Below are 57,671 nucleotides of genomic sequence, written 5' to 3' on the forward strand. Positions count from 1 at the left end.
AATTCTTAAGCCCGGTTTCCCCCTCCGCCCCCCCTCCCACCAACCAAACACGGCTCTCCCCCCCCCTCCCCCCCCCCGCCCCTTCTGTGTTGTGCCGTTGTTCAGCCTTCGTCGGCAGCGCCCCGGGTCCGCCCGGCACTGAGGATGAGGTCTTCGTGCAGTTCCATCCAGATGTCGTGGTAGCTGTCGTACATCGGCCGCGCGAACGAGGCGGTGTCGCCGCCGCGGACGCGGTCGAGCGCCGCGGAGAGGCGGGGCAGGTAGCGACCGAACCGCGGCAGCGCGTCGACCAGTTCCGGGAGCGACGCCCGCAGTTGCTCGTCGATCTGCGCCAGCGCGCCGACGACCTCGCCGTCGTAGGTCGGGTCGCCGTGATCGTTGGGGGTGTCGTCGGTGCGCATCTGCCAGCGCTGACACACCATCTTGAAGTCGGAATTGATCGGCAGGAAACGGTCGTAGAACGCTGTCAGCGCGGTGGCCGCACCGGTGGTGGCCGGATCCTGTGCGAGTAGCCGCAGATGCTCGGCCTTGCCCGCGGGGGTCAGCATCGCTCCCGGCATCCGGCCTTCCCGGCGCACCACCAGACCCTGTTCGACGAGCGGATCCAGGGCTGCCGGCAGGTCCTCGACCGGCACGCCCGACAGCGCGCTGAGCACGTCGTCGTTGGCCAGTCCCTTCACGCGGAGCGAATGCAGGACGTCGAAGGTGTGTTGATCTTGCTGGGCGTGAACCATGTCTGGCTCCTGTTCGGGTGATCGATGGTCAGATGGTGTCTTCGTCAGGAATTCGCGAAATAGTGCGAGCGCAGGGCCTTCTTGTTGAGTTTCCCGGTGGGCAGCCGCGGCAGGCGGTCGACGAAGTCGATCGAGCGAGGCGCTTTGAAGGTCGCCAGGCAGCCGCGGCAGTAATCGATGAGGTCGGCGGCGGTGGTGGCGTCACCCGATACACCCTCGCGCAATTCCACCATCGCCTTGACCTGTTCCCCGAATTCCGGGTCGGGGATGCCGAATACCGCAGCATCGACGACATCGGGATGGCGCACCAGGGCGGCCTCGATCTCCTCCGGGTAGATGTTGACCCCGCCGGAGATGATCATGAAACTTTCCCGCCCGGCGAGGTAGAGGAATCCGTCCTCGTCGAGGTAGCCGCGGTCGCCCATGCTCTTCCAGCCGGCACTCGTCGCGGTGTCTCCCGCGTTGACGTAGGCCGTCGCGGCCGGCGGTTCGAACCAGACCTTGCCGATCTCACCCGTCGGCACCGGGGTGCCCGCGTCGTCGGTGACGTGCACGCGGGTGCCGCCGAGGGGCCGGCCGACCGACCCGGGGTGGTCGGCGGATTCGGCGGCGGAGATGTAGGTGTGCCCGTAGCCCTCGGAGGCGCCGTAGTACTCGTGCAGGACGGGCCCCCACCACGCGGTGATCTGTTCCTTGACCTCCACCGGGCAGGGCGCGCCGGACGTGACGGCGGTGGTGTGCGTCGGCGACAGCGCGATGGCGGCCCTGTCGGGCAGGGCGAGGATGCGCAGCAGCATCGTCGGCACCCACTGCGAGTGGGTGACCCCGTGGGCGGCGATCGCCGTCATGGCCGCGGACGCGTCGAATCGTTCCATACATACGACCGTGCCGCCGGCGGCCATCGTCATCAGCTGGAAGGTGAACGGCGCCGCATGGTAGTTCGGGGCGGGCGAGAGCAGCACCGTGTCCGAGTCGATGCCGAGTTTCAGGGCGAGGCCCGCGTGGCGGGTGGGGGCGTCCGCGGGATGGATGTCCAGCAATTTCTGCCGGAACGCTTTCGGACGGCCGGTGGTGCCGCCGCTGTAGAGGACGCGGGCGCCGAAGCGCTCGTCCGCGATGGGAGTCGTCGGGTGGTTCGCGATCGCCGCGGCGAGGTGCTCGCCTCCGGGAGCGGGATCGGTGCACAGGATCAGCGCGGTGTGCCCTTCGGGAAGGGCGTCGGCGACCGCTCCGGCGAGCGAGCCGCTGGTGACCACCGCGGCCGGTGCCGCTTCGGCGAGGAGCGCCGCGAGTTCGGCGGCGCCGAGGTGCCAGTTCACCGGTGTGACATACAGGCCCGCGCGCATTCCGGCCGCGACCACCACCGGCCATTCGATCCGGTTCTCCATCACCAGGACGATGGAATCGCCTGCTCCCACGCCTCTGCTGCGCAGGAGATGGGCGAGCTGGTTGGACTGCTCGTCGAGCTGCCGGTAGGTGAGCGAAGAACCGGAGGCGGCCATCACGAACGCGAGAGAATCGGGATGCTCGGCGGCGATTGCGGGTGGGTACACGTGACCTCTTTTTGTGAATTGTTCGTCACTATCTAGGTCAGGCTACAAGCGATTTGACTCGTCTTACAAGGGGTATTTGCAAATCCGGCGATTTGTGCTTTAGTGACACCAATGTCACAAACGAACGTGACCGCGACGGGAGACATCCACATGACCACCAGCAGTGGTATCGACCTGATGGACCTGCGGGCATTCGCCTCCGGCTACGCGGACGAGATCTTCGCGCAGTTGCGCAACGAGGACCCTCTGCACTGGAACGAGGAACCGAACGGCCCGGGATTCTGGTCGGTGACTCGATACGCCGACGTCAAAGCAGTTGCCGCGGACCACGACACGTTCACCGTCACCCAGGGGACGCAGATCGCGAGCAGGCGCGCCGAAGGCGAAGGCGCCCGCAGCATTCATCATGTCGACCCACCGGAGCACGGGCCGCTGCGCAAGATCGTCACCCCGCACGTGCGACCGGCCAAGGTGAAGGCCCTCGTCCCGGACATCGAGGCGGTGATCGACGACCTGCTGGACAAGGCCGTCGGCGCGGGGCCGATCGACCTGGTCGCGAACATCTCCGCCCAACTGCCCCTGGTGATGATCGGCCGACTGCTCGGCGCCCCGCTCGAGGACTGCCCGAACCTGCTGCGGTGGACGAACCAGATGGCCTCGGAGGACCCCGACTACTCCGCGGGCCCCGAGACCGCCGTGCGCGCCCGCGACGAGGTGTTCGCCTACTTCCGGGCCCTCGAGACCGAGCGTCGGGCCTGCCCGGCCGACGACCTGGTCAGCGTGCTGACCGCCGCCGAACTCGACGGGGTCCCGCTCAGCCGCGGTTACCTCGACGCCTACTACCTGATCCTGATGGTCGCCGGGAACGAAACGACCCGAAACCTGCTGTCCGGCGGTGTGCTCGCCCTGCACGAGAACCCGCAATGGTGGGACCTTCTGCGCGAGAATCCGGGCAAGATCCGCTCCGCGGTCGAAGAGATGGTGCGCTGGGTGTCGCCGGTGCTGTCGATGCGGCGCACCGCCACCCGGGACGTCGAGATGCACGGCAAGACCGTGAAGGCCGGCGACAAGGTCGTCATGTGGTTCTGCTCCGCGAACCGGGACGAGCGGGTATTCGAGGAACCGGACACGTTCCGGGCCGACCGGTTCCCGAACGAGCACCTGGGTTTCGGGTGGGGCGATCACGCCTGCCTCGGCGCCAACCTCGCCCGCCTCGAGGCGAAGCTGTTCTTCACCAAGCTCGTCGAACGCGGCATCGACATCGACGTCGTCGATTCCCCGAAGCGGCTGCAGAGCAACTTCTTCCGCGGCATCAAGACCCTGCCCGTGCGATTGGAGCCGCGCCATGGCTGACACCTTCGACCGGGCCGGTTGCCTGATCGACGGCGAATGGTTCGTACCGGCCGGGCCGGTGATCGAGGTGATCGACCCGTTCACGGAGTCCGTGATGGGCGAGGTCGTCGACGCCGGATCCGAGGTGGTCGACGTCGCCGTGCGGTCGGCCGCGGCAGCTCATCCGGCGTGGCGGCGCACCGACGTCGCCGAGCGGGCGGAGTTGCTCGACCGTGCCGCGGATCTGCTCACCCGTGACGGCGCGGCGATCGCGGCACTGGTGAGCCTGGAAATGGGAATGCCGATCTCGCTCGCGGAGGTCACACAGGCCCAGCTCCCCGCCGACGTGCTGCGGGCCACCGCCCGCACCGCCCGCGACTTCCCGTGGTCGCAGGACATCGACGGGGCCACCCTGGTCCGACGCGGCAGCGGGGTGGTCGGCGCGATCACCCCGTGGAACATGCCGGTCCATCAGATCGTCGCCAAGGTCTCGGCCGCACTCGCCGCCGGATCGACCGTGGTGCTCAAGGCATCGGAGATGACCCCGTACGACGCGAACGCGCTCGCCGCGCTGTTCCTCGAGGCGGGACTTCCGGCGGGGGTGTTCAACGTCGTGACCGGAACCGGTGCGGTCACCGGCGCCGCACTGGCCGCGCACCCGGGCCTCGCGCACGTCTCGTTCACCGGCAGCGTCGTCGCCGGCCGCACGGTGGCCTCCCTGGCGGCGCAGACGTTGACCCGCTGCACTCTCGAACTCGGCGGAAAGTCACCTGCTGTGGTGCTGCCGGACGCGGACCTCGAGACCGCGCTCACCGGGGCCGTCGCTTCCGGTCTGGTCAACTCCGGTCAGGCCTGCAACGCCACCACCCGCCTGCTGATCCCGGAACACCTCGCCGCCGACTCCGTCGACATCATCGAAGATGCAGTCGCGCAGCAGGTCCTGGGTAATCCCGCGGACCCTCGCACGCGGCAGGGGCCGCTCGTCTCGGCGCGCCAACGTGAGCGCGTCCTCGACCACATCGGTGACGCCGTCGCCGCCGGCGGGCACCTGCTCACCGGCACGGGCAAGCCGTCCGAGGCGTCCCCGACCGGGTACTTCGTCGATCCCACCGTCATCACCGGACTGCCCGAGAACGCCCGAGCCATCCGTGAGGAGATCTTCGGCCCCGTCATCGCCGTGCAGATCTACGCCGATGTCGACGACGCCGTCCGCATCGCCAACGACTGCGCGTACGGGTTGTCCGCGGAGGTGTGGTCCGGCGACGTCGAACGCGCTCGCGCCGTCGCCGGACGGCTCGACGTCGGTCAGGTCAAGATCAACGGCGTCCGCACCCGCAATCGGCCCACAGTTCCCTTCGGTGGCGTCAAGAATTCCGGCTACGGCCGCGAACTCGGCCACCTCGGCATCGAGGAGTTCACCGACGTGACGGCGGTAATGTCATGACCGGCAACGCTTTCAGCGGAAACATCGTCGTCACCGGGGCGGCATCGGGGATCGGGCTCGCCCTCGCCGACCAGTTGAGCGCGGCTGGCGCCACGGTCTACGCCCTCGACCGGCGCGACTGCCCGATCGGATCGGTACGCACCCTGCTGTGCGACCTCTCCGATCCCGGCTCGATCAGCGACGCGGTCGCGGCCCTGCCGGATCAATTGAGCGGGCTCGCCAACGTCGCCGGTGTCCCGGGCACCGCTGCCGCGCAGACCGTGCTGTCGGTCAACCTCCTCGGGCCGCGCCTGCTCACCGAACTTCTGCTCCCCCGCATGACCGCGGGAGCGGCGATCGTCAACGTCGCCTCCGTCGCCGCGCACCGCAACACCGAACCGCCGGAGTCGATCGACGAACTACTGCGGGTCCGCGACCGCGCGGACCTGCACGCCTGGCTGCGTGACCACCCCGTCAAGGGGCCCGCCGCCTACGACACGTCCAAACGAGCCCTCGTCGACTGGACGCAACTGCTGTCGGCGAAACTGACGGCACGCCACATCCGTGCGCTGTCGGTCAGCCCCGGACCGGTCGAGACACCGATCCTGGCCGACTTCGAGGCCAGCATGGGTGCCGACGCGATGGCACGCTCCCACGACGCGGTCGGCAGACACGGCTACCCCCACGAGATCGGCGCTGTCGTCGCGTTCGCCCTCTCCCCCGCCGCGTCCTGGCTGAACGGCATCGACATCCCGGTCGAAGGTGGCCTGTTCGCCACCCGTGTGGCCGCCAAATCCCCTGTTTTCGAAGGACTCTCGCTATGACCTCCTCCAGCAGTCCGGCCAAGCACGTCATCACCCTGGACGGCATCCACCCCAGCACCCGCGAGGTCCTCGGCGGCAAGGCCTACAGCGTCAACAAGATGCGGGCGATGGGACTACCGGTCCCCCCGGCGTTCGCGCTGCCCACCGGTGTCTGCGCGGTCTACCACGACAACGGCCGATCCCTGCCGGACGAGATCTGGCAGCAGGTCCTCGAACACCTGCGACGGCTCGAAACCGAGACCGGCCGACGGTTCGGAACCGGTCCGTCCCCGCTGCTGGTGTCCGTTCGGTCCGGCGCCGCGCAGTCCATGCCGGGCATGATGGACACCGTCCTCAACCTCGGCCTGACCCCCGAACTGTGTGCGGCGCTCGCCGCCGAGACCGGTGATCAGCGGTGGGCGACGGACACCTGGCAGCGGTTCTGTCACAGCTACGCCGACATCGTCGCCGGCGACCCCGGTGCCGCGCCGCCGAGCGATCCGCTCGAGCAGTTGCGATCGGCGATCGGCGCCGTCTTCGACTCCTGGACCAACGAGCGCGTCAAGGCGTACCGTGCCCGGCACAACCTCGGCGCCGGCGCCGGAACCGCAGTCACCGTGCAGGCCATGGTGTTCGGCAACCGCGACGAACGGTCCGGGACCGGGGTGCTGTTCAGCCGCGACCCGGCCACCGGTGAGAACACCCTCTACGGCGAATGGCTGGCGAAGGCGCAGGGCGAGGACGTCGTGTCCGGGGAGAAGACCCCGAACCCGCTCGTCACCGTCGGCGACATCCTGCCCGACGTGTACCCGGAACTCGAGCGCATCGCCGAGGTCCTCGAGCGTGAGCACCGCGACCTGGTCGACATCGAGTTCACCGTCGAAAGCGGCCGGTTGTACGTCCTGCAGTGCCGGGCCGGGAAGCGTGCGCCGCGCGCCGCGGTCCGGATCGCCGTCGACCTCGTCCGCGAGGGTCTCATCACGGCCGACGAGGCGGTCTCCCGCGTCTCCGCCGAACAGGCCGCGAGCCTGGCGAAAACGCACGCGGTGCACGCCGACCGGACGGTCCTGGCCGGCGGCCTCGGCGCCGGCCCCGGTGTCGCCGTCGGGCAGGCCGTCAGCGATCTCGACCGGGCCCTCGACCTCGCCGCAGCCGGCACACCCGTCGTGCTGGTGCGTCCCTCCACTGCCCCGGACGATGTGCCCGCGATGTTCGAATCGGTTGCCGTCGTCACCGAACTCGGCGGCAGCACCTCCCACGCGGCGCTGGTGTGCCGGGAGATCGGGCTGCCATGCGTCGTCGGCGCCGGAGTCGGCACAGTCGCGAAACTGACCGGGCTGACGGTGACCGTCGACGGCACCACCGGCTCGGTCTACGAGGGCGACGCCCTGCACACCCCCGACGAGAGCGACGTCGACGCGTACCTCACGGAACTCCTCGGATACCTACCCGACACCGTCCCGGTGGATCATCCGCTCGCACAGTTGCGCTCTGCGCACCTGGAACGGGCATAACACGAGGTCAGAACGATGCGACATCCACTGTCAGTGATATCTTGTTCGCACACTCGGGCGACGGAGAGGGGGCGACGATGACCACACCGCGGCAGGTCCCACCGCGCACGCTCGACGACGTCTACACCCATGTCGGCCTCGTCGAACCCGGCGCGGCCACCCCGAAACGTCCCAACCGCCGCGGGGAACTCACCCGGGAACGCATCGTGCAGGCCGCGATCGAATGCTTCAGTGAATACGGGTACACCCGTACCCGGGTCTCCGACATCACCCACCGCGCGAAGACCGCACAGGGGAACTTCTACCGGCACTTCACCGACCTCGACGACGTCTTCCTCGCCGCCATGCACACCGGGCTCCAGGAGTTGTCCGAGGCCACCAGCCGCAAGGCGACCACCAGCGGCGAACTCGAAGCGCTGATCGAGGTCAACAGCACGTACCTGCACGCCTACTCCCGGCACCGGCACATCCTGCGACTGCTCCGTGAAGCTGCCGCCGCCAGCGCCAACGAGGGATTTCAGCAGCTGTGGCTGCAACTGCGTGACGACTTCATTGCACGCACCCGCCGCTGGCTGGAGAAACTGCACGACCGCGGGGAGATCGGGGACACCAACCTCGACCTGCTCGCCGAGTCGCTCGGCTGCATGACCGAGCAGATGGCCTACGTACACGTCGGTCTGCCCGCCTCGACCCCCAAACGCGAACGCATCGACGAACTCGGCCGCGCCCTCGGTGAGGTCTGGTTCCGGGCGCTGCCCCCGGCCGCGTCGCCGTCCGAGCACTGACCACATTCCGCCGGTTCCCTTCGGCCGCCGACGGCCGGAACGTGTCGCTTCCCCATCCTGAGCTGCAACGAAAGACGCACCCATGACCAACGTCGCACCCGATTCTCTCGGCTACACCGTCCGTGTCGCCGACGTCATCGCCGAGACATCCGACGCCTCCTCCCTCGTCATCGACGTCCCGCGGGAGGTCGCCGGCCGGTTCGCGTACCGGCCCGGGCAATTCCTCACCGTCCGGATCCCCAGCGAACGCACTGGTTCGGTGGCGCGCTGCTATTCGATCGCCAGCTCCCCCACCACCGACGACCGGATCAAGGTGACGGTCAAACGCACCGTCGACGGATACGGCTCGAACTGGCTGTGCGACAACATCACCGCCGGCGACGCCGTGCATGTGCTGCCACCGTCGGGCACGTTCACCCCGCACAGTCTCGACGGCGACTTCCAGCTCTTCGCCGCCGGCAGCGGCGTCACCCCGGTGATGTCGATCCTCAAGACCGTGCTGGCGTCCGCGACCGGAACCGTGTCCCTGTACTACGCCAACCGGGATCGGGAATCGATCATCTTCGACGCCGAACTCGCCGACCTCGCCGAGAAGCACGCCGATCGACTCACCGTCGAGCACCGGATCGAGAGCGAGGCGGGGCTACCGACCCCGGACAATCTCACCCAATTCGCCGACGGCGGCCAGGACGGCACCGTCTTCGTCTGCGGACCCGCACCCTTCATGGCCATGGTCAAGGAGACACTGACCAGCATCGGCTACGACCGGCACCGGATTCACATCGAGGAATTCCGGTCCCTCGACGGCGACCCCTTCGCGCCGATCAAGCAGGTCACCGCCGACGACGCCGCGTCGTCGACCGTGGACGTCACCCTGGACGGCGACACCCACACCCTGACCTGGCCGGCCGATGCAACCCTGATCGACGTGATGGTGGGCGCCGGAATCGACGCCCCCTACTCCTGCCGCGAAGGCGAATGCGGATCCTGCGCCTGCACCCTGCTGGAAGGGACCGTCGACCCCGGGGTCACCGACGCCCTCGATCCCGACGACGTCGCCGACGGCTACATTCTCGGCTGCCAGGCGAAGCCGACCAGTCCCACGCTGAAGATCGAATTCTGAAGGCGTGCGGCGGAACGCGCCGGGCCGTCGGGTCCTCGTCTAGCGCTGCCGGCTCAGGCTCGCCAGTACGGCCTTCGCCGCGCGCTCGCCCGACGTGGCTGCGTCGGCGAGCGACGGCAGATCGAGCTGGTAGTCGCCGGCGAGGTAGATGGTGCCGAGCGGATCACGCAGCGTCGGAAGCGAGTTCCTCCGCCCGGGCGCCCAGAAGGGCACGACCCGACGATGCTTCCGCACGATGCCCTCGCCCAGCTTCCCTTCCAGCTCGGGGAACACGGCGAGCAGGTCCTGCCGGTATCGCGACACGATCTCCTCGTCGGGAAGGTCGAACAACGCGTCGGCGTGAGCGCCGCCTGCGAAACAGGCCAGTGCTCCACCGGGCTTGCGGTCGTCGCCGTTCCGCATCGCCGCGGCGTGGTTGAACATCGCCTGGAACGCCAGTTGCGGGGTCGAGACAGCGAAGTACTCGTCCCAGCGTTGCGGCCCGACTTCGTCGGTGAAGAATCCGACGATCACGTACCGGCCGTAGGTGATGTCGGTGAACGCGTTCCGGTGCTGCTGCGTCAGGTCCGGGATGATCCGCTCGGCGATGTCGGCGGGTGCGGTCACGATCGCGCGCTTCGCCCGCAGCCGCACCGGTCGGTCACCGTCGAGGTACTCGACGACTACGCCGTCACCGTCCTGCCGCACCGAGTGCACCGCCGAGTTCAGCCGGATCCGGTCACCGAGATCCTCCGCCAGCACGTCGGTCAACGTTTGGTTGCCACCCACCGGCAGCGAGAAGTTCGGGATCTTCTCCGGGTCGGCCAACGCGAGGCCGACCGACGTGACGAACTGGGTGGCGGCCGTCTCCTCCACCTCGCATCCCATCCACTGCGCCGACCACGACCGGACGACGTCGGCGGCCAGCTTCGACCGCACGCCCTTCAGCAGGTACGACCCCAGCTTGGTGTCGAGGTTTGCGCGCACCCGTTGTGCGATACGGCTCTGCGACTCCAGGAACGGCGTGACGGCGAGGATGCGTGCACCGACGATGGCCATGCCGATTCGGTCCATCATGGTCATCCGAGTGCGGAACATGAGCGCGACGGGATTCGAGGTGTCGACCACCCCGCCGTTCAGGTACAGCGCGACGCTCTTGCCTGCGAGCGAGCCCATCTCGATGCCGTGCCGGTCGAGGGCATCGATCAGTGTGCCTGTGCCCTCGGTGAACTGAGTGCCGACGTTGATCCAGTAGTCGCCCTTTCGGACGGTCTCGACTCGTCCGCCGACGCGGTCGGTGGATTCGAGCACGACTACGTCGGTCTCCGGCGACAGCGTGGTCGCCGCCGTCAATCCCGCCATTCCGGCGCCGACGACGACCACCTCGGTGGTCTCTTCCTGGATGTGCGTTGTCATTTCGGTTCCTGACTCTGGAAAGCGATGAGCTTCGGTACTGCGGTGGTCACGACGCGACTCACGCCGTGACCGGGGCGCCGCCGCTGACGGCCTGGGCGTCGACGCGCTTGTTGTGGGCGTCGAACGCTCGGTAGGCGCGGTAGTACGTGAACATCTGCAGGCCCCACGTGGACAGCGCGAAGATGTAGAAGATCGTGTGCTCCGCGTCGTCGCCCGGGATGTGGACGAAGTCGTAGGTCGAGGCGATGACGAATCCGCACGCGGTGGCGACGGCGACCGACACGGCGTGACCGTGCTCGCCGATACCCCACAGGCGCTTGACGAAGTAGATCAGGAACAACGTGGTGAGCACGTTGACGACGATGAAGAAGATCTTGGCGGGGGTGCCGATGTGGTGCTGGTACCCGAGGAGGAGGAAGCCCACCACGGCGGCGAGGGCGAACGCGCCGATGTCCACCGCGACGGACGGCTTGTACCGGTGGGTGACCTTCATCAGCCCCAGGACCAGGATCAGCGTGATGCCGACCGACCGGGAGAAGGCATCCAGAAAGGCTGCGCCGGTGTACATCGGACTGTCGTGACCGGCCTTCAGGATGCCGTAGACGAGGAAGTTCGAACCCGACGTCGCGACGATGATCCACTCGAGGCCGAGTAGATAGTTCTTGTAGTTCCGGATGAACTTGAACCCGTACGTGAATCCGACGGCGATCATCCAGATGTCCGCGACCGCGAAGAGCAGTTCTCGGATGGACATGATTTTCTCCTTGGAGGGTGGCTTGCGCCGATGGTCATTTCGTGAGAGCTGCCAGGCGGTCCGAGGCACGGTCGGCCATCCAGGCCGCGTGCAGCGCGGGACCGCTGACCAAGCTGGGCCAGAAGCGCTTCCGGCCGTGCCAGATCGCGGCCAGGTCGTCGTGTAAGGGCGCGCCGCCGATCCGGTCCGCGAGCAGGTGGCCCACGTACTGTGCCTGGGCGAAGCCGTGGCCGTTGCAGGCGAGCGAGTAGAGCACGTTGTCGGAGGCCTCGCCGGCAACGGGGAGCCACGTGGAGCTCATGCCGATCCAGCCGCCCCAGGCCTTCTGCGGTTCGATGTCGCGCAGGCCGGGGAAGCGGTCGCGGAATCCGCGGACGAGGTCGTCGGCGACGTTCCGGGCAGGGGTGCGGTCCGGCAGCGGATTCCGCCCGGTCTGCACGCGGCGGGTGCCGAACACAATCGTGCCCCGGGGGGTCACACGGTAGCTCTCGATGATCATGTGCAGCGTGACCATCGGTGCACGGCTGGTCCAGCCGATCTCGTCGAGTCGCTCGGGCGCAACGGGTTCGGTCTCGACCAGCGACGTCCACACCGGGGTGGCGAGGTTCTTCGGCGCGCTGGACAGGCCTGCGGTGTGGGCGTTGGTGGTCAGCAGCGCCTTGCGCGCCCGAACCCTTCCGTCCGGAGTCTGGACGGAGACCCCGCCGCCGGTGTCCGTGATGTCGCGGGCGGGAGTGTGCTCGTAGACCCGCACACCGGACGCCATCGTCGCGGCCCGCAGGCCGAGGACGAACTCACCCGGGTTGAGGGTGCCACCGACGCCCTCGCGCACTCCGCCGAGGAAGCCGTCCGGAAGGCCCGCGTCCCGGCCCTCGACGAATTCGGCCGACGATCCGGCCTCGGCCATGACCTTCGCGTTGCGGCGCGCATGCCGGAGCTGCCCCTTGGACACGGCGGCCATCACGATGCCGGCCCGCTCGTAGCCGCAGTCGATCCCGTGGTGGGCGATGGCGTCCTCGGCGAAGTGCACCGCGTTCTCGGCGTACCGGTAGAGATCGCGCAGCCGCTCGCTCTTCAGCAGAAAGCCCAGCAACTCCGGATCGGCGGCAATCGAATTCGTGACGTATCCGGCGTTGCGGGAGCTGGCGCCCCAGCCGAGAGTCTTCGCCTCGAGGAGCACCACGTCGACGCCCTTCTCGGCGAGGCGGATGGCGGCGGCCATGCCGCCCCCACCGCCGCCGATCACGACCACGTCGCAGTCGATGTCACCGGTCAGGGGTTGTTCGGCGGTGGCGGGCGTTGCGGCCCAACCGGTGTCGTGGATCAGCTCCATGGCTACTTCTCCGTCTCTTCTGCAGGGATGACCGCGGTGCCGCGAGCGCGCACCGCAACCAGTGGCGATTCGAGGACGTGTGCGCGGCCGGTGTCGTCGGAGCCGCGGCAGATCACGCGGAGCTCGAAGTCGACCGTGCGGCTGCGGTTGCCCTTCTTCACCAGCCGGGCCTCGGCCTCGACGACGTCACCGCCGCGGACCGGCGCGAGGAACTCGACGGACGAGTAGCCGGCGAACAGCCCCTCGTGGCCGTCCAGCTCGATCGACAGGTTCGTGCCGACGTCCCCGAAAAGTTTGAGGGCGTAGGCGCCGTCGACCAGATTGCCCGCGTAGTGCGCGTCGGAGAAGGCGACATAGCGCCGATGGACTGTCGTGCTCATGAGATCTCCCGGTGGATGGCGCCGAGGTGGCGGGACTCTGTTTCGCCGTCGATCTCGACGCCGGGGTAGCCGCGCTTGGCGATCTCGGTGCACATCCGGCGGTACTTGCCGACACCGCCGACGTACCCCATGAACGTGTTGGGTTTGCCTTCGACGTTGGAGCCGCGGTACCAGGAGTCGGTGGTGGCGTACAGCGTCTGGGCGACGGTCTCCTCGGTGATGTCGACCCAGTCGTTCTGGCCCTCGACGGTGGTCTCGACGAGCGTCGCTCCGGAGTCGCGGGCGTGCTCGATGAGGTCGGCGATCCAGTCGACGGCCTGCTCGATGGTCATCACGACGTTGCTGGCGAGCGCGGGGCTCTGAGGCCCTCCGACCATGAAGAAGTTGGGGAAGTCCGTGGTCATCATCCCGAGGTAGGTCCGGACACCGTCGCGCCAGGCCTCCTGCAGCGTTTTGCCGGACGCACCGGTGAGACCGAGCCCGTACAGCGGGCCGGTGAAGGCGTCGAACCCGATGGCGAGCACGACGGCGTCCACCTCGTACGTGCCCTCCGACGTGACGATCGCGTTCGCGGTCATCGTCTCGAGCGGCTCGTCGCGCAGCGACACCAGCGACACGTTCGGCCGGTTGTAGGTCTCGTAGTAGTCGGTCCCGAAGACACTGCGCTTGGCACCGAGAGGGTGGTGCCTGGGCACCAGTAGCTCGGCGGTCGCCGGATCCTCGACGATCTCGCGGATCTTGTCGTGGAGGAATTCCGACGCGGTCCGGTTCGCCGCGGCATCGGTGAGGAGGTCGGCGAACTCGGCGCCGACGCCCTGGAAGCCGCTGCGCTCGTACGCCGCCTCGTAGCGCCGCCGGCGCTCCTCGTCCGACACGTCGAAGGCGTTCTCGGTGACGGGGCGGTCGGGGATGCCGCCGGGTGAGTGCCGGCACTCCTCCCGGAGCGCCGGGTAGTCGTCCTTGACGGCGGCGACCTGCTCCGCAGGGAGTTCGGCGTTGCGGGCCGGCATCACGTAGTTCGGGGTGCGCTGGAACACCGTGACGTGTTCCGCGACCTCCGCGATCAGCGGGATGGCCTGCACGCCCGAAGATCCGGTGCCGATCACGGCGACGCGCTTGCCTGCGAGGTCGTCGAGCGAGATGTTCCACCGGCTGGTGGACACCTGGAGTCCGGTGAAGTTCCCGAGACCCGGCACGTCGAAGTCCTTGGGGGTGGACAGGCCACCCGCGCCCGAGATCAGGTAGCGGCTGCGGCGCGTCTCGCCGTTGTCCAGCCGCACCTCCCACAGCCGGTCGTCCGCGTTCCATGTCGCGCCGACCACGCGGGTGTCGAAGGTGAAGTGCCTGCGCAGGTCGAACCGGTCGGCGACGTGTTCGATGTAGCCGAGGATTTCGGCCTGCGGCGCGAATCGCTGGCTCCACGTCCATTCCTGCTGAAGCGTCTCGTCGAACGAGTAGGAGTAGTAGATGCTCTCGACGTCGCAGCGGGCGCCCGGATAGGTGTTCCAGAACCAGGTGCCGCCGACGCTGGGCCCGGCCTCGAAGCCCGCGAAGGTCCACCCGGCGTTCGTGAGCCGGTGCGCGAGGTAGAGGCCGGAGAAGCCGGCACCGACGCCGATGACATCGACGATTCCGCTGGCTGAGGTGGAGGTGGAGTTCATGCCGTCGCTTTCGTTGTTATGATCAAACGACTCGATCAATTGACTTAGTTGAGTAGACCAGTGGCACCGGTCACAGTCAAGAGGTGACGCGAAAGTAGTCCTGATCGCTACAGAGGGAGGTCGGGTGAATCCACGCCGACCACGCGGTCGCCGCAGAACACCCGGACGGACTCGCCGGGGGCATGACCGCCGATTCCGGAAGCACCCCAGAAGCTCTGTGCCGAACCGTCGGCGAGATCGGCGACCTTGGCACCGTTCACCCGCACCTCACCCGACAGCACCCGGGATCCGACGTCGAGGGCGCGGTCCAGGTCGCCGCCGAACACGTACGCGTCCAGACCCGACGGGTTCGCATTGGCGACGCGCAGTGCGTCCTCGTCGGATTCCACGGCGTGCAGGCTGACGAGCGGTCCGAACAGCTCGGCGGTCGCCACCGACGCGTCGACTCCCGAAGCCACTGTGGGAGAAAGGAAGAACCCGTCGAGTGCGGGCAGCTGCGCGGGCTGATGAATCGTCCCGCCGTGGGCCCGCAGCCCGTCGATCCGGCTCTGCAGCGTGGCGAAATGCGGGGCGTTCGAGATCGGGCCCAGCTGCGTGTTCTCGTCGAGCGAATGCCCGACGTCGATGCGGGAGATGCGATCGAGCAGCGCGTCGAGCAGCGGCCCGACGAGGCTCTTGTGCGCCAGCACCTTTCCGGGGCCTTCACACCACTGACCGTTGAGCTTGGTCATCCCGTCGAGGATCCCGTCGGCGGCGACGTCGATGTCGGCGTCGTCCAGCACGAGGGCCGGGTTGTTGCCGCCGAGCTCGAGCTGGAGCACCTTGAAGTCCTCCGCGGCCGCGCGGGCGATCGCGCGGCCGGCGTTCGGGCCGCCGGTGAACGAGACGATCTTCACGCGGTGATCGCCCGTGAGCGCCGCGCCCACGTCGCCCGCGCCGTGGACGAGCTGCAGCGCACCGTCGGGCAGCCCCGCCTTGACGAAGCATTCGACGATGATCTGGGCGCTGCTCGGCGCATGCTCGGACGGTTTGAGGATGACGGGGCAACCGGCGGCGAGGGCGCTCACCATCTTCGCGGCGGGGATGAAACTCGGGCCGTTCCACGGGGTGAGGATGGCGGCGGGGCCCCACGGGACCTTGTACAGCCGCACGTCGCGGCCGCCGGCCTCCAGGGCCGTCCGACGCGGGATGGCACGCAGCTCCGCAGCGGACGAGCGGATCCGGTGCGGAAGGAACTGCGCGACCATCCGAGCCTTCGCGATCGGGACGCCGCTGGTGAGGGCATCGGTGCGGGCGATGTCCTCGATCCGCGCCTCGACGATGCCGGCCGCACGCTCGATGACCGCCGCGCGTTCCTCGCCGGCCGCGTCGTCCCAGCGTTCGAAGCCGTACGACCGCTCGGCGTGCCGCAGTGCGCGCTCCACGTCGTCCGGTCCGGTGGTGACGGCGCGGTGGACCGGCCGGCCCGTGTTGGGATCGAGATTCCACGCGTCCGGGATCGTCCGGCACTCGGACCACTCGTCGGCGATGTAGTTGATCGGCTGGGGCAGTTGAGGGTTCGACATCCGTGTCTTCCTTCGGTGCGTGGGGATGGGTGTGGTCGGTGCGCTCACACGGTGAGGTCGGCGACGATGCGGGTCACCTCGCCCGACTTCATCGCCTCGAAGCCCTTGTTCACCTCGCCGAACGGGATCACGTCGCTGACCATCTCGTCGAGCAGCAGGCTGCCCTGGAGGTACAGACGCGCGAACTGGGTGATGTCCTCGTGCGCCTGGCCGGAGCCCATGTACGAGCCGATGAGGCGCTTCTCGCCGAAGAAGAAATCCGACGCGGGAACGGTGAGGTCGGTGCCGTCCGGTGCGATGCCCACCAGGCATGCTGTACCCCTGGCACGCAGGACCGACAGCGCGGTGGCCGCGGTGCGCGCGGAGCCGACGGCCTCGAACGAGTAGTCCACCCCGTCGCCGAGTATGTTCCGGATCTCGCTGGGGACATCGGTCGCGCCGTTCACGACGTGCGTGGCGCCGTATGTCCGCGCCGCCGCGAGCCGGGCGTCGTCGAGATCCACGGCGACGATCGCCGAGGCACCGGCGAGCCGCGCGCCCTGGATGATGGCCGACCCGACACCGCCGCAGCCGATCACGGCCACCGTGGCGCCCGGGCGCACCTGCGCGCCGCGGAACACGGCACCGACGCCGGTGATGATGCAGCACGAGAGGAGGCACCCGACGTGCAGCCCCACCTCGTCGGGGATCTTCACCAGCGAGTTCTCCCGCATCAGGGTGTGGCGGGAAAAGGCGCCGATGTCGCCGAGCCGCTCGACGACCCGGCCTCCCGGCAACTGGAACGCCGGGCGCGGCCGCTGCCGGATCTGCGAGACGCGCTGGCACTGCGTCGAGTGCCCGGCCTGGCAGTTGCGGCACAACCCGCACGAGGGCGTGAGGGCGCCGACGACGCGGTCGCCCGCACGCAGCGAGGTCACCGCGGAGCCGACCGACTCGACGATGCCCGCCACCTCGTGCCCGACCACCACAGGCAGGTCGGCGTGCACGGTACCGGTCATGTAGTGCAGGTCGCTGTGGCACAGGCCCACGTTGGAGACCGCGACGCGGACCTCGTTCGGCTCCGGGTCGTCGACCCGGATCTCGGTGAATTCCAGCGGCTCGTTCACCGCGGTGAGAAGTGCTGCTTCGGTGGTGATCACTCTTGTCTCCGATCTCAATTGCTCGTCGTGGGCGCCGTCGGCGCCGCGTTCTTCGATGCCCAAAAACCCTCGATGCCCTCGGTGAAGGCGCCGGACTCCCAGGACCGGCGGGCGGCGTCGTCTTCGCGGGCGAACGCGGCCTCGATGTCTTCGGGTCGCGGCCGAAGCAGGCCCAGGTGCAGTGCGGTGGTACGGGGATCGGAGTTCCACTGCCGGATCACCTGCACCGCGCGGTCCACCAGTGTCTGCGGGGCCACGATCTCGTCGAGCAGCCCGATCCGCAGCGCCTCATCCGCATCGATCCGGTGGGAGCCGAGAATGATTCGCATCGCATGGTTCCGGACCAGGCGCCCCAGGAGGAAGCTCGAGGCATTCGAGATGATGATCCCGCGGTGGTTCTCCGGCTGGTAGTACTCCGCGGCTGGGGTGCCGATCCGCGAGTCGCAGCACAGCGTGACCTCCGAGGCGCCGCCGACCGCGATCCCGTTCACGGCCGCGATCACGGGGACCTCCGTCTCGAGGATCGCCCGGGTGATGTCGTGGAACGTCGCGAAGGCCTCGTGAATCTCGGCGTAGCTGGTCGGCACCGACTGCAGGTCCTCACCGGCGGAGAACGCCCGCCCCGCACCCGTGAGCACGATCCCGCGGACGACGTCACCCGTCCCGAACCGGCGAATCGTCTGTGCGAGTCTCACTCTCGTCGCCACGTCCAGCACGTTCAGCTTCGCCGGGCGGTTCAGTGTGAGCACGGCAACGTCGCGGTCGATGTGCACGTCCAGGTAGTTCTCGGTCATGTCCGGCTCCTCAGTTGCCGCCGCGGACGGTGCGCGGCGGCTGCAGGTCGTAGGTGATGCCCGGGTGTTCGGCCGAGCGCGCCTTCAGGGCCGGCTTCGACACACGCTCGGACGGGGTGCGCGGGAAATCGGCGACGAACTCGACGTAGCGCGGAACCTTGAAGCGCGCCAACTGGGTTCGTGCGCCATCGACGATTCGCTCTGCGGCTCCGCGGCTCTCGTCGGCGCCGGTGGCCAGCTGCACGAAGGCCTTGACCTCCTCGCCGAACAGCTCGTCCGGGACGCCGACCACCGCTGCCGCGACGACGGTGTCGTCGCGCTCCAGGACGCGTTCGACCTCGGCGCTCGCGATGTTCTCCCCGCCGCGGCGGACCATGTCCTTGATCCGGCCCACCAGGCGGTAGCTGCCCGCCTCGCGGACCGCGACATCGCCGGTGTGCAGCCAGCCGTCGCGCAGGACCTGCGCGGTGTCTTCGGGCCGGTTCCAGTAGCCCAGCATCATCGGTCTGCCCGAGGTGATCAGCTCGCCGGATTCGCCCTCCGCAACCTCTCCGCCCTGCGGATCGACCACCCGGACCTGCTTCGTGGGAACCGGCTGCCCCAGCCGTCCGCTGCCGACGTCGGCCGTGCGCTCGGGGAGGCTGACCAGGTCGACCCCACTTTCGGTCATCCCGAAGATCTCCCGCCACGGTGCACCCCAACGCTGTTCGAGCTCCGCGTGCAGCGCGACGGGGATTGCCGAGCACAGCACGAGGCGTAGGTCGTTGTCCCGGTCCTGCGTGCTCGGCTCCTGCTTGAACAGCAGCGTGGGCATCGAGCCGAGCACGTAGCAGAATGTGGCCCGGTGCCTGCGGACGTCCGCCATGAAACCCGAGGCGGAGAACCGGGGCAGCACCACCAGCGGTGCGCCGATCGTGAGACACAGCGAGGTGTTCCACTGCGGGTCCATGTACGAGAACGGCTGCGAGGTGAGCGCCACGTCGTCGGCCCCGAGGCCTGCCGCGCTCGCGCAGACCCACCCCAGCCGAACCCAGTAGTCGTGGGTCAGCATGCACGCCTTCGGAAATCCGGTGGTGCCCGACGTGTACTGGAGATTCGCGAGCGTCTCGCCGGAGATGGCGACCCCCGGCCTGTCCGCCGGATACTGCGTGAGTTCGTCGCACGAGGCGGCTTCGACGATCCGGACATCGGCCAGATCGGCGTTCGCGGCGCGCACCTGTTCGACGAGCGGGGTGTGTTCGGCGTCGGTGACGATCACCCGGGCGCCGGAATCCCGCAGCACGAATTCGAGGTCTGCGCGCTGGTAGGACGAATTGATCGGCACCGCGACGCCGCCGGCCGCGAGAATCGCGAGCCAGGCGACCGGCCACTGCACCACATTGGGCAGCATGATCGCGACCCGGTCGCCTTCCCGGACCCCGTCCTCGCAGACGAGTCGCTGCGCCAGGCGTGACGTCCAGTCGTCGATCTCGCCGAAGGTCCACGACCCTTCCGCGAACCGGAGGAACTCGCGATCGGGATACCGAAGGGCCTGGATCGCCAGCAGGCCGACGAGGGTGTCGATCGGCGGGTCCACAGCCATGCGATCGAACGCGATCGCGCGTTCCTGGCGAACTGATCGGACTCCAGTCATGGTCATCCTCTATGTCGGGTGCAGTGCGGCGTTGATGCGGGTGCGGCTTGCGATCTCATGTCGTCACGGCGCATTCGCGGTGAACTCGTGGCTCGTGGCCCTCCGATCGCCGACGGCGCCGGACTGTGGGCCCGGTCATAGCCTAGAAGAATATAGTCATATGATCAAGGCAAATGATCGCGTACCTGTAACCGCTGCAAGTCGCGAGCTTCCGATCTCGACGATGAGGCGGATCGCACGTTCGTCCGACTGGTAGCGTTTGCATTGACTTGATCAGTCGCTCGCATCTGATGGGACAGGAGAAACGCATGGCTCGCATTCCCGCCGCCGAACGTCGCGCCGAACTGGTGGCCGCGGCCGTGCGCATGATCGCCGCCCACGGGGTGGACGGCGCGACCACACGCCGCATCGCGCAGGATGCGAACGCTCCGCTGGCCACGTTGCACTACTGCTTCGCCACGAAAGAGGTGCTGTTCGCGGCGGTCTTCGAGCACGTCACCGCGCAGTATCGAGAGGTGTTGACACGCAACGACGTTGAGGCCGACGTCGAGACCACGGCGCGCACCCTGTTGCGCGGAGTGATGGAGTGGTACCTGGCGAATCCGGACTTCGGCGCGGCGATCGTCGAGCTGATCAGCTGGGCCCAGCGTCAGGAGGGCAAGCAGGCCGAGATGGTGTACAACGAGGCATTCGCATCCATGCGAGCGATCCTCGAGGCCGCCTCGACCGCTGCAGGCCAGTCCGTCGACCCGAAAACGATCGACGAACTGACCTACATCGTGTCCACGTTGTCCGACGGATTCGCGCTCAACTGGATGGTGTTCACCGACCGCACAACGGCCGAGTCGCAGATCGAGCTCGTCCTCGGCGTCCTCGACGCGTGGATGGCCGCCAACCTCGGCGATGTGTCCGGGCCGGTGACTCCGGCCGCGAAGGCGTCACCCGAGGAGGCCCTGCGTTCACTGGTGTCCTGGGTGAGCGTCGAATAACACACCCTCGATGCGTCGACCGGACCGGGCGCGCGAGATCAGCACGGTCACCACGACGAGCAGGGCGAGGACTCCCGACAGCCAGTAGCCGGTGCCGTAGAGCCCCTTGGCCGCGACCTCGAGGCCGGTGCCGACCACCGGAACCAGGGAGGCGCTGAGGTCGCCGCTGACCAGTGCGGTGCCGAAGGCGAAACCCACGGCCATGGACGTGCCGGCGACGCCGGCCGCCATCCCGGCCTTCTCTTCGGGCACTGCGATCTGCACCATGGTGAAGCCGGCTGCGTAGCCGATTCTGGTCCCGAGCCCCATGACGGCAGCGCCCACGAGGTAGTGCCACTGCTGGTCGTGCGCCAGGGCGAGCCAGGCCAGCCCCGATGCGCTGGTGAGCGCGCCGATGACGAAGACGGGGACGCCACGGCCGTTGAGCAGGGCGCGGTCGAGCACGGTTCCGCGGACCAGGAACGCCGCCGCGAAGGGCGCCATGAGCCAGCCCGTCTGCAGCGCGCTGAGCCCGAGTCCGTAGGAGTCTTCGGGCCGAAGATTCTCGGGAGAGATCTGGGCGTACGTGCTGAGCAGCAGCAGAAAGGCCGAGTTCACCGCTGCGAACAAAGCGATGCACAGGCACGACGCGGTGACCAGAGGCGTCTTCATCATCGCGACGTCGAACACCGCCGAGGTCGACCGGCGCTCGACGCGCACCCAAGCGATGCCGCCGACGATGCCGACCACCAACGGAACAAGCGCCGCAATGCCCCACACGAGGCCTTGCGTCAGAGTCAGCAGGATCGCCGCGACCCAGGCGATCATCCACACCGTGCCGAGTACCGCGATGCGGCCGTTGCGCTCGGCGGGCGGAGCATGCGGGATCGCAACAAGGCACGCAATGGTCGTGGCCACGCACACTGCAGTCAGGATGGCGAAGAAGCTTCGCAGCGACAGGGTCTCGACGATGAAGCCGCCTCCGATCATGCCCACGACGATGCCGACGCCGGTGGCGACGACGAGAACCGCGACACCCACCGTGATGCCGTCCTCACCGAGATTGCGACGCAGGAAACCGAGCGGAAGCAGCTGCGCCGCACCACCGAAGCCCATGAGAATGCAGCCGACGAGAAGGGTCGGATACGAGTCGCCGACAGCCGGAACGAGCGCACCGGCCGCGAGGAATGCGGACGCCGCCACGGAGGCGTTTCGGTCGCCGTGCAGATCGGCGAGGCGCGGCAGCAGGATGAAGCCCGCTCCACCGCCGAGGGTAAGGGCCGTGTACAGCCACGTCGTCTCGGCCACTGTGGCAAGGCCGTACTGCGCCTGAATGATCGGCAGCAGCGGCGGCAGGATGAAGATGACGGCGTTGGTCAGGACGATCAGCAGCGTGCCGACACCGATGAGCACTCCCTTTCTCGGTGCACGGCGAGCGGGCGGCTCACCGGCGAGTCCGGCGTGCTGGTGAATCTCTGTCATAGGTTTCTCCGATTCGTGATCAGAAGTGGGAGTTCGTTCGTCGTCATGAGGGGTGAGCGTGGAGTGATACCGCACTGACACGAAAGACAACTGTCGGCCGCCCCTTTCGGTGGCGGCCGACAGTCTCTTGTGGTCAGATCCGCTGGTTGCCTTCGGCGACGATCCAGCTCAGTGCCGGATCGTCGCGTTCCATCCACTCGGGATGCCACTGGACACCGAGCACCGCGGCCCCCGGCATTTCGACCGCTTCGACGACGCCGTCGGCCGCGCGACCCGTGACCACGAGGCCGGTACCGCAGCGGTCGACCGCCTGGTGGTGCCACGAGTTGGTGACCGCACTGGCGCCGAACAGCCGTTCCGCGATCGAACCTGGCTCGAACGTCACCTTGTGGTCGTCGGCACCGTCGGTGAGCGGGGGCGACACCGACAGGTGCTCGACGGAGCCGGGCGGGAGGTCGGCGATCAGCGTGCCACCGAGAGCGACGTTCAGGATCTGCAGGCCGCGGCACACCCCGAGCACCGGAATGCGCCTGGCGAGTGCGGCACGCACGAGCGCGATCTCGAATTCGTCCCGATCAGGGTCGTGGACCATCGGATCGTCCCGCGGGTCCACGTCCCGGACCACCGACGGGTCGCCACCCCAGCACGCGGGATGAACGTCCTGGCCTCCGGTGATGACCACGCCACCCAGCCAATGGCAGATCGCCTCCGGGTCGGCATCGTAGGGCAGATTCACCGGAATGCCACCGGCCCTGGCGATCCGGTCCGAGAAGTCGGACATGAAGGCGTCGGCGAACAGGTGGCCGTAACGCTTGTCGAGTCCGTCGACCAGCCCCAGCCGGAACCGCCGGCCGGTGATGCCGATCAGCGGCCGGACGGTGCCCGGCGTCGCGTTCTCCGTGCTCACGGGAACTCGAAGTATCGCGCCGACTCCCATTCGGAGAGCTCGGCGAACGGATCGCCACCCGCGGTGTGGAACTGCATCCACTCCCACCGGCGGGTTCCCACCCAGTAGTCGACGAACTCGTCCCCGAGTTGTTCGCGCAGGATCGGATCTGCCTCGAGAGCGGCGGCCGCCTTGGTGATGGTGTTCGGCAACCGCTCGAGATCGGGTGCACACCACGCCATGTCGCTGACCGGCTCGGGCGGCTCGATCGCGCCGTCGAGGCCGGCGACTACTCCGGCGAGAATGGCCGCGACCGCGAGGTACAGGTTCGCGTCGGCACCGGGAACCCGGTACTCGAGGCGGGAGTACTCCGGGTGCCCGCACACCGCACGCACCGCGGTGGTCTTGTTGCTGATGCCCCACGTGACCGTCGTCGGCGGGCCGCTCAGGTCGACCAGGCGGCGATACGAGGTGATCTGCGGGAGCACGATCGACGTCGCGCCCTGCAACGTCGCGAGGAGTCCGCCGATCGCGTGCCGCATCGTCGGTGAAGGTCCGTCCTCGGCGTAGAAACTGTTGACCCCGTCGCGCTGCAGGGACAGGTTCACGTGCGAGGCCTGACCGTACCCGGCCGTCGGCTTGGCCATGAAGGTCACGGTGTGACCGAGTTCGAAGGCCACCTCACGCATCACCTGCCGGGCGCGAGCCCAGGCATCGCACACCGAGATCGGGTCACCGGGAACCAGGTTGAGTTCGACCTGGCCTGCCGCGTCCTCGTCGCTCCACGCCTCCCACTCGATGCCGATCTCTTCGAGGCGACGGGCGACCGCCGACATGTAGTCGACCCAGTCCTTCGATTTCGCGAGGTGGTACGCGGTTCCGGCGGAACCGCCTAGCGGCGTCAGGTCGCGATATCCCTTGGCGCGGGCCTCGTGAATGGACTCCTGGAACAGGGTCGCCTCGATCTCGACCGCCACGGTGGCCGTGAAACCACGCGTTGCGAGTCGGTCGACCAGCTTTCGGGCCAGGTTGCGCGGACAGGTGCCCACCGGGGTGCCGTCCGTCTGCCAGTAGTCACCGATCACGGACTGCAGGCCGGGCTCCCACTGCACGAGCGTCGACATGTCGGGCCGGAACTGGACGTCGGCCAGGTGCCCACGCCAGTCGGGGTAGGCGAATCCGAACGTCGGATCGTTGCCCAGGTCGAGGCCGAACAGGAGATCGGCGAACGCGAAACCCGACCCCGCGCTCGCGGCGAACTTCTTGGGCGCCACGTTCTTTCCGAGGAACGAGCCGTCGTGATTGGTAGCCTCGAGGCGGACCGTGTGGACGGCGGCATCGCGATCCGTTGCAGCGACGGTGATTTCAGACATCGTATCGAACCTTCCAGGATGCGGCGACGAGCACCGACAACTGAGAGAGCGTGCCGCGCACGCCGATCAGACCGGTGGACAGGGCGGCGATCAGATCGTCGGCGCCCGAGAAGATCCCGGCCAGCAGCTCCGGGGGGCCGGCGATCACATAGTGCGTCTCGCCCTCGCCGACGACCAGCTGGTCCAATCCGTCGGGGCCGTCCGCGACCGCGACGAGCACGTCGGGGATCCCCGGTACCGACCGGGCCGCGGCCCAGAACGTCTCCGCGGCGACCTGCCAGTCCGGCAGCGGCGGCGACAGCAGTGCCAGCGACGTTGCGACGAGGTCGCGCTCGCCCGCGGGCTCGCCGACCGGGGCGAGCCGCGCGTTGAGGTCGACGGTCAGGGTGACGTCGGGTGAGGTGAACACACCGCTCGACACGGCGACGACACCGTTCGAGATGCTGATCGTCGCAGCCTGCGGGGTGTCGTGGGAGCGGACCGCGACAATGCCTTCCACCCCCTCCACGACGGAATCCGCACGGTTCGCGCGGACGGAATCGGCGATCGTGCGGCCGATCAGCCGGACGATCGGACTCGCGTCGTCCTCGATCCGGATGTCGACCCGGTCGACCGCGTCGGCCTCGCATGTCGCGTGGCCGATCGTCGTTTCGGTCATCCTTCAGTCCTTTCGATTCGACGAGATCATGTGCGCGGTACACCGTCAGCAGCGGATCCCAGTTGGAGTGCGACGTTCACAGTCAAACGTCTTGGTCACGTGACTATGATGGTGAGGCACAGATCACTTGTTGTCAACGACTTGCGAGGTTCCGAGATGAACGACGACGCCCCCACCTGGTGGAATCTGCTCGACGGCGATGCACAGGCCGCGGCCCGGATGATCGCCCACGCCCTGCGGAAGCCGATCCGGGAGCTGGGACCGGAGCAGGCCCGGGCGCTCCTGAACACGACTCCCCCCGCCGAGCCGATCACGCCGCTCGACCGTGTCGAACAACTGATCGTCCCGACCCGCGCAGGTGCGATCCGGGCTCGCCTGTATCGCGCGAACAGTGCCGCTGCGGACGGCGCCACGCCCGCCCTCGTCTATCTGCACGGCGGAGGTTTCGTCCTGGGAACCCTGGACGGAGCCGACGAACTGTGCCGCGCGATCGCCGCCGGATCCGGATGGACGGTCGTGTCCCTGGACTACCGGTTGGCGCCCGAATACCCCTACCCGGCAGCGCTGGAAGATTGCCTCGACGCCTATGCGTGGCTGACCCGGACGGCATCGGAGTTCGGTATCGATCCGACAAGGATCGCGATCGGGGGCGACTCCGCCGGCGGCAATCTCGCCGCCGCCCTCTGCCTGCACCGACGCGACGAGCGCAGCCCCCTACCCGTGACTCAGGTCCTTGCCTACCCCGCCGTCGACGGGACGTTCACGACGCCGTCGTGGTCGGAATTCGCCGATGCGCCGCTACTGAGCACCGTGGACGCGCGCTGGTGCTGGGACCACTACGTCGGCCCGGGGCATCGGGCGGACGACCACCTCGCGGCACCCATGCGCGCCGAATCGCTGGGCGGCCTGCCGCCTGCGCTGATTCTGACCGCGGAGGTCGACCCGATCCGGGACGACGCCGAGGCATACGCGGCACGGCTGCGGCGCGACGGCGTCCCCGTCTCGCTGACCCGGTATGCCGGCGTCTTCCACGGCTTCGTCACCGAGATCGGTGTGTTCGCGCAGGCGAAACAGGCGATCGACGAGGTGTGCCTGCACCTGCGCGAGATCGCCCGGGCATAGCTCTTCGCTCAGCGGCTCACAGACCGGATTCGCGGCTCTCGCGTTCGGCCGCAGCCAGGATCGCCTCGATCACCACGTCGAAGACGGCGCGGCGATCGATGCTGGTCAGTTCGGTGATGTGGGCACGGGCGGTGGGGTACTCGCCATCGGGCAACTGGGCGTAGATGCGGGTCCACGACGACGCGTCCTTCGCCTGGATCTCGGGGTCCAGGGTGGCGAGTGTGGCGACCTGGCCCGCGAGCCCGAGCGCGGCGTCGACGAACGCCCGGTAGTACCGGACGGTGTCGCTCCGGGACAGACCGGACCGCGAGAACGTGTCGAGAATCAGCTCCACCATCCGGCGCTCCGCAGGCCCGCCCGTCGTGCGCGCGAACGTCAGCGCGGCGATCGCCGGTGACTGGGCCGCCGTCGCCCAGATCCGGTCGGCGATGCGCCGCAGCGTGTCCTGCCAGTGCTCGCCCTCGTTCACCTCGCCGATCTCGTCGAGTTCGATCGCGGTCGCGTGATCGTAGACGGCGAGCAGCAACTCGTCCTTGTCACGGAAAAGCCTGTACAACGTGCTCGCGTCCACGTTCAGTGCTTCGCCGAGCCGTCGCATCGTCAACCCGCCGACGCCTTCGCGCCGGGCGAGTTCGAAGGCCGCCGCGACGGCCGCCTCCTGCTGCACACCCCTGCGTTCCCGCCGGGAGGGCCGCGGCGTCGTCGCGGGTGCAGAGTCCTTTGCCATCGTTCTCCCCTCGATTCGCGGGTCCACCGTAGCAATCCCTGTTCCTGACCATGTTGCCATCAAAACTGCCAACGCTGTTGACAACATCGGTGCGGTAGCTGTTTAGTGTGATCGATCACAGCACTCCACGGAGGAATTCACATGACGGATCCGCAGGCCGCGACAGCGACGGACGAACCTCGATTGACCCCGCGACTGACGCTTGCGTCGGTCGTGGCATTCGGCCTGTCGTACATGGCACCGAGCCTGGTCATGATCATTTTCGGCGTCATCGCCGTGGCGAGCGCGGGCACTGCGCCCACCGCGTTCCTCGTCGCGACGGTGGCGATGCTGCTCACCGCACTGAGCTACGCCCGCCTCGCCCGGATCTATCCGGTGTCGGGTTCGGCGTACTTCTATGCGCGCCGCAACCTGGGGTCGTCGGTCGGATTCCTGGTCGGATGGGCCATCCTGCTGGACTACCTGTTCCTGCCGATGGTCGCGTGGCTGGCGCAGTCGATCCTGCTCAACGCCCAGTTCCCTGCCGTCCCGATCTGGGTGTGGATGTTGATCAACGCGGGCCTGACGACGGCCGTGAACGTAATCGGCATCGTGCTCGCCGACCGCATCAACCGAGTGTTGCTCGCCGTCTCGGTGTTCCTCGTGTTGCTGTTCTTCGCGTACTGCGTCAAATTCGTCGCGGGCAATCCCGTCGCGTCCTACACGGAGCCGTTCTGGAATTCGAACAGCATGCTGTCCGGCATCTCGGTCGCCGCGGCCATCGCGGCGTACTCGTTCCTCGGGTTCGACGCCGTCACCACCCTCGCCGAGGAGACCAGGGACGCCGCCCGCAACATCCCGCGGGCCATCATCTGGATCGTCGCGATCGGCGGCCTGATCTTCGTCACCGTCGCGTACGTGATGCAGCTGGTCCACCCCGGCGGTGTCTTCGAGGACGCACAAGCGGTGGCGTACACGATGTCGGTCGACGTCGGTGGCCAGTTCTACGCCGATTGGACGAACCTCGCCGGCATCGTCGCCGGGTCCGCGTCGTGCCTGGCTGTCCAGCTCAGTTCGAGCCGACTGCTGTACATCATGGGCCGGGACGGTGTGCTCCCCCGTCGCGTGTTCGGGAAGCTCAACGCCCGCACACGCACTCCGATCTTCTGCGTACTGGTGACCGGCGCGATGTGCTTCGTCGGCATGAACATGCCCCTCGAAACCGCAACCGGATTCATCAACTTCGGTGCGTTCTCGGCGTTCACCGCCGTCAACCTCTGCGTCATCGCCTACTACCTCCGCCATCGCTCGACCCGGCAGCTGAGCAGAATCCGCTTCGTCGTGGTGCCGGCGATCGGCGCAGCCGTGACGTTGGGCATGATCACCCAGCTCAGCGAGCACGCGCTGATGTCGGGCATCTCCTGGCTCGCCGTCGGAATCGTCTACCTGGTGTGGCTCACTCGCGGATTCCGCAGGCCGACACCCGAAATGAACCTCACCCACGAGCAGGATCTCGTTGCCGCCGCACAGATCAGCGAAGGACAGAAATGACGATCGGAACCGTACCACTTGTCACACTTGAGGATTGGCAGAGCCCTCCGCACAACAGGTACACCTTCAGCCGGATGCGCCAGATGGTGCCGACGGCACGGGTCGCGGCAGGCCCCACTCCGGTGCGGCTACCCGAGGGCGGCACACTCGACCTCGATCTCCCCGTCGGCAACGAGACCGTGCGTTCGGTCCTCGCACGCACCTACACCGACGGATTCATGGTGCTACACCGCGGCACGGTGATCGCGGAGTTGTATCCCGGCGACCTCGAACCCGACCGGACCCACGTGCTGTTCTCGACGAGCAAGTCGATCGTCGGCACCGTGGCCGCCAACCTGCTCGCGACCGGCGCACTGGATCCGGGCGCCCCACTCACCGAGTACATTCCGGAGTTCGCCGACTCGGGCTATGCCGGAGCCACCGTCCGGCACATCCTCGACATGCGGTCGGGAATCCAATTCTCGGAGGAATACCTCGAACCGGGCGCCGAGGTACGCCTCCTCGACCAGGCCGTCGGCTGGGTTCCGCGCGTCGACGACGGGGTGCCGCAGTCGATGTACGAATTCCTTCCGATGCTGAAAGCAGCTCGACCACACGGCGGTCCGTTCGAATACCGGTCCTGCGAGACGGACGTCCTCGGATGGGCCTGCGAGCGCGCCGCCGGTGAGCGCATGCCGTCGTTGCTGTCGCGTCTGATCTGGTCCCGGATCGCCTCGGACGACATGGATGCCGGAGTGGACCGCGCGGGAGCGGTGTTCGCCGACGGCGGGCTCGCCGCGACACTTCGCGACGTGGCGAGGTTCGGCGAGATGCTTCGATGCGGCGGACGGAACGGCACCGACCAGGTGGTGCCGCAATCCTGGATCGAGGATGCCCTGCGCGGCGCGCCCGATTCCCGTGCAGCGTATGCCGAGTCACCCACCGCGACGCCACTGCCTGGTGGCATGTACCGCAACCAGTTCTGGGTGCCGCACGCCGATCGGCAAGTGCTGCTGTGCCTGGGGATCTACGGTCAATCCATCTACGTCGACCTCGACCGAGACGTCGTGGTGGTGAAACTGTCGTCGTGCCCGACGCCGGTGGACGCCGAACTCGACAACGCAAGCTTCGCGGCCGCCGAGGCGATCGCGGCATCGCTGGCGTGACCGGCGATCCCGGCCGGCCTCACGAGTTCAGGTGCGCCAGTACTTCGGCCGCGGCCCGGTAGCCGGACCGAATCGCCCCGTCCATGTAGCCGTTCCAGGTGTCGGAGGTTTCCGCGCCTGCCCAGTGCAGGCGCCCGATGGGTTCGGACAGGGCCGCACCGTACTGCGTCCACACGCCCGCGCCGAGCCGGCCGCCGTAGCAGCCGCGGGTGTACTCCTCGGCCATCCAGTCCTGTTCCAGGTAATCCACGGGTTCGCCGGCGGCAGGGCCGAACAGCTTCGTCAGCGTCGCCACGGCCGAGGCTCGGCGCTCGGCGGGCGTCCGGAGCGCGGCGGTGCGGGCGTGGGCGCCCTCGAAGAAGCCGACGAGTACCCCGCACGAGCCGTCGGCGGGCGAGTTGTCCAGGGTGACGCTCAGCTCGTCGTCCAGGTTGAAGGCGAACCCGTTGAGTCCCGCCTCCCGCCAGAACGGCGTCGGGTAGGCGATCTGGACCTTGATCACCGACCCCATCGGGATCTGCTGAGTCAGGCCGTCACGGGAACCGGGCAGCGCGGGCCGGTATCGGAGACGCCCGGCCAACGTCGGGGGGATCGCCACGATTGCCTGTGCAGCGGAGACGGTTCCGCCGTCGAACTCGACGCGGACCCCGCTGTCGTCGTGGGCGATCGTGTGAACCGGACTGTTCAGTCGGACCACCTCGTCCCCGAGCTCCGCGGCGAGCCGCTCCGAAATCTGATGTGTGCCACCGACGACACGCAGCTCCTGGGCACCACCCGTGGTGCCGACGAGCATGTCGATCATGCCGCCGGACTTGATGTAGAAGAGAAAGTGGAGCAGGGACATCTCGGCCGGTTGGGCGGAGAACAGGGCGGGCACGACCGCCGCCCAGAATGCCAGCGCCTCGGGGTCGCCGGTGTGGGTGCGCAGCCATTCGTCCAAAGTTTGACGGTCCAGTTCGGAGGCGGCGGGCGAAGCCCACGGCGACGACAGCGACACCGAGTCGGCAAGCACCTCGAGTTCCTGCTGGAGCCGGCCGACCTCCACCGCTGCGCCATCGGAGAGACCGAACGTCGCGTCGGAGTACCTGGTGACCTTCCCCTTGTAGAGGGTGACCGCGTCGCCGTCGTCGTAGGTCGGGAACGTCTCGAGCCCGAGTTCGCCGATCAACGTCAACGCCTCGGTCTGGGTCCGGCCGATCCACTGACCACCCATCTCCACCGGGCCGCCGCCCGCCAGGTGTCCGCCGAGGTTGCGCCCGGCCACCCGGTCGCGTGCTTCCACCACCGTCACGCTGCGTCCGGCGGCAGCCACGGCCCTCGCCGCGGTGAGTCCGGCGAGCCCGGCGCCGACCACGACAACATCGCAATCCATCATCTCAATCCCTCCAAAAGTCGGTCGGTTGTCCGACCGTAACCTAGATCACAGCATCCCGGTGTGCAAGAGTGGTGTCGGATCGGCGGGTGACATCGAGGAGGAAAGCGGTGGCCTACGTCAAGGCGTCGGAGCGCGAGGCACAGATCATCGCGGCGGCGATCAGGGAGTTCAGCGACAGGGGCGTCCCCGGAACGACCCTTCGCGCCGTCGCCGGGCGGGCCGGCATCCCCCTCGGCACGCTGCACTACGTCTTCTCCAGCAAGGACCAGCTACTTCGTGCAGTCATCACGACCGTCATCGGTGAGATATCCGAGACGCTCCGCGCCGAACTCGATGCCGACAAGGGCGTGGAACACGCCCTGCGCCACGGGGTGGGCAATTTCTGGAACAAACTGGTCACGACCAGGGTCGGTCTGCAGATCATGCAATACGAACTCATGACCTATTCGCTTCGGAGCGATTCAGCCGGGGGGCTGGCCCAGCTGCAGTACGAGCGCTACGGCGCGCTCGTCACCGAGTTCTGCGAGCGGGCCGCGCAAGCGGCAGGGGAACGCTGCGCCATCGGCTTCGACACCCTCGGCCGCATGGCGCTGGCCCAGGTCGACGGACTGATCCTGCAATACATCGCGAAGCCGGATCCCGACCGCGCTCGACGCGATCTCGACCACGCGCTGGACATGCTCGTTCTCTATGCCGACCCCCAGCCGGTCGCGCGTACGAAGTCACTGAAGGCCGACACCGCCTGAGGTTCGGATCCGGGACGCTGTTGCGTTCGGGTGGACCTCACTCTATCTTGATTCGTACGGCTGTCCGACTTAGAAATTCATCGGCCATTGCCGAGGCACTGGATCATCGACATCCCGGAGTGAGACCAATGGTGCAACAGGGAACGGGCAACCCGAACGACAAGCAAGCAACCACTCTCGACACCAGCATCGCTGTGGTCGGCGCCGGAATGTCGGGTCTGATTGCCGCCAGAGCGCTGCATCGACAAGGGATCGACGTGCTCGTTCTCGAATCTGCGGACCGAACGGGTGGCCGGATGATGGCTGAAACCTCGGCTTTGGGCTCGCGGCTCGATCTGGGTGGGCAGTGGATCGGCCACGGACACCACCGGTTCTCGGCGCTGGCCGCCGAACTCGGGGCCACCGTGTTCCCCATGCGCACACCGAAGCGGCCGACCGTCGTCGGCGACGCCCGCACCATCTCGGCCGTGAGTCCGTCGATGCTGACGGCCGCTGCCGTTCTGCTGGCCTGGGAAATCCGGGCGAGGCGGGGAGCGCCGAAGCGATGGAACTCGACGACCGTGCAGGAGTGGCTTCGCAAGGTGCCGACGGCCAAAGCCCGCCGCCTCCTCGAAGTGGTCGTCGAGGTGTCGACGACGGCAGACCTCGACCGCCTCTCGATGGATGCGCTGGCCGCAATGATTCACTACCAGGGCGGACTCTCCACGATGTTGTCGACGAACGGCGGCGCGCAGGAATGTCTGATCGTCGAGGGTGCAGGAACCCTGACCGACAAGATTGCCGCCGAACTCGGACCACGGGTCCTCACGAACAGTCGGGTGACATCCATCAGTCGAGACGGCACAGGCGTCGTCCTCCGTACGCAGTCGGCTCTCATCCGAGCGTCCAAGGTGATCGTGTCGACGCCACCCCCGGTGTCGGCCGAGATCGCCTTCGACCCGCCCCTTCCGGCAGGTCGGCGGCGCCTCGAGCAAGACATGTACATGGGATCGGCGTACAAAGCGGTCGCGGTCTACGAGCGTCCGTTCTGGCTCGCCACCACAGATGCCGAATTCATGTTTCTCGACGGCCCCGGGTTCGCGGTCTTCGATACCTCCCCACCCGGCGGTCCGGGTCACCTGTGTGTGCTGGTCGGCGGTCGGAAAGCTCGCGAACTCGACCGACTCGACGAAGCCGGCCGCAGGCAGGCGATCCTGGAACCCCTCGCCGCTGCGATCGGGTCACCCGGCATCCTGCAGCCGGCAAGCTGGCACGAAAAGTCGTGGCACCTCGACGAACACGCCGGCGGGGGATATTCGGCGCTACCGTCCACAGGCAGCACGGTGGGAATGTTCCCGTTGCCTTCGGATCCGATCGACGACATCCACTGGGCCGGAACCGAGACGGCGAGCGAGCACGCCGGATACATCGAGGGGGCCATCGAATCAGGCGAGCGAGCCGCTCGCGAAGTCGCAGAAGCCTTTCAGCGCGGAATCGCCGCACACCGCCGACCGCCGCGCTGAACGCAACCGGTGATCCCGTCTCCGCCTGGGACTTCAGTACTCTGCTCGGTGTGGCCATTCGACCGATCCTCATCGCCGGCGATTCCAGACTCACCACGCCGGCAGTCCCGGTAACCGTGTTCGACGACGAACTCCGCGCCTTCGTCGACGACCTCCACGAGACCAACACGGCAGCCCACGGTGCAGGTCTCGCAGCCAACCAGGTCGGCGATCCGAGAGCGATCTTCGTGTTCGACCTCATCGATGACGGGCGTCGGCACCGCGGTCATGTCGTCAACCCGACGCTCGAGACAGCTCCACTGCCGGAGACGATGCCCGATCCCGACGACCTCGAGGGATGCCTGTCCGTCCCCGGTGAGCGCTATCCCACCGGCCGGGCCGAGTGGGCGCGGGTGACCGGCGTCGACAGCTCGGGCGAGCCCGTCTCGTTCGAAGGGCTCGGCTATCTCGCCCGCTGCCTGCAACACGAAACGGATCACCTGGCCGGGCATCTCTACCTCGACCGCTTGATCGGCCGCAACCATCGCGCTGCCCGCAAGATGATCAAGAAGCGTGGTTGGTCCGAACCGGGCTGCACCTGGCTGCCCGGCACGGACCGTAACCCATTCGGCTGGTGAACCACCGCTGACCGGCGGCGGTCAGGTGGATTGCCGCTCCTCCACGACCCAGGCCGCGACCTGGGCTCGCGAGTTGAATCCGAGTTTGGTGAGTATGTGTTCGACATGCCCCCGCGCGGTGCGTACCGAGATCACGAGCCGGGCGGCGATGGCCTTGTTGGTCAGCCCCTCGGCGATCAGCTCGGCGACCTGCCGCTCACGTTTCGTCAGTTTCACCGATCCGGAGGGTCCGGAATCTTTCTGGAGCCGTTCGCCGAGTGCGTACGCGACGGCCGAATCGAGATCCATGTTCCGGCCTTGTTGCTGCGCCTGCTCGTAGTCCCTCTCGCTGAGCGCTCCGCGGACGACCTGTTCGCACTCGTCGTGATGAACGGCCAGGTCGGGGACGAAAACCGAGGAGCTTCCCACGGCGTGACCGATGGCTTCGGCGGCTCCCATCAGAATGCCGGCGCGCTCGGGATCACTGCCGCCGGCGACCCAGGCAAGGGCTTCGAGGCTGTTCGCGCAACCAACCGGATCGTCGACGAGTCGGCTGAGCCGCAACCCCTCCTCGAGCAATTCGGTTGCACGACGCCGTTCGCCCTGTCGCCACTGCGCAACCGCCATGACCCACAGGACGTAGGCCCGGTACACGGATTCGCCGTGACGATCGGTGATCGCGAGGGCTTCCTCGTAGCAATCGACCGCCCGGCGAGGATCGTCGTCGAGCAGCTCGTAGGTCAGACCGAGCAACGTGAGCGCCTCGACGTGGATGACCAACTCGCGCCCCGCTTCTCGAAGCACGCTCACGGCCCCCTCGAAACCGGAGTACGCGCGCACGAGATCACCGTTGAAGATCCCGAAGACGCCGTCCACGTGGTCGACGACGGCGTGCACCACGGGATCGGGCACGCGGGCGGCCAGGGCATGCGCCTGCTCTACGAGGGCAGCACCACGCTGATGGTCTCGTTGCTGTTCGGCGATAAGGCAGTCGGCGTAGAGCGCTTTGGCCGTCGCGATCGTCGGCGGCAGATTCGGTGACGAGAGGAACCGGTCGAGCCATCGCCGTGTCTCGCTGAGCAGACCGCGGGTACTCCAGAGCAGGGACACCGTAGTCGCGATCTGCAAGCCTTCCTCGACGTCGCCCTCGGCCAGGCAGAACTCCATGGCATCCCGCAAGTTCGGCCGTTCGCGACTGAACCGGGAGAGCCATTCGATCTGCCTGGGGCCGATGAACTCGGCGTGAGCGGTGCGGGCCAATTCACGGTACCAATCCCGGTGCAGTCGACGCAGGTTCGTATAGTCGCCGGTCTGCTGAGCCTTTTCCCGGCCGTAGTCGCGGACAGTCTCGAGCAGCCGGTACCGCACCGTGACGCCCTGGTCCTCCCGGTTCAGGATCGACTTGTCGACGAGCGATGCCACCGCGTCCAGGAGGTCCTGTGCGTCGCTGTCTGCACCGCATACCTGTTCTGCCGCATCCAGTTCGAAGCTACCCGCGAATACCGACAGCTGTTCCCATGCGCGTTGCTCTCGCGCGGTGCAGAGTTCGTAGCTCCAATCGAGACACAACCGCAGCGTCTGTTGGCGTGAGGGCGCCCCGCGGCTTCCGCGCGTCAGCAACGCGTAGCGGTCGCTCAGGCGTTGCAGGATCTGCTCGGGCGACATCGCCCGCAACCGCGCCGCCGCCAGCTCGATCGGCAGCGGCAACCCGTCCAGTCGACGGCAGATTCGGGTCACCACGGTCTTGTTGGCCTCGGTGAGGGTGAAGGCCGGTACCGCGGCGGTGGCGCGTTCGGTGAACAGCGACACGGCGTCGTAGCGGGGAAGACCCTGGAGTGACGGCTCGCGATCCGGGTCGGGGACCGTCAGCGGCGGAACGCGCAAGGTCGCTTCACCGCCGATCGTCAGGGGCTCCCGGCTGGTCGCGAGAACACGCAGGCGGGGGCTCCGCTGCAGCAGTGTCGTCGCGAGGTCCGCCACGGCGTCGACCACTTGTTCGCAATTGTCCAGTATCAGCAGCAGTTCTCGCGAGGAGAGGAAGTCCAGCAGGACGTCACGAAGAGACCGGGCCGTCTGGTCACGCAATCCGAGCGTGGTGGCGACGACGTCGATCACCAGAGACGGGTCACGGACCTCCCCGAGTTCGACGAGCCATGCCCCGTCGGCGAATTCGCGCTGCATTGCCGTGGCGACGCGTATCGCCAGACGGGTCTTCCCGACTCCGCCTATTCCGGTCAACGTCAGCAGCCGCGATGCTGCCAGAAGATTCTTCGCCTCGGTGAGTTCGTGCCTGCGCCCGACGAAACTGGTCAATTCCAGAGGGAGATTTCCCGTGCGATGCGCGGAGGGGCCGGGCGGTGTTCGCCGTGGAGTGTCCGCCGAGTCCGGGGCGGCGGTGGTCGGCGAAGCGTGCAGGGCCATGACGTCGGCGGGCACGCCACGGCGGAGCTGGACGTCGCGCAGCTTCTCACCGAATGCGGCGGCAGAGGGTGGCCGGTCCTCGGGTCGGCGGGCCATTGCCTCCTCGATCACGGCGGTGACGTCGTCCGCGATCCCCTGCTCCCGAAGATCCGGTGTCGGTTCGGTGGTGATGCGGACGAACTGGGCCACCAGCTGTTCGCCGCTGCGCCTCTCGAACGCTGCATGCCCGGTGATCGCACAGAACAGGGTCGCACCCAGCCCGTAGATGTCCGACGCCGGACTCGCGGACGCGCCGCCGAGGACCTCGGGTGCGGTGAACGCGGGCGAACCCGTGACGATGCCCGTCGCCGTTTCGAAGCCCCCGGACATGTGGGCGATCCCGAAGTCCGTGAGAGCCGGCTCGCCGTATTCGGTGAGGAGGACGTTTGCGGGTTTCACGTCACGGTGGACGATGCCCTGCCGGTGTGCGGTCTCGAGTGCACCCGCGAGCTTGACCCCGAGGTGCAGCACCTCGTCCACCGACAGCGGGCCGTGCCGTCGGATCCGAGTGTCCAGGGAGCCCTGCGGGTGATACGGCATCACGAGAAACGGATCGCCGCTTCCCGTGATGCCGACTTCGAGCACGGTCACGATGTTCGGATGGCCGGTCAGACGCCCCATCGCTCGCTGCTCCCGGAAGAATCGTTCCCGGCTCTCCTTCGCGAGATCCGTGGTCAGAACCTTGACGGCGACGGTCCGGTCGAGCGTGGCCTGCGTGCACCTGTAGACGACGCCGAAGCCTCCGCGCCCGATCTCCCGGGCGTCGTCGAATCCGTCCGCACTCAACTGCGCGGTGGCCGTCGGGTCCACATCGCGTTGGGTCTCGAACGGATCGTCATCGGCCACTGCTAGGTCGATTCATCCGAGCCATGTCGCCGGTTCAGCACCACTTACCTCTCGAGGACGCCTCCCCAGGATATCGCCGACGACGGGCAACGGCGGTGACGTTTGCGTGGCGGAGACATCGTGAGCGCTCGCTGCGCGACGACGACACGCTGGTGATCACCCGTTTTGGGCGATGCGAGCGGGACCGCGGGTGCCGAGGCTGGAAGCGGGTCCACCCTCAACCAACCCATCGGAGGAAATCATGGCCCTCGATACATTCGCCCTGTTGGCGGCGGTCTATGACTCGCAAGACGCCGCGATCGCCGACTACGACGCCGTGCACGATCTCTACGTCGAGGCGGACCTGATCGATACCTACGATGCGGCCGTCATCACCCGGACCGAAACTGGCAAGGTCAAGATCGTCAAGAAACATGAGCAGCCGACCCGGCAGGGAGCGTGGGGTGGGCTCGGCATCGGCCTGGTTGGAGGTGCGCTGGTTGCCCTGTTTCCGGCCGTCGGGCTCGGTGCCGGGTTGTTGCTTGGCGGTGCCGGCGGCGCCGGTCTCGGGGCACTCGGCGGGCACGTCGCCGCCGGGATGAGCCGCTCCGACCTCAAGGACGTGGGTGAGCTACTCGACGACGGGGACAGCGGACTGATCGTCGTTGCGGCGACGGACCTCGAGGCGCGGGTCGAGAAGGCGCTCGAACGCGCATCCAAGGTGACAAAGAAGCAGCTCGAGGCGGACACCGAGCGGGTCGGCAAGGAGATCGACGAGGCGTCCAAATCCTGAGATCCGGCGCCTGAACCGCGTATTCCGCGTGGCATCCGGCGCAGCCGACCCACCGTAGTGGCGCCCCGCTCGTAGGGTGCATCGCAGACGCAAGGAGGTCCCATGACCAGCACGATGAAGGCCGCGGTCGTCAAAGAATTCGGACGGCCGCTGACCATAGAAGAGGTGCCGATTCCGTCGCCGGGCCGCCATCAAGCGCTGGTGAAGGTCGAGACGACCGGCGTTTGCCACACCGACCTCCACGCCGCGGACGGAGACTGGCCGGTCAAGCCCGCCCCACCGTTCGTCCCCGGCCACGAGGGCTATGGGACGGTCGTTGAACTGGGCGAGGGTGTGGCCGACCTCGAGATCGGCGAGCGGGTCGGGAATGCCTGGCTGTGGTCCGCCTGTCTGGACTGCCGGTACTGCCGCACGGGTTGGGAAACCTTGTGTGAGAAGCAGATCAATGGCGGATACTCGATCAACGGATCCTTCGCCGAATACATGCTGGTGGACGCGCGCTTCGCGGCGCGCATTCCGGACGGTTCCGACCCGGTGGAGGTGGCGCCGATACTCTGCGCCGGCGTGACGGTGTACAAGGCACTGAAGGTCACCGACCTCGAACCGGGTCAGTGGGTGACGATCTCGGGAATCGGTGGCCTCGGTCACGTCGCCGTCCAGTACGCGGTGGCGATGGGGTTCAGGGTGGCCGCCGTCGACGTGTCGGATTCGAAGCTCGAACTCGCCCGGAACCTCGGCGCGGAAGTCCTCGTGAATGCGACCAAGGAGGATCCGGCTGCTCGAATCCAAGCGGCAACCGGCGGAACCGACGGCGTGCTGGTCACGGCTGTGCATCCTGCCGCGTTCGGGCAAGCCATCGCAATGGCCCGGCGGGGTGGGACGATCACTTTCATTGGTCTGCCACCCGGGGATTTTCCCGCTCCGATCTTCGACACCGTCCTCAAGGGGCTGACCATTCGGGGGTCGATCGTCGGCACGCGGCAGGACATGCGCGAGGCACTCGACTTCTATACGCGCGGGAAGATTCATCCGACCGTGCACACCCGCAGACTCGACGAGATCAACGACGTCTTCGACGAGTTGCGCCATGGCACGGTCGACGGCCGTATCGTGCTGCAATTCGCATGAATGCGGTCAAGTCCTCTATTCCCGCATCAGCATCAGGGCGGCTTCCCGTTCGAGGTCCAGGTACGGTTCGCCGCTGACGTCGATCGCGACCCGGCTGATCGTGCCGCCGGTGAAACGATGGGGTGATTCGCCGGGGTAGTCCTCGGTGATCGGCTCGCCTGGGTGCCTGCCCACGTACAGCCCCGCACCGGCGATCGCGAACGCCCCCATCTGGGTTCTGATCCGGCCCTCTCCGACCTTCCGGTCCCCATGGAAGAGGGACAGTGTTCCCAGGGTGGCGGCAGGTTGCTGCCCGTCCTTGTCGAAGGACGCGGACAGGATCAGGTCGGTGCCGGTGGGGATGTCTTCGGAGCCGACGATCATCTGTTCGTCGCTGCCCACGAAGTTGTTGACGTAGTGCAGCCGGTTGTCCTTCACATACAGTGCGTGCCCGCCGAAGCGGGATCCGATCGCGAAGAGCACGCCCTCGGCGCCCGGCTCGGGGATGTCGACGAGCGCCCCGATCACGAAGGACCGCCCGCGGGTGTTGACCGCCTGCCATTCGGACACCGCGGCCACGTCCGGGTAGTACACGTACCGGTCGCGGGTCGCGGCCAGTTGGGGGCGCGGCGTGCCCATGATTTCGACGCCCGATCGATCGTCGAGGGGAAACGCCAGGTTCGCGCCGGCCTCGGCGAACCAGATGTTCACCAATTCCCGCAGCTTGTCCGGGTGCTCCGACGCCAGGTTGTTCACCTCTGCCCGGTCGACATCGGTGTGGTAGAGCTCCCACTCGTCCTCGTTGAAGTGGCCCCATCCGGCGATGGTCGGGTGCGTCGTGACGGCCTTCCAACCCTCGTGCCAGATCGATCGCGAACCGAGCATCGAGTAGAACTGGGTCCGGCGCGCCGAGGGCGCGGACTCGTCCTCGAACGTGCCCCGCATGCTGACGCCGTCGAACGGGGCCTGGGTGTGGCCCTTGATCGTCTCCGGTGGTTCCACCGCGAGGAGATCCAGCAGCGTCGGCACGATGTCGATCGCGTGATGGTACTGGTCACGGATCTCGTCCCTCGCCTTCGTCCCGGCAGGCCACGAGATGATGCACGGGTCCGCGGTGCCGCCGTTGAACTCGTAACGCTTCCACATCTTGAACGGGGTGTTGAACGCCATCGCCCAACCGTTCGGGTAGTGGTTGTACGTCTTCGGTCCGCCGAGATCGTCGAGTTTCGAGAGGTTCTCCGCGAGGTCGTCCGGGATGCCGTTGGCGAACTTCATCTCGTTGACGGAGCCGTTCGGGCCGCCCTCACCACTCGCGCCGTTGTCGGAGACGACCACGATGACGGTGTTCTCCAACTCGTCGTTCTGCTCGAGATAGTCGAGCACCCGCCCGATGTGATGATCGGCGTGGGCCAGGAAACCCGCGTAGACCTCGGCCATCCGCGCGAACAGCCGCTTCTCGTCGTCGCCCAGCGTGTCCCACGGACGGGTGTAGTCGAGTTCCGGGAACGGCTGCCCCTCGGGTCCCGACCGGGTGTCGGGGGTGCCGATCGGATTGATCGGGGGCAGCTCGGTGTCCGCCGCGACGATGCCCATCTCCTTCTGCCGGGCAAGGGTCTGCTCACGGACCGCGTCGTAGCCCATGTCGAACTTGCCCTCGAACTTCGCGATCCACTCCTCCGGGGCGTGATGCGGAGCATGACACGCACCGGGCGCGTAATAGAGGAAGAACGGCTTCTCCGGCGCGATCACCTTGGCGTCCTTGATGAACTCGAGTGCCTTGTCGGTGATGTCGTCGGTGAGGTGGTACCCGTCCTCCGGCGAACGGGGCTGGTCGACCGGGTGGTTGTCGTAGACCAGATCCGGATACCACTGGTTCGTTTCCGCACCGAGGAACCCGTACCAACGCTCGAAACCACGCCCGCTCGGCCAGTTTCGGCGAGTCGCCGCCAGGTTCATCTCGTCCGTCGGGCACAGGTGCCATTTGCCCACCATGTATGTGTTCCAACCCCGCTCGCCGAGGATCTCCGAGAGCATGCCGTTCTCCGGCGGGATCGTGCCACTCGCATTGGGGAATCCGATCGACGCCTCCGTGATGCAGGCCATACTGTTACGCGTGTGGTTTCGCCCGGTCAGCAAACAGGACCGCGTGGGCGAGCACAGCGCCGTGGTGTGCCACTGCGTGTACCGAACCCCCTTCGCGGCGATCCGATCGATGTTCGGCGTCTCGATCGGCCCGCCGTAACAGCCCATTGCCGAGAATCCGACGTCGTCGAGCACAATGTAGAGCACGTTCGGCGCTCCGTCAGGGGCCCGAGGCGGCTCGAACGGCGTCCAATCCGGAACCGAATCCCGGACATCGACGTTGACAACACCGCGAAATGGCTTGACCATGATGCGCCTCTCCTCGCCTGCACTCCTGCTGACAGCCTCGGCACTCGCGCGCTCACACACCTCACCCGACACGGGTGAACCCGAACCCACCTACTGTTCTCGGATGACGTCCGGGAACCGGTAGGAGTCGTCGAGGATCGTCCGGTCGGGGACGTATGCACGGATGATCAGACAGAACTCACCGTCGGGCGCGGGTATCCAATTCGACCGTGCAGCAAGGTCACTGGGCTCTTCGTGCGACAGGTGCAACGTGAGTGTCCCGTCGCGAAACACGAGATTGCCGGCGTCGAGGTCGACGGTGCCGAGATTGAGACGACCACCGGGGGCACCGGCGAGCACGAAAGCGTCCTCGTCGTAGACGGTCAACGACCAGAACCCGCCACGGCTTCGGTCGACCGGCGGCAGGGCGTTCTCGGCGAACGTCATCGTGTACTGCTCGCGGCCGTGGAGGAGCGCGCGGTACGACTCGTCGGAGCGGTGCAACGCGACCAGTGTGCGCGCTCGAGCAGCCATCTCGGTGTCGGAGTCACTCTGCTTGGATTCCTCCGAGTGCGCGGCGACGCTGCGCGGAATCACCGCGGCCGTATAGGTCGGCATCCGCAGGACGCCGACGAACTCGGCGGGCTCGTTCCCCTCCCAGGTGGCTCCGACGAGCAGGAAATTGCCGCCGGGTGTGCCTGCGGCCGAACCCAGTTGGTGCACGACGTTGGTGAGCACGTCGGTGATCTGGACGGTCCAGTAGTGGCCGGCGGGAACGTCGGTGGGTGTCTGGACGACCACGGCGTCCCGGGTCAGATCGGCGAACCCGACGCCGTAGATCGTGTCGTTGTTCGGTGAGACCACTCACCGCTGCGCAGGACTCACGTGATCGGCCGGCCCACCGGTGCGGTTCTTCGGTACGCTGGGCAGGATGCCGAGTTGCAGGCCGGCTTTGCCGTCCATGAGGTTCCACATGGACGTGCGGCCGAACGTGTCCACTGCCGGGTATCCCAGTAATCGACGACGCGGGCGAGCGCCTTCACATAGCTTTCGCCCGCCAGTGCGGCAGGAACCCCCGCGGACCGGGCCAGCCCGGCGTGCGCGGGGGTTAATGCTCTGGCGACGTCGTCGAACGAAGTACCCATCCGAACACCATGCCCCGCGGCGTCCGCCAGGCCGTCACCCATGCCGGGTGAAAGGTCATTTCATGAAGACGGTGCCCCCGCCACCATCCTTGGTGGTGTCCCGCGGCTGCCCTTGCCACTGCGTGCACCAGTCCCCGAGGGGATTGCTCGGCGCGTCGAAATCCCAGTGCGGGGCGTCCTGGAACGGACCACAGGTAGGTTCCTTGGGCGGCGTGGAGGACGGCGCCGACGGCTGATTGACGACCGTCTGCGCGGGCATCGCCGCCGCGAGCGACATTCCCGGACCGACCAGGGCGAAGCCCGCCGCGACGGATCCGACAACGATGACATTCTTGACGATGTTCATGACCACCTCTCGAGGTTGCTGCCGCTGTGCCACATCACCTCGGCGTGACATAGGGGTGCTCCCAGCACTGGTCGAAGCGGGGCACTTCTCGAACATACTCCGGCGCAGAACCATTCATCTCGAATCCTCAGCGAACACTCAGGAAGCGCGGGACTATCGCCCGTACCGGCCGGTCTGTCGGGTCGAACCCTTTACCTGGCCATTGCCGGGAGATAGACATTGCGCCACTGCATTATTCGCGCAAGTTCAATGCTGCCAGGAGATTCGCAGGTTGATCCCAGCCGGCCACCAGGATACGGGCCTGCACTGGAATTGCACACTCCCCGAACAGAGGTCGCACCCGAAAGGATCGATGATGCCGCCCACCACCAACCCCTTCGGCGCGCTCGACACCCTGGCCGACACGGCCGCCGCCGGAGATCGGGACGTGACCAGGCACCTGCTCGACGTCATCTGGCCGATCGCGGTCCGACGTTGCCGAGCCGAACTCGACAGCACCACAGCTGATTCCATGGCAAGAGCGGCGTCTTCGACGGCGCTGCGCGCAGTTCCGCAACCTGGACCGCTCGCGGCCTTACCCGGCCCCGAACGCGCGGTCCTGATCCTGCGACTCGTGGTGGGACTGAGCGTCGACGACACCGCGACCTCCCTCGGACGCACATCCGCCGAGGTGCTGCTCGACCAGCACCGAGCCCTGCAGAAATTGCGCGAGGACGGCCTCACCCACCAACGACGACCACCACCGCGACAGCGATGAGGAGGGTCGCGATACGGAACGACGTCGAGCGGCTTGCCTGCGCCGATAGCACCACCCGGCGCATACTTACCCCGGTGGACGCCGCTATCTCGTCACACCCGCGGCATTGTGTCCGGTGACATTCACCCGGCGTAGCCGTTGCGACTGCGAGGGCGGGGGACGACCAGCGGACTGGATCGGCGTCCGGATATGCATCGAACCCACAAGGGTCGATGGATGCCAACAGCCCGCGCTCTTGACCATCGATTTCCCCGCCTTCGTCGAGCTCTCGGACAACGTGCTCACCGAGCGTCCGGCCCGTTGTCGATTATCGTCGGATACACCGACGTGAAGCAGCTCGCCGATCTCCTATAGCCGATCGTCGACGCCGGGGTTATGGAGTCCAAAGGAGTGCGCCGTGTGTTTTTCCGCCGCTCCGTTCGGTGAAGGACATTCTCGAGGCCGTGACGGGCGAGCAGGACACGGTGTCGGGATTGGTGCAGAACTGGCCGTGCCCATAGTGAAGGAGTCCACGAACATCGTTCTACTGGTTGTGAATGTGGGTAACATCCCAGGTTCATATCCCCGTCAGCGATATCCTTGAACCGACGCCATGCGGCGATGCTGGGTAGTGTCTGCGCTGGTCGCGCCGTCGGAACCAGCGCAAATGGTCGATGAGCCGACGGAGTGAGTAGACCGTCCGATGGATGCAGGTGATCCGCTCGATACTCGGCGGTATCCGCTTTCCCCAGCCACGGAGTTGGGAGACGTCGGATTCAGTGATGCTTCCGAGATCGGGCGTGGCGGTTTCGGCGTGGTCTACCGCTGCACCCAGCAGGGCCTGGATCGCACGGTGGCGGTGAAGGTACTTACCGTCGAACTGGATGAGGAGAACCGCGCCAGATTCTTCCGGGAGCAGCGCGCGATGGGCAGGCTGACCGGGCACCCGAACATCGTCAACGTTCTGCAGGTCGGTGTCACCGACAGTGGACTCCCCTACATCGTCATGCCGTATCACCCACAAGATTCTCTCGACGCTCGGATCCGCCACAACGGTCCGCTGCCGTTGAGCGATGCGCTACGTCTTGGGGTGAAGATGGCCGGCGCCGTGGAGACAGCGCACCGGCTCGGCATCCTGCACCGCGACGTCAAACCCGCGAACATCCTGCTCACCGAGTACGGCGAGCCCGAGCTGGCCGACTTCGGTATCGCGCACATCTCCGGAGGCTTCGAGACCGCAACCGGGGCCATTACCGGGTCGCCCGCCTACACCGCACCGGAGGTGCTGAGCGGTGATCCGCCCAGTCCTGCCGCGGATGTTTACGGTCTCGGTGCCACCCTGTTCAGTGCCCTCACCGGTCATGCCGCCTTCGAGCGTCGCAGCGGGGAGCAGGTGGTGGCGCAGTTTCTGCGGATCACCACACAGCCGGTCCCCGACCTGCGCGAGCAGGGTATCGCGGAGGATGTGTCCGCGGCGATCGAACGCGCAATGTCCCGTACCCCCATTCAACGCCCGGCCACGGCGGCCGAGTTCGGGGAGGAATTGCGACGACTTCAGCAACACCACGGCTTCGCGGTCGACGAGATGGCCCTCCGCGTAGAGCCCGGTGGTGTGGTCACTGACCGAGGACCGGTGTCGCGGGAGCAGCGGCGGTCCACGCATTCCTCCCATGGGGGTGCCACGGGCAGTCTTCCGCTGGAGTTGACCAGTTTCGTCGGCCGACGTCGCGAACTCGCCGAGGCGAAGAACTTGCTCGCGCGGTCTCGGCTCGTGACATTGACGGGGATCGGAGGTGTCGGCAAGACACGGCTGGCGATACAGGTCGCGGCGAGCGTTCACCGCGACTACTCCGACGGTGTGCGCCTGGTCGAGCTGGGTGAACTGCGTGATGAGTCGGCATTGGTCGATTCGGTGGCCACGGCCGTGGGCCTGCGGGACCAGTCGGCGAGGCCGCTGCAGGATGTCCTGATCGAACATCTGGCGCCACGGGAACTTCTGCTGGTACTGGACAACTGCGAGCACATGGTGGACGCAGTCGCCGAACTGGCCGGGCCTCTGCTACACACCTGCCCGCGGTTGCGGATCCTGGCCACCAGCCGTGAACCGCTCGACATCGGCGGCGAAGCGGTGCTGCGGGTCCCGCCGCTGAATGTCCCGGATCTTCAGCGGGAGCTCACGCTGCGCGAGATGCCGAAATACGATGCAGTGGGTTTGTTCGTCGAACGTGGCGCTGCCGCGGTTCCAGGCTTTTCTCTCACCGAGGACAACGCGGCAACTGTGGCGGGGATCTGCCACCGCCTCGACGGATTGCCGCTGCCGATCGAGCTGGCCGCTGCCCGGTTGCGGGCGATGTCACCCGAGCAGATCCTCGAGCGGCTGACCCACCGCTTCACCCTGCTGAACCGAGGCAGCCGCGGTGCGCCGACGCGGCAACAGACACTGCGGTTGTGCATCGACTGGAGCTTCGAGCTGTGCACCGCTGGAGAACAACTGGTGTGGGGGCGGCTGGCGGTCTTCGCGGGAAGCTTCGAACTCGATGCCGCGGAGCAGGTGTGCGGCGAGGGGCTGGTCCAGGACGAGTTGCTCGATACGCTGACCTCCCTGGTCGAGAAGTCGATCCTGATCCGGGAGGAGTCCGGATCGGTGGTGCGGTTCCGGATGCTCGAGACGCTCCGTGAGTACGGCTATGAGCAACTCGAGCAGACCGGTGAGCGGACCGTGTTGCGTCGTCGGCACCGGGATTGGTACGAGGCGTTGGCGGTCGAATCGGAGGCGGAGTGGATCAGCGCCCGCCAACTCGAGTGGATCAGCCGTCTGAAACGAGAACAATCGAACCTGCGGGAGGCTCTCGAATTCTGCGTCACTGACGACGTGCCCGTCGGCCTTCGTATGGCCACGGCGCTCTATTGGTTCTGGGGATCGCAGGGCCTCTACAACGAGACCCGGCGCTGGCTCACCAACCTGATTGCCCGTCAGAGCGGCCCACCTGCCGTCGAATGGGTCGAAGCGCTGTACTGCGCCAGTGTGATGGCAAACGTGCAGGGCGATCTTCAGGCCGGCGCCGTTCTCGTGGAGAAGGGACGTGCGGCCACCGAGCAGACGGATGATCTCATGATGCACGCCCTCGTCGAGGGGGCTGAGGGCATGCTGGCCCTCTACAGCGGTGACCCCGCGCGCTCTTATCCGCTCCTCGAGACCGCGCAGGCGGAGTTCCGCAATCGAGGCAGACGCGCGCACGAAATCAGCGTCGGGTACGGGCTGGGTTTGGCGTATGGACTGTGCGGATTGATACAGCAATCCATCGAGTGCTACGAGCATGTTCTCGCGGTCACCGAAGAGCACGGCGAGAGGATGTACCGGTCATACTCGCTGTGGGCGTTGGCCGTCGTCCTGTGGCGGCGGGGCGAAACCGACCGTGCGATACGGCTGCTCGAACAATCGCTGGAGCTGACTCGGCAAGTTCACAGCCCCCGCGTCGCCGCCTCGTGTCTGGAAACGCTGGCCTGGATCACCTGCGAACGGCACGACGAGTCGAGGGCTGCGGTGTTGCTCGGAGCAGCAGAAGAGCTGGCCCGATCGATGGGAGCCCCGGCCGTGATTCATTCCAATTTACTTGTCTACCAAGAGGAGTACGAACAGAAGATATCGCAGAAGCTCGGCGACAAGGCCTTCGCGGCGGCCCGCAGCAGGGGCCGAAGGCTGGGCTTCGATGCGGCGATCGCCTACGCCCTCCATGAGCAAACGCCGAGCACCACCATGCCGGTCAGCGACACATCGCCACACCTGACCAAGAGGGAGCGCCAAGTCGCCGAATTGATCGCTGAGGGGCTGACCAACCCGGCTATCGCCAGCCGCCTGGTGATCTCGCCGCGGACAGCGCAAGGACATGTGGAGCACATTTTGGGAAAGCTGGGCTTCACGTCCCGGACGCAGATCGCAGCCTGGGTCGTGGAACACGCGCGCGAGTAGGAGCGCGCGTTCGCCGACTCGCGGCCACCGATGCCCAGCAGACCCGCCCTGGGGGCGGGTCGATCTCTGCTCCGGTCGCGGCCGATTTCTGCGTCGCCCGATGATGGAGCTCGGCTGGGATTGATCCTCTCCCCAGATCGGTGGGCGAACCGCTGGTCGCCCCCACCGGAGGTCACGGGAGGGGGCGGGCGCAAGATCCCGGAACACCGCTTACGGCTCGCGACGACGACCGGTGTCCGGAGTTTCGCGACCGACCCCTCCTGGCCTATTGCCGAGCATCCACCCGTGGCAGGGTCAGAGCGCCACACCCGCACCGCGGGTGATCGACGTCGTCGCCCCTTGTGGTGCCTCGAACTCGACCTCCAGGGTGGAGAAGCCGTTCAAGACGTGGTCCACGATCCAGGCCGGCTTGTCGGCGTGAGGCAAATGGAAGTCGGGGAAAGCCTCGAAGAACTTCGAGAACAAGACCATGAGCTCGAGCCTGACCAGGTGCAGCGCGAGGCATTTGTGAATGCCCTCGCCGAGCGACGTGTGCTCCTTACGTTCACGCAGAATGTTGAAGGCATGCGGATCCTCGAAGACAGATTCATCGCGATTCGCGGAGGTCAGGAACGGCACTACCCAGTCGCCGGCCTTGATCGACTTGCCGCCGATCGTGGTGTCGAAACGTGCGACCCGCAGGCGTGATCGCACGGGTGCGGCCCAGCGGAGGACTTCATCGACTGCCTGCTCGATGAGTGCCGGATTCTGCGCGAGCAACTCGCGCTGGTCCGGGTTTCGGAAGAACAGCCACAGACCGACGGATGCCGTGTTCCGTGTCGTCTCGAGGCTGGCGGCGATCAGCAGCGACAACCACGCAGCCACTTCGTGCTCATCAAGGACCACCTCGTCGACGACGGTCTTTGTCAGGATGCTTGCGAAGTCGTCGCCGGGATGTGCACGCTTCTCTTTGGCGAGCTTGGCCGTGTATTCCGAAATCGCCTCTTCGGCGTCGGCCATCGTCTTCTCGGGCGATTGCCCCGGGACCAAATAGCGCGGATCTGATGGCGCGAAGGATTGCCACACACGATCGCGGAGCCACTCCCAATCCTCACGCGGCACACCCAGGAACCGCATGATCACGTGCATCGGAAGGTCGGCGGCGAGTTCACCGACGAAGTCGGTGCGGCCACGAGGAGCAAGCTCGGCAATGAGGTCGTCCACGACGCCCTCGACGGTCGCGCGCATTCGTTCGACCGAAGCGAAACTGAAGTACTCCTCCACCGATCGCCGATACAACGTGTGGAACGGCGGGTCCATGTGGTTCAGGTTGGCGTCGGTGCCGGATGAATGCAGTTCGGACGTTGTCAACCGTCGTGAAGAACGTGGAGGCCGCGTGTCCCGGTAGCTGCTGAAGTTGGCCGGGTCGGATAGGACCGCGACAACGTCCTGGTAGCGGCTCACCACCCAGAACGGTTTGCCATAATTCGACGGCTTCGCCAGATGTACGGGATCTTCTGTACGCAGCCGTTGGAATGCCTCCTGCGGCTCCCCATCTGCGTACCACTCTGGATTGAGCAATCCATCGTCTATTTCCGACCAATCTGTCAGCAAGTCATCCTCCCATTTCGATGTCGATAACTGTCGGAGCGCGTCCATCTACGAGGGCGCTCGCTTGGGCGGGAGCATTAGAACCGAAGAGCTAAGCTATTCGAAATAATGAACCGTCATTCTGTAATATGAAGGTTAAGGCACGTTTCGCGCACGTGTCAACTGTCACACCTCCGCGCAGTAGCGGAACCACGCCTTGCTTGGCCAAATATGAGTAAGACGTTGTGGCAGAGATTCTTTGAAGTCGATGAAAGCCAGTATGCCGGCGCCTGGGCCGCCTCCGCACGACGCCGGTGCAGCGTTATCGCGACCCACCACCGGTGCGGACACATCGGGATCACCACGACACCGGATGGTTCATGCCGAGAAGTGCCGGCTCGCCGACGCCCCCAGCCCGCCGGCTTCATTGAACGCCCAGACCCCTCGGCGATCGGCACCGTCGACTACCAGGCAGTTCAGCGGTGGGCACTCGCAGCATTCCCATGCACAACCGCTGACGTCGAGACGAGGCGTCCGGCGAGACGGCCGACTGACCGAAGGCGTCGAAGCGGAGTACGAAGCGCCCCGAACCGAGCGCGCCACGATGACGGGGAGGGGACCAGGATTTCCTCCCGGATCGCCCCCGTGGCCGAGGAGCTGCGACCAGGGCGACAGATCCGCCCCACGACGCCATCGCCCGCCGCCAACACTCCCGAAACGTCAGCCAAAGGGCATCAACCCGGGCACTCGACCAAGCCGTCCCACCGGTGGCACACCCCGGGAGTCGAACTGAATATCCCCAGTTCAAGACACCACTTCACTTCTCGTGACATCAAGTTCACCGCCCAGCGCAGCACAACCCCGCGACCAAGCATGCGCGCGGCAAGCGCGATCGCCATGACCGGCCGCATGCCCCGAGCGACCGACGCCGGGGCATGCGTGGAAGCCGATGCGACCCCTGGAAACCGACGGTCACGTACGAAAAGCGTCGGCGACGTCGCACACCATCCGGCATCGCCTGTGACCCTTGACACTTGAACGGGGCGGGAGATAGCGTTCTGCTGTCTGAATACGTGTTCGACATTTCGAATGCTTCCGTTCTATACTTGCTGGCACGACAGAAGGAGGTGCGCCGTGGTGGATCCGGCGCTCCAATCGGTCTCGCTCGATGGAGGTAGCGTGGCTAGGAATAAGGCCGCCTCATCGGTCGACGGCCCTGCCGTCATCAGGAAGGTGAAACGGGCCATCTTGCCCATCGCTTTCCTGCTTTACGGATTCAATTACATGGATCGATCGACGATCAGCTACGCGCAACTGACGATGGGCGGGGAGCTCGGCATCGATGTGGCGACGTACGGCAGCATCGCCGCGATCTTCTTCATCGCCTACGTGCTGCTCGAAGTGCCCAGCAACATGATCCTTGCCCGAGTTGGTGCACGACGCTGGCTCGCGCGCATCGCGATCACCTGGGGCTTGGTCACTGTCGCCACCGGCTTCGTGCACACGGTTACACAGCTCTACTTTGCACGGGTCCTGCTCGGTGTCGCTGAAGCCGGCCTGTTCCCGGGCCTCATCCTGTTTCTCACCTACTGGTTCATGAGCCATGAGCGCGGCCGGGCGATCGGCGCGATGGCGTTGGCGATGCCGGCTGCCCTACTCGTCGGCAGCTTCACCGGAGGTCTGATCCTCGATCACGCCGATTGGTTCGGGCTCAGTTCGTGGCGGTGGATCTTCATTCTCCAGGGCTTGCCTCCAGTTCTTCTCGGGATTTGGATCTTGCTCACGCTCGCCGACCGGCCGAGCAAGGCGAAATGGCTGACGCCTGCCGAGAGTCAATGGTTGGAGAAGTCCATCTCCGATGAGTACGCCGCCAAGCCCGAGGCCGACAAGCACAGCGGAGAGCTCCGCGCTCTTCGTGAGCCGAAGATTCTGTACTTGGGCCTGGTGTTCACACTTTGCGGTGTGGCGACCTACGGCATGACCTTCTTCCTTCCGCAGATCGTTTCCCAGTTGTACCCGGGCTATTCGGCCACCAACATCGGCATCTACGGGTCAATCCCCTATCTGTGCGCGATGGTGGCGATCGTGCTGCTCATGCGGTACTCCGACAAATCCGGCAACCGAAAGCTCGTCGTGATGTTCGCGTTGGGGACCGCCGTGGTCGGTCTCATCCTCACCATGGCCTTCCGGGATACGCCGGCGATCGGGCTCCTCGGACTCGTCCTGCTTGCGGTCGGCATCATTTCCAATGTCCCCGCGTTCTGGTCACTGACCAGTGAGGTGTTGACCCGTGAGCAGAATGTCGTCGGAATCGCGGTCATCAATGCCCTCGCATCAGCGGGCGGTTTCCTCGGGCCCTTCCTCATCGGCAAGCTCGCGCAGCCGGGCAATACCGCTGTGGGCCTGATCGTGCCCCTGGTCGCGCTGGCCGTGGCCTTGGTGATGGTTGTGTTCGTCAAGGTGCCGAAGGTCGACGTGAAAGAGGCAGTGGCGTAAGACGAGCCCACTGGTCCTCAGGCGTGACGCTGACGCCGAGGTCGAACATCTGAAGAACTCCTCGGGGTCGGGACTGAGTATCAGTTCCGACCCCGAAGAAGTTCGCTACAGCAGATGTGCCCGCGGCGACGGTTCTACCCCGCTGCCCGTCGGCCGTGTTCAAATAGGGTGTACGCAGCGTGGTCGTGCGAAGGCGGACAGTCGATCTGCTCGGTGATCTGCTCGACCCAATCCAATCCGTCCGCCGGTTCCGGCCGGCGGCCGGCTGACCACGAACTCGAGCAGCGGTCGACGAGTTGGCCGGAGACAGGCACCGCGGCTGCGACGATGGGCATAGGCAGGTGCTCGCGCGCACGCAGCGGCCGCTGCAAGAAGGCGGCGTTGGCGTGCCGCCCTAGCGAGATCCGGTTGCATCGGCGCGAGAAGCCGTCTCTCTGTGGACATGGAAACGCCCAGCCGCGCGGGAAGCACTTCGCTTCGACCGCACGGCTGGGCGGGTTCGTGGCGCCAGCGGGCTGCTGTCTACTTCGGCGAATCCGCAGCGCGCGCAGCCTTTGCGACGGCTTCGGCGACTGCGGGTGCCACGCGCGGGTCGAGGGGGTTGGGCACGATCTTGTCCGGCGCGAGCTCGTCCGCGACGACCGACAGAATTGCCTCCGCGGCAGCGAGTTTCATGTCCTCGGTGATCCGGCGCGCCCCGGCGTCGAGTGCACCCTTGAAGACACCGGGGAAGGCGAGCACGTTGTTGATCTGGTTGGGGAAGTCCGACCGCCCCGTTGCGACGATCGCGGCGTGCTTGTGCGCGATATCGGGGTGAACCTCAGGATCGGGGTTCGACATCGCGAAGATGATCGCGTCGTCCGCCATCGTCGCGATGATCTCCTCCGACACCGTTCCCGCCGAGACACCGACGAACACGTCCGCGCCGTCGAGGGCCTGGGCGATGCCGCCGCGGCGGCCGGCCGGGTTGGTGCGCGCCGCCAGGTCCGCCTTGATCGTGTTGAGGTCCTGACGATCGGTCGAGACGATGCCCTTCGAATCGAGCACGGTGATGTCCGCGATGCCCGCGGCGAGGAGGATGTTCGCGCACGCGACCCCGGCGGCACCGGCACCGGCGATCACCACGCGCAGCGCGGAGATGTCGCGCCCCTGGACCTTCCCCGCACCCTTGAGCGCGGCCAGCGTCACGATCGCGGTGCCGTGCTGATCGTCGTGCATGACCGGGCAGTCCAGCGCCTCGATGAGCCGCTGTTCGATCTCGAAGCAGCGCGGCGCCGAGATGTCCTCCAGGTTCACCGCACCGAAGCTCGGACGAAGCCGCACCAATGTCTCGACGATCTCGTCCGGGTCCTTGGTGCCCAGAACCAGCGGGATCGAGTTCAGGCCCGCGAAATTCTTGAACAGCGCGGACTTGCCCTCCATCACCGGCAGTGACGCGCGGGCACCGATGTCGCCGAGCCCGAGGACCGCGGAGCCGTCGGAGACGACGACCACGAGGCGGCTGGTCCAGGTGTAGCGGTCCGCGAGTGTCTCGTCCGCGTGGATGGCGCGGCTGACCTGCGCCACACCGGGTGTGTACGCGATCGAAAGGGCACGCTGACTGTCGAGAGGGGCCGTCGTCTCGACCGAGAGTTTGCCGCCGATGTGGCCAGAGAAGATCTCGTCGTCGGTCAACTCGAGTTTGGGTGGTGTGGTGATGTCGGGTGTCAAAGTCACGGAAGGCTCCTCGGGTGATGGGAATTAGCGTGTAACCAGTGGCGTGGTGGTGCCGCAAGCTTGTGAGTCTTCTGCTGCCGGGGTGTGTCCGGCGAGCTCGCCACAGATCGTGGGCGGCCCCGATGTCGGGTGACCGGTTCGGCCGGTACAGGCGGGAAAGGTATCGGTGTAGGGGCCACGCGGATCCGGCCGCGATGTGCGCGAGCCGAGGTCAGTGCGGCGTTGCGGTGGCGGCCCGGACTCGGGGCCCTCGAACCGAACTCGCCCTCGGGTGGGGACACGAGTTCCGGAAACGGCTCCGACCACGAGTGGGAATGGGCTGCCATCAAGGGTGCACTGTCCACGTCGCCGGAGATGCTCTGGAACCGGGTGGTCCGGCGTGCAGCTCATCATCGTTGTGTTGGAAGCACATCGAATGTCCGGCTGCCGGGGTCACGGCTCCGGAGCCACCTGTATATTTCGGTCGGCGCTGCCGCTATGTCCCCGCTGTGACCATCGGTCAGCTGGACATCGCTGGCCGTCGGCCCGGGTCCGCCCCTCAGGTCGCGCGGAGAGTCATTCTCGTCGACGAACGTTCTGGCTTCATGCCGTGCGACTACCCGGCTCCGGGCAGACGGGGAAGCCGGAGTTCTGGAAGTTCTGGATGCTTGGCTCGTGGTTCACGAGGACGCGGTCGGCGCGACTGCGGATCTTCTCCAGCGACGCCAGCGCGTCGCGAGGTGACACGAAGTTGGCGACGTGCATGGGAATTGCGAAGTTGTCGAGAAGGTTCGCGGCGTCGCCGGTTACGCAGAGGATTCCCTCCGCGGTGTTGACCAGCACGGATTGATGTCCTGGGGTGTGACCCGGAGTTTGGATGATCCGCAGTCCCCGAAGGACGTCGTAGTCGTCGGTGTCGATCAGCGTGTAGTTCATGTAGGTGAGCTCGGGCCCGGTCCAGTCCAGGTCGTATGTCCAGGCCTGCGCGTTGCTAGGGTGAGCACCGAACTCCCACTCGGCACGCGAGATGTAGAACTGCGCGTGGGGGAACGCCAGATTGTTGCCGCTGTGGTCGTAGTGCATGTGGGTGTTGATGACCAGATCGACGTCGGAGGTGCGCCAGCCGAGCTCGGCGAGGGCGGCGTCGATCCGCTCTTCGGCGGGTTGGATGTGGCGGTTCCCGACCGACCATTTCGCCGGGTCGGAGAGGCCGGTGTCGACCAGCACTTTGTGCCCGTTTCCCTCGATGGCGGCGATGTATACCGGCAGGTCGAGCATCGTTCCCGGTGAGGCACCGTAGACCGACTCGCACCGGTCGGCGTGAATCGTCCCGACCCTGACAGCGTGAACCGAATATGTCGGAAGCACCTGATCAGCCCTTTCGTGTCATGTGTGGCCGGTGAACGGATTGGCTCGTCCACCGGGGGTGGTGGCGTTGTTCAAACTGTGGTCGAGGTGCGGCGAGTGTGCTTTGCCGACAGCGTATCCATCGGTCGGCGGCCGGCGATGATGCACGCCGCGGCCATGACCATTGCCGCCGTTGTCACGATCCCTAATGACACGGCGCTCACTCCGCCGCCGACACCGATCAACGGTGCGGTCACTGCCCCGAATAGGAATTTCGACGTTCCCAGAATTGATGAGGCGGTGCCGGCGATGTCCGGATACCGCTCGAGGGCGAGGGTGGTGGCGGGTGGGGCGATGACGGCAACGCCCCCGACCATGGTGGCCAGTGATGCCAGGACGGCGGGAAGTGGCAGATGCAGCAGCCCGACCACCAGGACACTCGATGCTCCGCACACGCACATCACCAGCCCGGTGAGCAGGGTGGCGAAGGGCGACCGTGTGCGAGCAACTTTGCTGGCCAGCACTCCGCACAGGACGAAACTCAGGGAGTTGCCTGCGAAGGCATAGGAGTAGCCCTGGGGGGAGAGGCCGTACGTTCCTTGCAGCACGTACGTCGCGCCTCCCAGATAGGCGAAAATCGCCGAGGTCGAGAAGCCGATGCCCAGAACCATCGCCACGAAGGTGCGGTCGGATCGAAGCAGCGTGAACCCGTCGATCAGGCGGCTGTCGGTTGCCAGTCGCCGGTCGGTGGGCAGCGTCTCCTCACCCCAGATCCATGCCGCGATGAGAATCAGCAGGCCTAGCCCGGCAAGGAACACGAAGATGCCGCGCCAGTCGGTGAAGTTCGCCAGCTGCCCACCGATGACCGGTCCGACGATGGCAGCGGTTCCGGAGATCACGGTGAGACGTCCGTAGTACCCGAGTAGCACCGGCCCCTCGAACAGGTCCCGGCCTGCCGCCATCGCGACCACCAGGCCCACCGACCCCGCAAGGCCCTGGGCGAGGCGAGCGACGATCAGCGCGTCGATGGTGGGCGCTGCTGCGCACACCAGCGATGAAACGATGTACACGCAGATTCCCCACAGCAGCAGCGTGCGGCGGCCGAGGCGGTCCGACAGCGGGCCGGCCACCAGCTGGCCGCCCGCAAGCCCCAGCAGGCACGCGCTCAGGGTCAGCTGACCGAGCGATGCCGGCGCCTCGAGGTCCGTGGTGAGGGCTGGCAACGCGGGCAGATACAGATCCATCGAGATCGGACCGAAGATCACGAGCGCACTCAGCACCGCGCCCAGCGCCCGGCTGACGCCCGGCCTTGTTGGCTCGTGTCCCGGTGCTGGTTCCCGGACACCGGGCCGACGCCATACGCCCAGGCGGCGGCCGCGGATCACCGGGACAGGTCGGTCGTGGGCGGCACCCGGTAGGACTCGATGACCGGCTTCAGGCCCTCTTGGGCAATGCGGGCCTTGACCGCCTTCACGCTCTCCGTGGTGTGTGCGAGCGCGTCGTATTCCGGCAGCGCGGCCAGTGCTTGGCGCGATCCCATTGCGTCCATCGCAGTGGTGATCGACGCCTTCTTGAGGGCCAGCAGGTCCGGCGGTGTCAGCGCGATCCGCTCGGCGAGCGACCGCACCTTGTCCAGGAGCTGCTCTGCCGGCACGGCGTGATTCGCCCACCCCCATTCGACGGCGGTGCGCCCGTCGACGCTGTTGCCGGGGACGAAGGTGAGTTCCTTGGCGCGTTTGGGGCCGACGAGTGTCGCCCAGACCGGCGAGACATAGCCGGCGCCGACGGGGATGGTGACCAATCCCAGCTTGGCGTCCTCGGCGACGACGGTGATGTCGGTCATCGTGACGATCTGGGTGGCGCCGGCGATGCAGTAGCCGTGGACCGCGGCGATGATGGGCTTCGGGTGGTCCCACATGGCGATGTAGCGGTCCAGGTTTCGGCGCATGCGTGTGCGGTCTGCGACCGTGTCGACATCGCCGTCGGGTGCGACCTGGCCGAGGTCGTATCCGGCACTGAACCCTTTTCCTTCGCCGCGGATGGCGATCACGGGCTCACCGTTGTCCTTCAACCACTCCAGTGCGGCCGTGAACTCCTCGAGAAGCTCGTTGGACAGTGCGTTGGCCTTCTCCGGACGATTGAGGACTATCCACGAGATGGGGGCCTCGTGCTCGACGCGGATCGACGAGAACGAGGGTGTTGCGCTGCTTTCGGTTCGCGCCGACGGATCGACTTGGACGGTCATGATTGGTTCTCCTTGTGATGTTGCTGCGACCGCCGAGGCCGCACGTGTGAATGTGGTCGTGTGCACCACCGGCGGACCTGAGGTGTGTCCACGGTGTGTGCCGTCACTGCCACACTGGGGAGTCGGAGGGCTTGAGCAGATCCGGCAGGGTTCGTCCGAGCAGCTCCTCGGCCTCGCTGATGATGGAGTCGACCACCTCGGCGCAGCTGAGAACCTCGGTGACGAGTGCCTGCGACTGGCCCGCCCACCACATCCCGTCGTCCATGCGTCCCTCGGCCAGGACCGCCTGTCGACCACGCGCCCCTGATGCGAGTTCGGCGATGTCGTCGAACGTTGTCTCCGAACGGTCTTCGATCTCGCGGATCTGCTCGGATACCGCGTTGCGCGCAACGCGGGCGGTGTTGCGGAACTTGCGGAACACGAGCCTGGTGTCACGTTCGGTGTTGAGGACGATCTGGTTCTTGACGTTCATGTGGACGCCGGCCTCGGTGGTCGCGACGAATCGTGTGCCCATGTTGATGGCGTCTGCGCCGAGT

The 57,671-nt window shown here is 66.8% G+C and carries 46 protein-coding genes (1 of these 46 only partly in view); 18 read left to right on the top strand and 28 right to left on the bottom strand.

The genetic code is table 11. The features are described 5' to 3' along the window. Nucleotides 1-101 precede the first annotated feature (101 nt). Both ACFU5V_RS13505 and ACFU5V_RS13510 read right to left on the bottom strand, forming a co-directional pair. Nucleotides 102-734, bottom strand: coding sequence for a MarR family transcriptional regulator (locus ACFU5V_RS13505; RefSeq protein WP_378699785.1), 633 nt, complete (start codon nt 732-734; stop codon nt 102-104). Between the two features lie 44 nt (nt 735-778). Further along, nucleotides 779-2,287: an AMP-binding protein gene (locus ACFU5V_RS13510; RefSeq protein WP_378699787.1), complete on the bottom strand. Its 1,509-nt coding sequence runs from the start codon at nt 2,285-2,287 to the stop codon at nt 779-781. 150 nt (nt 2,288-2,437) lie between these two features. Between ACFU5V_RS13510 and ACFU5V_RS13515 the strand changes: the two genes are divergently transcribed. The 6 genes from ACFU5V_RS13515 (at nt 2,438) to ACFU5V_RS13540 (ending at nt 9,267) form a co-directional block, all read left to right on the top strand. Then, nucleotides 2,438-3,640 carry a cytochrome P450 gene (locus tag ACFU5V_RS13515; RefSeq protein WP_378435406.1) on the top strand — a complete coding sequence of 401 codons (1,203 nt, stop codon included), beginning with the start codon at nt 2,438-2,440 and terminating at the stop codon, nt 3,638-3,640. Next, nucleotides 3,633-5,063 (top strand): aldehyde dehydrogenase family protein, encoded by a 1,431-nt coding sequence (locus tag ACFU5V_RS13520; RefSeq protein WP_378699790.1) that lies wholly within the window; start codon nt 3,633-3,635, stop codon nt 5,061-5,063. The genes ACFU5V_RS13515 and ACFU5V_RS13520 overlap by 8 nt, the downstream gene beginning before the upstream one ends. Beyond that, the gene (locus ACFU5V_RS13525) at nt 5,060-5,866 is read left to right on the top strand and encodes a coniferyl-alcohol dehydrogenase (protein WP_378699792.1); all 807 of its coding nucleotides are present in this window, start codon (nt 5,060-5,062) and stop codon (nt 5,864-5,866) included. Before ACFU5V_RS13520 ends, ACFU5V_RS13525 begins: the two co-directional genes overlap by 4 nt. Further along, nucleotides 5,863-7,359, top strand: coding sequence for a pyruvate, phosphate dikinase (locus ACFU5V_RS13530; protein WP_378699794.1), 1,497 nt, complete (start codon nt 5,863-5,865; stop codon nt 7,357-7,359). Before ACFU5V_RS13525 ends, ACFU5V_RS13530 begins: the two co-directional genes overlap by 4 nt. Nucleotides 7,360-7,436: 77 nt before the next feature. Beyond that, nucleotides 7,437-8,144, top strand: coding sequence for a TetR/AcrR family transcriptional regulator (locus tag ACFU5V_RS13535; RefSeq protein WP_378699796.1), 708 nt, complete (start codon nt 7,437-7,439; stop codon nt 8,142-8,144). Between the two features lie 82 nt (nt 8,145-8,226). Further along, nucleotides 8,227-9,267: a 2Fe-2S iron-sulfur cluster-binding protein gene (locus tag ACFU5V_RS13540; protein WP_378435396.1), complete on the top strand. Its 1,041-nt coding sequence runs from the start codon at nt 8,227-8,229 to the stop codon at nt 9,265-9,267. 39 nt (nt 9,268-9,306) lie between these two features. Here the strand turns inward: ACFU5V_RS13540 and ACFU5V_RS13545 are convergent, their stop codons facing one another. The 9 genes from ACFU5V_RS13545 to ACFU5V_RS13585 all read right to left on the bottom strand — a co-directional run bounded on the left by ACFU5V_RS13545 (nt 9,307) and on the right by ACFU5V_RS13585 (nt 19,921). Continuing rightward, on the bottom strand, nt 9,307-10,662 hold the full coding sequence (locus ACFU5V_RS13545) for a flavin monoamine oxidase family protein (protein WP_378699798.1): 1,356 nt from the start codon (nt 10,660-10,662) through the stop codon (nt 9,307-9,309). Nucleotides 10,663-10,720: 58 nt separating this feature from the next. After that, nucleotides 10,721-11,416, bottom strand: a complete 696-nt coding sequence (locus tag ACFU5V_RS13550; RefSeq protein ID WP_378699800.1) for a transporter — start codon at nt 11,414-11,416, stop codon at nt 10,721-10,723. Between the two features lie 34 nt (nt 11,417-11,450). Beyond that, on the bottom strand, nt 11,451-12,749 hold the full coding sequence (locus tag ACFU5V_RS13555) for an NAD(P)/FAD-dependent oxidoreductase (protein ID WP_378699802.1): 1,299 nt from the start codon (nt 12,747-12,749) through the stop codon (nt 11,451-11,453). Nucleotides 12,750-12,751: 2 nt separating this feature from the next. Next, the gene (locus ACFU5V_RS13560) at nt 12,752-13,129 is read right to left on the bottom strand and encodes a hotdog domain-containing protein (protein ID WP_378435388.1); all 378 of its coding nucleotides are present in this window, start codon (nt 13,127-13,129) and stop codon (nt 12,752-12,754) included. Beyond that, the gene (locus ACFU5V_RS13565; RefSeq protein WP_378435386.1) at nt 13,126-14,790 is read right to left on the bottom strand and encodes a flavin-containing monooxygenase; all 1,665 of its coding nucleotides are present in this window, start codon (nt 14,788-14,790) and stop codon (nt 13,126-13,128) included. The genes ACFU5V_RS13560 and ACFU5V_RS13565 overlap by 4 nt, the downstream gene beginning before the upstream one ends. 107 nt (nt 14,791-14,897) lie before the next feature. Further along, nucleotides 14,898-16,355: an aldehyde dehydrogenase family protein gene (locus ACFU5V_RS13570; RefSeq protein WP_378699804.1), complete on the bottom strand. Its 1,458-nt coding sequence runs from the start codon at nt 16,353-16,355 to the stop codon at nt 14,898-14,900. Nucleotides 16,356-16,399: 44 nt separating this feature from the next. After that, the gene (locus ACFU5V_RS13575) at nt 16,400-17,494 is read right to left on the bottom strand and encodes a Zn-dependent alcohol dehydrogenase (protein ID WP_378699806.1); all 1,095 of its coding nucleotides are present in this window, start codon (nt 17,492-17,494) and stop codon (nt 16,400-16,402) included. A gap of 14 nt (nt 17,495-17,508) precedes the next feature. After that, on the bottom strand, nt 17,509-18,288 hold the full coding sequence (locus ACFU5V_RS13580) for an enoyl-CoA hydratase/isomerase family protein (protein ID WP_378699808.1): 780 nt from the start codon (nt 18,286-18,288) through the stop codon (nt 17,509-17,511). A 10-nt stretch (nt 18,289-18,298) separates the two neighbouring features. Continuing rightward, nucleotides 18,299-19,921 (bottom strand): class I adenylate-forming enzyme family protein, encoded by a 1,623-nt coding sequence (locus ACFU5V_RS13585; protein ID WP_378699810.1) that lies wholly within the window; start codon nt 19,919-19,921, stop codon nt 18,299-18,301. 308 nt (nt 19,922-20,229) lie between these two features. Here ACFU5V_RS13585 and ACFU5V_RS13590 point away from each other — a divergent pair, with 308 nt between their 5' ends. Further along, nucleotides 20,230-20,910 (top strand): TetR/AcrR family transcriptional regulator, encoded by a 681-nt coding sequence (locus tag ACFU5V_RS13590; RefSeq protein WP_378699812.1) that lies wholly within the window; start codon nt 20,230-20,232, stop codon nt 20,908-20,910. Here the strand turns inward: ACFU5V_RS13590 and ACFU5V_RS13595 are convergent. The 4 genes from ACFU5V_RS13595 to ACFU5V_RS13610 form a co-directional block, all read right to left on the bottom strand. Next, complete coding sequence (locus ACFU5V_RS13595; protein WP_378699814.1) at nt 20,881-22,371, bottom strand: MFS transporter; 1,491 nt, start codon at nt 22,369-22,371, stop codon at nt 20,881-20,883. The genes ACFU5V_RS13590 and ACFU5V_RS13595 overlap by 30 nt on opposite strands. A gap of 133 nt (nt 22,372-22,504) precedes the next feature. Continuing rightward, the gene (locus tag ACFU5V_RS13600; protein ID WP_378699816.1) at nt 22,505-23,278 is read right to left on the bottom strand and encodes a gamma-glutamyl-gamma-aminobutyrate hydrolase family protein; all 774 of its coding nucleotides are present in this window, start codon (nt 23,276-23,278) and stop codon (nt 22,505-22,507) included. Then, the gene (locus ACFU5V_RS13605) at nt 23,275-24,630 is read right to left on the bottom strand and encodes a glutamine synthetase family protein (RefSeq protein WP_378699818.1); all 1,356 of its coding nucleotides are present in this window, start codon (nt 24,628-24,630) and stop codon (nt 23,275-23,277) included. The genes ACFU5V_RS13600 and ACFU5V_RS13605 overlap by 4 nt, the downstream gene beginning before the upstream one ends. Next, nucleotides 24,623-25,288, bottom strand: a complete 666-nt coding sequence (locus tag ACFU5V_RS13610; RefSeq protein ID WP_378699820.1) for a hypothetical protein — start codon at nt 25,286-25,288, stop codon at nt 24,623-24,625. Before ACFU5V_RS13610 ends, ACFU5V_RS13605 begins: the two co-directional genes overlap by 8 nt. A gap of 156 nt (nt 25,289-25,444) precedes the next feature. On the opposite strand from ACFU5V_RS13610, the gene ACFU5V_RS13615 reads away from it, so the two are divergent. After that, a complete protein-coding gene (locus tag ACFU5V_RS13615; RefSeq protein ID WP_378699822.1) occupies nt 25,445-26,410 on the top strand; it encodes an alpha/beta hydrolase in 966 nt (321 codons plus the stop codon). Nucleotides 26,411-26,426: 16 nt separating this feature from the next. On the opposite strand, the gene ACFU5V_RS13620 is transcribed toward ACFU5V_RS13615, so the two are convergent. Further along, nucleotides 26,427-27,137, bottom strand: coding sequence for a TetR/AcrR family transcriptional regulator (locus ACFU5V_RS13620; RefSeq protein WP_378699824.1), 711 nt, complete (start codon nt 27,135-27,137; stop codon nt 26,427-26,429). Between the two features lie 141 nt (nt 27,138-27,278). Here ACFU5V_RS13620 and ACFU5V_RS13625 point away from each other — a divergent pair, with 141 nt between their 5' ends. Both ACFU5V_RS13625 and ACFU5V_RS13630 read left to right on the top strand, forming a co-directional pair. Next, entirely contained in the window at nt 27,279-28,667 is a 1,389-nt protein-coding gene (locus ACFU5V_RS13625) for an APC family permease (protein ID WP_378699826.1), read from the top strand. A 74-nt stretch (nt 28,668-28,741) separates the two neighbouring features. Continuing rightward, entirely contained in the window at nt 28,742-29,812 is a 1,071-nt protein-coding gene (locus tag ACFU5V_RS13630) for a serine hydrolase domain-containing protein (protein WP_378699828.1), read from the top strand. Between the two features lie 19 nt (nt 29,813-29,831). Here ACFU5V_RS13630 and ACFU5V_RS13635 read toward each other — a convergent pair whose 3' ends face one another. Beyond that, the gene (locus tag ACFU5V_RS13635; RefSeq protein ID WP_378699830.1) at nt 29,832-31,187 is read right to left on the bottom strand and encodes a flavin monoamine oxidase family protein; all 1,356 of its coding nucleotides are present in this window, start codon (nt 31,185-31,187) and stop codon (nt 29,832-29,834) included. A 107-nt stretch (nt 31,188-31,294) separates the two neighbouring features. Between ACFU5V_RS13635 and ACFU5V_RS13640 the strand changes: the two genes are divergently transcribed. The 3 genes from ACFU5V_RS13640 (at nt 31,295) to ACFU5V_RS13650 (ending at nt 34,052) form a co-directional block, all read left to right on the top strand. Then, on the top strand, nt 31,295-31,933 hold the full coding sequence (locus ACFU5V_RS13640) for a TetR/AcrR family transcriptional regulator (RefSeq protein WP_378699832.1): 639 nt from the start codon (nt 31,295-31,297) through the stop codon (nt 31,931-31,933). A 128-nt stretch (nt 31,934-32,061) separates the two neighbouring features. Then, complete coding sequence (locus ACFU5V_RS13645) at nt 32,062-33,435, top strand: flavin monoamine oxidase family protein (RefSeq protein WP_378700168.1); 1,374 nt, start codon at nt 32,062-32,064, stop codon at nt 33,433-33,435. A 50-nt stretch (nt 33,436-33,485) separates the two neighbouring features. Further along, complete coding sequence (locus ACFU5V_RS13650) at nt 33,486-34,052, top strand: peptide deformylase (RefSeq protein WP_378699834.1); 567 nt, start codon at nt 33,486-33,488, stop codon at nt 34,050-34,052. Nucleotides 34,053-34,073: 21 nt separating this feature from the next. Here the strand turns inward: ACFU5V_RS13650 and ACFU5V_RS13655 are convergent, their stop codons facing one another. Continuing rightward, nucleotides 34,074-37,337, bottom strand: coding sequence for a protein kinase (locus ACFU5V_RS13655; RefSeq protein ID WP_378699836.1), 3,264 nt, complete (start codon nt 37,335-37,337; stop codon nt 34,074-34,076). A gap of 241 nt (nt 37,338-37,578) precedes the next feature. Between ACFU5V_RS13655 and ACFU5V_RS13660 the strand changes: the two genes are divergently transcribed. Together ACFU5V_RS13660 and adhP are read left to right on the top strand one after the other, a co-directional pair. Then, complete coding sequence (locus tag ACFU5V_RS13660) at nt 37,579-38,109, top strand: DUF1269 domain-containing protein (RefSeq protein ID WP_072943712.1); 531 nt, start codon at nt 37,579-37,581, stop codon at nt 38,107-38,109. 102 nt (nt 38,110-38,211) lie between these two features. Then, nucleotides 38,212-39,237: an alcohol dehydrogenase AdhP gene (gene adhP, locus ACFU5V_RS13665; protein WP_378699838.1), complete on the top strand. Its 1,026-nt coding sequence runs from the start codon at nt 38,212-38,214 to the stop codon at nt 39,235-39,237. A 15-nt stretch (nt 39,238-39,252) separates the two neighbouring features. Here adhP and ACFU5V_RS13670 read toward each other — a convergent pair whose 3' ends face one another. From ACFU5V_RS13670 to ACFU5V_RS13685, 4 genes are all read right to left on the bottom strand, one after another. Then, nucleotides 39,253-41,607 carry an arylsulfatase gene (locus ACFU5V_RS13670; protein ID WP_378699840.1) on the bottom strand — a complete coding sequence of 785 codons (2,355 nt, stop codon included), beginning with the start codon at nt 41,605-41,607 and terminating at the stop codon, nt 39,253-39,255. Nucleotides 41,608-41,697: 90 nt separating this feature from the next. Continuing rightward, the gene (locus tag ACFU5V_RS13675) at nt 41,698-42,450 is read right to left on the bottom strand and encodes a DUF1254 domain-containing protein (RefSeq protein ID WP_378699842.1); all 753 of its coding nucleotides are present in this window, start codon (nt 42,448-42,450) and stop codon (nt 41,698-41,700) included. After that, a complete protein-coding gene (locus ACFU5V_RS13680; RefSeq protein WP_378699844.1) occupies nt 42,451-42,585 on the bottom strand; it encodes a hypothetical protein in 135 nt (44 codons plus the stop codon). Between the two features lie 201 nt (nt 42,586-42,786). After that, entirely contained in the window at nt 42,787-43,077 is a 291-nt protein-coding gene (locus ACFU5V_RS13685; protein WP_378699846.1) for a hypothetical protein, read from the bottom strand. 355 nt (nt 43,078-43,432) lie between these two features. Between ACFU5V_RS13685 and ACFU5V_RS13690 the strand changes: the two genes are divergently transcribed. Together ACFU5V_RS13690 and ACFU5V_RS13695 are read left to right on the top strand one after the other, a co-directional pair. After that, entirely contained in the window at nt 43,433-43,834 is a 402-nt protein-coding gene (locus ACFU5V_RS13690) for a hypothetical protein (RefSeq protein ID WP_378699848.1), read from the top strand. Between the two features lie 682 nt (nt 43,835-44,516). Continuing rightward, nucleotides 44,517-47,783 (top strand): protein kinase, encoded by a 3,267-nt coding sequence (locus ACFU5V_RS13695; protein ID WP_378699851.1) that lies wholly within the window; start codon nt 44,517-44,519, stop codon nt 47,781-47,783. A 294-nt stretch (nt 47,784-48,077) separates the two neighbouring features. Here ACFU5V_RS13695 and ACFU5V_RS13700 read toward each other — a convergent pair whose 3' ends face one another. Next, nucleotides 48,078-49,376, bottom strand: a complete 1,299-nt coding sequence (locus ACFU5V_RS13700; RefSeq protein ID WP_378699853.1) for a cytochrome P450 — start codon at nt 49,374-49,376, stop codon at nt 48,078-48,080. Between the two features lie 1,110 nt (nt 49,377-50,486). Here ACFU5V_RS13700 and ACFU5V_RS13705 point away from each other — a divergent pair. Then, on the top strand, nt 50,487-51,848 hold the full coding sequence (locus tag ACFU5V_RS13705) for an MFS transporter (RefSeq protein WP_378699855.1): 1,362 nt from the start codon (nt 50,487-50,489) through the stop codon (nt 51,846-51,848). Nucleotides 51,849-52,370: 522 nt separating this feature from the next. Here the strand turns inward: ACFU5V_RS13705 and ACFU5V_RS13710 are convergent. The 5 genes from ACFU5V_RS13710 to ACFU5V_RS13730 form a co-directional block, all read right to left on the bottom strand. Next, nucleotides 52,371-53,522: an NADP-dependent malic enzyme gene (locus tag ACFU5V_RS13710; RefSeq protein WP_378700170.1), complete on the bottom strand. Its 1,152-nt coding sequence runs from the start codon at nt 53,520-53,522 to the stop codon at nt 52,371-52,373. Nucleotides 53,523-54,146: 624 nt separating this feature from the next. After that, entirely contained in the window at nt 54,147-54,821 is a 675-nt protein-coding gene (locus ACFU5V_RS13715) for an N-acyl homoserine lactonase family protein (RefSeq protein ID WP_378699857.1), read from the bottom strand. Between the two features lie 161 nt (nt 54,822-54,982). Further along, complete coding sequence (locus ACFU5V_RS13720; RefSeq protein ID WP_378699858.1) at nt 54,983-56,170, bottom strand: multidrug effflux MFS transporter; 1,188 nt, start codon at nt 56,168-56,170, stop codon at nt 54,983-54,985. 101 nt (nt 56,171-56,271) lie between these two features. Next, nucleotides 56,272-57,135 (bottom strand): enoyl-CoA hydratase-related protein, encoded by an 864-nt coding sequence (locus tag ACFU5V_RS13725; RefSeq protein WP_378699860.1) that lies wholly within the window; start codon nt 57,133-57,135, stop codon nt 56,272-56,274. Between the two features lie 103 nt (nt 57,136-57,238). Beyond that, nucleotides 57,239-57,671 carry the 3' portion of an NAD(P)H-dependent flavin oxidoreductase gene (locus ACFU5V_RS13730; RefSeq protein WP_378699862.1) on the bottom strand. It continues 569 nt past the right edge of the window, so the window shows 433 of its 1,002 coding nt (coding positions 570-1,002); the start codon falls outside the window, past its right edge; the stop codon is at nt 57,239-57,241.

Origin of the sequence: Rhodococcus sp. NPDC057529 (assembly GCF_042802055.1) — a bacterium.
GTDB lineage: Bacteria > Actinomycetota > Actinomycetes > Mycobacteriales > Mycobacteriaceae > Rhodococcus_F.

Excerpts from the sequence above, each read along its gene's own strand:
- ACFU5V_RS13570 (WP_378699804.1), bottom strand. The coding sequence starts at position 16,355 with ATGTCGAACCCTCAACTGCCCCAGCCGATCAACTACATCGCCGACGAG.
- ACFU5V_RS13615 (WP_378699822.1), top strand. The coding sequence starts at position 25,445 with ATGAACGACGACGCCCCCACCTGGTGGAATCTGCTCGACGGCGATGCA.
- ACFU5V_RS13595 (WP_378699814.1), bottom strand. The coding sequence starts at position 22,371 with ATGACAGAGATTCACCAGCACGCCGGACTCGCCGGTGAGCCGCCCGCT.
- ACFU5V_RS13715 (WP_378699857.1), bottom strand. The coding sequence starts at position 54,821 with ATGCTCGACCTGCCGGTATACATCGCCGCCATCGAGGGAAACGGGCAC.
- ACFU5V_RS13620 (WP_378699824.1), bottom strand. The coding sequence starts at position 27,137 with ATGGCAAAGGACTCTGCACCCGCGACGACGCCGCGGCCCTCCCGGCGG.
- ACFU5V_RS13550 (WP_378699800.1), bottom strand. The coding sequence starts at position 11,416 with ATGTCCATCCGAGAACTGCTCTTCGCGGTCGCGGACATCTGGATGATC.
- ACFU5V_RS13645 (WP_378700168.1), top strand. The coding sequence starts at position 32,062 with ATGGTGCAACAGGGAACGGGCAACCCGAACGACAAGCAAGCAACCACT.
- ACFU5V_RS13725 (WP_378699860.1), bottom strand. The coding sequence starts at position 57,135 with ATGACCGTCCAAGTCGATCCGTCGGCGCGAACCGAAAGCAGCGCAACA.
- ACFU5V_RS13670 (WP_378699840.1), bottom strand. The coding sequence starts at position 41,607 with ATGGTCAAGCCATTTCGCGGTGTTGTCAACGTCGATGTCCGGGATTCG.
- ACFU5V_RS13625 (WP_378699826.1), top strand. The coding sequence starts at position 27,279 with ATGACGGATCCGCAGGCCGCGACAGCGACGGACGAACCTCGATTGACC.
- adhP (WP_378699838.1), top strand. The coding sequence starts at position 38,212 with ATGACCAGCACGATGAAGGCCGCGGTCGTCAAAGAATTCGGACGGCCG.
- ACFU5V_RS13580 (WP_378699808.1), bottom strand. The coding sequence starts at position 18,288 with ATGACCGAGAACTACCTGGACGTGCACATCGACCGCGACGTTGCCGTG.
- ACFU5V_RS13685 (WP_378699846.1), bottom strand. The coding sequence starts at position 43,077 with ATGAACATCGTCAAGAATGTCATCGTTGTCGGATCCGTCGCGGCGGGC.
- ACFU5V_RS13505 (WP_378699785.1), bottom strand. The coding sequence starts at position 734 with ATGGTTCACGCCCAGCAAGATCAACACACCTTCGACGTCCTGCATTCG.
- ACFU5V_RS13545 (WP_378699798.1), bottom strand. The coding sequence starts at position 10,662 with ATGACAACGCACATCCAGGAAGAGACCACCGAGGTGGTCGTCGTCGGC.
- ACFU5V_RS13610 (WP_378699820.1), bottom strand. The coding sequence starts at position 25,288 with ATGACCGAAACGACGATCGGCCACGCGACATGCGAGGCCGACGCGGTC.
- ACFU5V_RS13630 (WP_378699828.1), top strand. The coding sequence starts at position 28,742 with ATGCGCCAGATGGTGCCGACGGCACGGGTCGCGGCAGGCCCCACTCCG.
- ACFU5V_RS13540 (WP_378435396.1), top strand. The coding sequence starts at position 8,227 with ATGACCAACGTCGCACCCGATTCTCTCGGCTACACCGTCCGTGTCGCC.
- ACFU5V_RS13635 (WP_378699830.1), bottom strand. The coding sequence starts at position 31,187 with ATGATGGATTGCGATGTTGTCGTGGTCGGCGCCGGGCTCGCCGGACTC.
- ACFU5V_RS13525 (WP_378699792.1), top strand. The coding sequence starts at position 5,060 with ATGACCGGCAACGCTTTCAGCGGAAACATCGTCGTCACCGGGGCGGCA.
- ACFU5V_RS13520 (WP_378699790.1), top strand. The coding sequence starts at position 3,633 with ATGGCTGACACCTTCGACCGGGCCGGTTGCCTGATCGACGGCGAATGG.
- ACFU5V_RS13590 (WP_378699812.1), top strand. The coding sequence starts at position 20,230 with ATGGCTCGCATTCCCGCCGCCGAACGTCGCGCCGAACTGGTGGCCGCG.
- ACFU5V_RS13695 (WP_378699851.1), top strand. The coding sequence starts at position 44,517 with ATGGATGCAGGTGATCCGCTCGATACTCGGCGGTATCCGCTTTCCCCA.
- ACFU5V_RS13535 (WP_378699796.1), top strand. The coding sequence starts at position 7,437 with ATGACCACACCGCGGCAGGTCCCACCGCGCACGCTCGACGACGTCTAC.
- ACFU5V_RS13530 (WP_378699794.1), top strand. The coding sequence starts at position 5,863 with ATGACCTCCTCCAGCAGTCCGGCCAAGCACGTCATCACCCTGGACGGC.
- ACFU5V_RS13605 (WP_378699818.1), bottom strand. The coding sequence starts at position 24,630 with ATGTCTGAAATCACCGTCGCTGCAACGGATCGCGATGCCGCCGTCCAC.
- ACFU5V_RS13560 (WP_378435388.1), bottom strand. The coding sequence starts at position 13,129 with ATGAGCACGACAGTCCATCGGCGCTATGTCGCCTTCTCCGACGCGCAC.
- ACFU5V_RS13585 (WP_378699810.1), bottom strand. The coding sequence starts at position 19,921 with ATGACTGGAGTCCGATCAGTTCGCCAGGAACGCGCGATCGCGTTCGAT.
- ACFU5V_RS13565 (WP_378435386.1), bottom strand. The coding sequence starts at position 14,790 with ATGAACTCCACCTCCACCTCAGCCAGCGGAATCGTCGATGTCATCGGC.
- ACFU5V_RS13515 (WP_378435406.1), top strand. The coding sequence starts at position 2,438 with ATGACCACCAGCAGTGGTATCGACCTGATGGACCTGCGGGCATTCGCC.
- ACFU5V_RS13555 (WP_378699802.1), bottom strand. The coding sequence starts at position 12,749 with ATGGAGCTGATCCACGACACCGGTTGGGCCGCAACGCCCGCCACCGCC.
- ACFU5V_RS13690 (WP_378699848.1), top strand. The coding sequence starts at position 43,433 with ATGCCGCCCACCACCAACCCCTTCGGCGCGCTCGACACCCTGGCCGAC.
- ACFU5V_RS13660 (WP_072943712.1), top strand. The coding sequence starts at position 37,579 with ATGGCCCTCGATACATTCGCCCTGTTGGCGGCGGTCTATGACTCGCAA.